Source organism: Sphingomonas sp. TF3, from assembly GCF_003985085.1.
Classification (GTDB): domain Bacteria; phylum Pseudomonadota; class Alphaproteobacteria; order Sphingomonadales; family Sphingomonadaceae; genus Sphingomonas.
Genome location: NZ_RWKS01000002.1, coordinates 1 through 56,912, shown reverse-complemented (window position 1 = coordinate 56,912; position 56,912 = coordinate 1). Strand labels below are relative to the sequence as shown.

General features: G+C 64.1%; 54 protein-coding genes and 1 tRNA gene (1 of these 55 running past the window's edge). 31 read left to right on the top strand and 24 right to left on the bottom strand.

The features are described from left to right. Positions 1 to 401: the 5' portion of a competence/damage-inducible protein A gene (locus EJC47_RS01920; protein ID WP_126845264.1), read on the bottom strand. Its footprint begins 355 nt before the window's first position; 401 of the gene's 756 nt are visible here — the first part of the coding sequence; it begins with the start codon at positions 399 to 401; its stop codon lies off the left edge, out of view. Positions 402 to 463: 62 nt separating this feature from the next. On the opposite strand from EJC47_RS01920, the gene map reads away from it, so the two are divergent. Beyond that, on the top strand, positions 464 to 1,288 hold the full coding sequence (gene map, locus EJC47_RS01915) for a type I methionyl aminopeptidase (RefSeq protein ID WP_126845403.1): 825 nt from the start codon (positions 464 to 466) through the stop codon (positions 1,286 to 1,288). 83 nt (positions 1,289 to 1,371) lie between these two features. On the opposite strand, the gene EJC47_RS01910 is transcribed toward map, so the two are convergent. Continuing rightward, positions 1,372 to 1,767 carry a DUF1842 domain-containing protein gene (locus EJC47_RS01910; protein ID WP_033965425.1) on the bottom strand — a complete coding sequence of 132 codons (396 nt, stop codon included), beginning with the start codon at positions 1,765 to 1,767 and terminating at the stop codon, positions 1,372 to 1,374. A gap of 467 nt (positions 1,768 to 2,234) precedes the next feature. Here EJC47_RS01910 and EJC47_RS01905 point away from each other — a divergent pair, with 467 nt between their 5' ends. The 3 genes from EJC47_RS01905 (at position 2,235) to EJC47_RS01895 (ending at position 4,779) form a co-directional block, all read left to right on the top strand. After that, positions 2,235 to 2,573 carry a P-II family nitrogen regulator gene (locus EJC47_RS01905; RefSeq protein WP_033965448.1) on the top strand — a complete coding sequence of 113 codons (339 nt, stop codon included), beginning with the start codon at positions 2,235 to 2,237 and terminating at the stop codon, positions 2,571 to 2,573. Positions 2,574 to 2,668: 95 nt separating this feature from the next. Beyond that, a complete protein-coding gene (gene glnA / locus EJC47_RS01900) occupies positions 2,669 to 4,093 on the top strand; it encodes a type I glutamate--ammonia ligase (protein ID WP_033965426.1) in 1,425 nt (474 codons plus the stop codon). Between the two features lie 335 nt (positions 4,094 to 4,428). Next, positions 4,429 to 4,779, top strand: a complete 351-nt coding sequence (locus EJC47_RS01895) for a hypothetical protein (RefSeq protein ID WP_126845263.1) — start codon at positions 4,429 to 4,431, stop codon at positions 4,777 to 4,779. 104 nt (positions 4,780 to 4,883) lie between these two features. Here EJC47_RS01895 and EJC47_RS01890 read toward each other — a convergent pair whose 3' ends face one another. Then, a complete protein-coding gene (locus EJC47_RS01890; RefSeq protein WP_126845262.1) occupies positions 4,884 to 5,324 on the bottom strand; it encodes a DUF983 domain-containing protein in 441 nt (146 codons plus the stop codon). A gap of 78 nt (positions 5,325 to 5,402) precedes the next feature. Beyond that, on the bottom strand, positions 5,403 to 6,377 hold the full coding sequence (locus tag EJC47_RS01885; RefSeq protein WP_126845261.1) for a quinone oxidoreductase family protein: 975 nt from the start codon (positions 6,375 to 6,377) through the stop codon (positions 5,403 to 5,405). 117 nt (positions 6,378 to 6,494) lie between these two features. Between EJC47_RS01885 and EJC47_RS01880 the strand changes: the two genes are divergently transcribed. After that, complete coding sequence (locus EJC47_RS01880; protein ID WP_126845260.1) at positions 6,495 to 7,919, top strand: aldehyde dehydrogenase family protein; 1,425 nt, start codon at positions 6,495 to 6,497, stop codon at positions 7,917 to 7,919. 40 nt (positions 7,920 to 7,959) lie between these two features. On the opposite strand, the gene EJC47_RS01875 is transcribed toward EJC47_RS01880, so the two are convergent. From EJC47_RS01875 to EJC47_RS01860, 4 genes are all read right to left on the bottom strand, one after another. Continuing rightward, the gene (locus tag EJC47_RS01875) at positions 7,960 to 8,691 is read right to left on the bottom strand and encodes a hypothetical protein (RefSeq protein WP_033965428.1); all 732 of its coding nucleotides are present in this window, start codon (positions 8,689 to 8,691) and stop codon (positions 7,960 to 7,962) included. Positions 8,692 to 8,706: 15 nt separating this feature from the next. Continuing rightward, complete coding sequence (locus EJC47_RS01870; RefSeq protein WP_185867528.1) at positions 8,707 to 12,882, bottom strand: translocation/assembly module TamB domain-containing protein; 4,176 nt, start codon at positions 12,880 to 12,882, stop codon at positions 8,707 to 8,709. Continuing rightward, complete coding sequence (locus EJC47_RS01865; protein WP_126845259.1) at positions 12,879 to 14,840, bottom strand: autotransporter assembly complex protein TamA; 1,962 nt, start codon at positions 14,838 to 14,840, stop codon at positions 12,879 to 12,881. The genes EJC47_RS01870 and EJC47_RS01865 overlap by 4 nt, the downstream gene beginning before the upstream one ends. A 62-nt stretch (positions 14,841 to 14,902) precedes the next feature. Then, on the bottom strand, positions 14,903 to 15,115 hold the full coding sequence (locus EJC47_RS01860) for a hypothetical protein (RefSeq protein ID WP_126845258.1): 213 nt from the start codon (positions 15,113 to 15,115) through the stop codon (positions 14,903 to 14,905). Between the two features lie 181 nt (positions 15,116 to 15,296). On the opposite strand from EJC47_RS01860, the gene EJC47_RS01855 reads away from it, so the two are divergent. Then, a complete protein-coding gene (locus EJC47_RS01855; RefSeq protein ID WP_126845257.1) occupies positions 15,297 to 15,479 on the top strand; it encodes a hypothetical protein in 183 nt (60 codons plus the stop codon). Between the two features lies 1 nt (position 15,480). Here the strand turns inward: EJC47_RS01855 and EJC47_RS01850 are convergent, their stop codons facing one another. Beyond that, positions 15,481 to 16,116: a S24 family peptidase gene (locus EJC47_RS01850; protein ID WP_409574464.1), complete on the bottom strand. Its 636-nt coding sequence runs from the start codon at positions 16,114 to 16,116 to the stop codon at positions 15,481 to 15,483. 71 nt (positions 16,117 to 16,187) lie between these two features. Between EJC47_RS01850 and EJC47_RS01845 the strand changes: the two genes are divergently transcribed. From EJC47_RS01845 to dcd, 6 genes are all read left to right on the top strand, one after another. Beyond that, positions 16,188 to 16,370, top strand: a complete 183-nt coding sequence (locus EJC47_RS01845) for a hypothetical protein (protein WP_033965450.1) — start codon at positions 16,188 to 16,190, stop codon at positions 16,368 to 16,370. Then, positions 16,367 to 16,678 carry a hypothetical protein gene (locus tag EJC47_RS01840; protein ID WP_126845256.1) on the top strand — a complete coding sequence of 104 codons (312 nt, stop codon included), beginning with the start codon at positions 16,367 to 16,369 and terminating at the stop codon, positions 16,676 to 16,678. Before EJC47_RS01845 ends, EJC47_RS01840 begins: the two co-directional genes overlap by 4 nt. Before the next feature lie 57 nt (positions 16,679 to 16,735). Next, a complete protein-coding gene (locus EJC47_RS01835; RefSeq protein WP_126845255.1) occupies positions 16,736 to 17,218 on the top strand; it encodes a UPF0262 family protein in 483 nt (160 codons plus the stop codon). Positions 17,219 to 17,228: 10 nt separating this feature from the next. Then, positions 17,229 to 17,912 (top strand): GH25 family lysozyme, encoded by a 684-nt coding sequence (locus tag EJC47_RS01830; protein ID WP_033965432.1) that lies wholly within the window; start codon positions 17,229 to 17,231, stop codon positions 17,910 to 17,912. Next, positions 17,909 to 18,373: a cytidine deaminase gene (locus EJC47_RS01825; RefSeq protein ID WP_126845254.1), complete on the top strand. Its 465-nt coding sequence runs from the start codon at positions 17,909 to 17,911 to the stop codon at positions 18,371 to 18,373. The genes EJC47_RS01830 and EJC47_RS01825 overlap by 4 nt, the downstream gene beginning before the upstream one ends. Before the next feature lie 93 nt (positions 18,374 to 18,466). Further along, positions 18,467 to 19,021: a dCTP deaminase gene (gene dcd / locus EJC47_RS01820; RefSeq protein ID WP_010407963.1), complete on the top strand. Its 555-nt coding sequence runs from the start codon at positions 18,467 to 18,469 to the stop codon at positions 19,019 to 19,021. 288 nt (positions 19,022 to 19,309) lie between these two features. Here dcd and EJC47_RS01815 read toward each other — a convergent pair whose 3' ends face one another. From EJC47_RS01815 to EJC47_RS01800, 4 genes are all read right to left on the bottom strand, one after another. Beyond that, a complete protein-coding gene (locus tag EJC47_RS01815; RefSeq protein WP_010407958.1) occupies positions 19,310 to 19,738 on the bottom strand; it encodes an ExbD/TolR family protein in 429 nt (142 codons plus the stop codon). Positions 19,739 to 19,768: 30 nt separating this feature from the next. After that, complete coding sequence (locus tag EJC47_RS01810) at positions 19,769 to 20,251, bottom strand: ExbD/TolR family protein (protein WP_010407956.1); 483 nt, start codon at positions 20,249 to 20,251, stop codon at positions 19,769 to 19,771. 95 nt (positions 20,252 to 20,346) lie between these two features. Further along, complete coding sequence (locus EJC47_RS01805; protein ID WP_126845253.1) at positions 20,347 to 21,132, bottom strand: MotA/TolQ/ExbB proton channel family protein; 786 nt, start codon at positions 21,130 to 21,132, stop codon at positions 20,347 to 20,349. A 54-nt stretch (positions 21,133 to 21,186) separates the two neighbouring features. Further along, positions 21,187 to 21,819, bottom strand: a complete 633-nt coding sequence (locus EJC47_RS01800; RefSeq protein ID WP_409574463.1) for an energy transducer TonB — start codon at positions 21,817 to 21,819, stop codon at positions 21,187 to 21,189. A gap of 258 nt (positions 21,820 to 22,077) precedes the next feature. Between EJC47_RS01800 and EJC47_RS01795 the strand changes: the two genes are divergently transcribed. Continuing rightward, on the top strand, positions 22,078 to 22,929 hold the full coding sequence (locus tag EJC47_RS01795; protein WP_126845251.1) for a hypothetical protein: 852 nt from the start codon (positions 22,078 to 22,080) through the stop codon (positions 22,927 to 22,929). Here EJC47_RS01795 and EJC47_RS01790 read toward each other — a convergent pair. The 3 genes from EJC47_RS01790 to EJC47_RS01780 all read right to left on the bottom strand — a co-directional run bounded on the left by EJC47_RS01790 (position 22,926) and on the right by EJC47_RS01780 (position 24,326). Further along, positions 22,926 to 23,264, bottom strand: coding sequence for a Rossmann fold domain-containing protein (locus EJC47_RS01790; protein WP_126845250.1), 339 nt, complete (start codon positions 23,262 to 23,264; stop codon positions 22,926 to 22,928). The genes EJC47_RS01795 and EJC47_RS01790 overlap by 4 nt on opposite strands. Further along, positions 23,261 to 23,632 (bottom strand): dihydroneopterin aldolase, encoded by a 372-nt coding sequence (locus tag EJC47_RS01785; RefSeq protein WP_033965438.1) that lies wholly within the window; start codon positions 23,630 to 23,632, stop codon positions 23,261 to 23,263. Before EJC47_RS01785 ends, EJC47_RS01790 begins: the two co-directional genes overlap by 4 nt. A 61-nt stretch (positions 23,633 to 23,693) precedes the next feature. Then, positions 23,694 to 24,326 (bottom strand): glutathione S-transferase family protein, encoded by a 633-nt coding sequence (locus EJC47_RS01780; RefSeq protein WP_126845249.1) that lies wholly within the window; start codon positions 24,324 to 24,326, stop codon positions 23,694 to 23,696. Between the two features lie 109 nt (positions 24,327 to 24,435). Between EJC47_RS01780 and EJC47_RS01775 the strand changes: the two genes are divergently transcribed. Genes EJC47_RS01775 through EJC47_RS01760 form a run of 4 tightly spaced genes read left to right on the top strand, consistent with a single transcriptional unit; the run spans position 24,436 to position 27,361 of the window. Further along, on the top strand, positions 24,436 to 24,948 hold the full coding sequence (locus EJC47_RS01775; RefSeq protein WP_033965439.1) for a GNAT family N-acetyltransferase: 513 nt from the start codon (positions 24,436 to 24,438) through the stop codon (positions 24,946 to 24,948). 42 nt (positions 24,949 to 24,990) lie between these two features. Further along, on the top strand, positions 24,991 to 25,557 hold the full coding sequence (locus EJC47_RS01770) for a DUF1285 domain-containing protein (RefSeq protein ID WP_033965440.1): 567 nt from the start codon (positions 24,991 to 24,993) through the stop codon (positions 25,555 to 25,557). Beyond that, positions 25,554 to 26,150 carry a CoA pyrophosphatase gene (locus EJC47_RS01765; RefSeq protein WP_126845248.1) on the top strand — a complete coding sequence of 199 codons (597 nt, stop codon included), beginning with the start codon at positions 25,554 to 25,556 and terminating at the stop codon, positions 26,148 to 26,150. Before EJC47_RS01770 ends, EJC47_RS01765 begins: the two co-directional genes overlap by 4 nt. Then, entirely contained in the window at positions 26,138 to 27,361 is a 1,224-nt protein-coding gene (locus EJC47_RS01760; protein WP_126845247.1) for a CCA tRNA nucleotidyltransferase, read from the top strand. Before EJC47_RS01765 ends, EJC47_RS01760 begins: the two co-directional genes overlap by 13 nt. On the opposite strand, the gene EJC47_RS01755 is transcribed toward EJC47_RS01760, so the two are convergent. Then, positions 27,331 to 29,046 (bottom strand): putative bifunctional diguanylate cyclase/phosphodiesterase, encoded by a 1,716-nt coding sequence (locus EJC47_RS01755; protein WP_081988748.1) that lies wholly within the window; start codon positions 29,044 to 29,046, stop codon positions 27,331 to 27,333. The genes EJC47_RS01760 and EJC47_RS01755 overlap by 31 nt on opposite strands. A 93-nt stretch (positions 29,047 to 29,139) precedes the next feature. Continuing rightward, positions 29,140 to 31,386, bottom strand: coding sequence for a DNA topoisomerase IV subunit A (parC, locus tag EJC47_RS01750; RefSeq protein ID WP_126845246.1), 2,247 nt, complete (start codon positions 31,384 to 31,386; stop codon positions 29,140 to 29,142). A 66-nt stretch (positions 31,387 to 31,452) separates the two neighbouring features. On the opposite strand from parC, the gene EJC47_RS01745 reads away from it, so the two are divergent. The 6 genes from EJC47_RS01745 to purQ all read left to right on the top strand — a co-directional run bounded on the left by EJC47_RS01745 (position 31,453) and on the right by purQ (position 37,078). After that, positions 31,453 to 32,358, top strand: coding sequence for an alpha/beta hydrolase (locus tag EJC47_RS01745; protein WP_260591445.1), 906 nt, complete (start codon positions 31,453 to 31,455; stop codon positions 32,356 to 32,358). Further along, a complete protein-coding gene (kynU, locus tag EJC47_RS01740; RefSeq protein WP_126845245.1) occupies positions 32,355 to 33,569 on the top strand; it encodes a kynureninase in 1,215 nt (404 codons plus the stop codon). The genes EJC47_RS01745 and kynU overlap by 4 nt, the downstream gene beginning before the upstream one ends. 164 nt (positions 33,570 to 33,733) lie before the next feature. Further along, on the top strand, positions 33,734 to 34,513 hold the full coding sequence (gene purC / locus EJC47_RS01735) for a phosphoribosylaminoimidazolesuccinocarboxamide synthase (RefSeq protein ID WP_126845244.1): 780 nt from the start codon (positions 33,734 to 33,736) through the stop codon (positions 34,511 to 34,513). A gap of 4 nt (positions 34,514 to 34,517) precedes the next feature. Beyond that, on the top strand, positions 34,518 to 36,095 hold the full coding sequence (locus tag EJC47_RS01730) for a hypothetical protein (RefSeq protein ID WP_126845243.1): 1,578 nt from the start codon (positions 34,518 to 34,520) through the stop codon (positions 36,093 to 36,095). Positions 36,096 to 36,179: 84 nt separating this feature from the next. After that, positions 36,180 to 36,410: a phosphoribosylformylglycinamidine synthase subunit PurS gene (purS, locus tag EJC47_RS01725; protein WP_033964473.1), complete on the top strand. Its 231-nt coding sequence runs from the start codon at positions 36,180 to 36,182 to the stop codon at positions 36,408 to 36,410. Further along, positions 36,407 to 37,078: a phosphoribosylformylglycinamidine synthase subunit PurQ gene (gene purQ, locus EJC47_RS01720; protein WP_126845242.1), complete on the top strand. Its 672-nt coding sequence runs from the start codon at positions 36,407 to 36,409 to the stop codon at positions 37,076 to 37,078. Before purS ends, purQ begins: the two co-directional genes overlap by 4 nt. Before the next feature lie 84 nt (positions 37,079 to 37,162). Here purQ and EJC47_RS01715 read toward each other — a convergent pair whose 3' ends face one another. Then, positions 37,163 to 37,891 (bottom strand): queuosine precursor transporter, encoded by a 729-nt coding sequence (locus EJC47_RS01715; protein ID WP_126845241.1) that lies wholly within the window; start codon positions 37,889 to 37,891, stop codon positions 37,163 to 37,165. Positions 37,892 to 37,973: 82 nt separating this feature from the next. On the opposite strand from EJC47_RS01715, the gene EJC47_RS01710 reads away from it, so the two are divergent. The 3 genes from EJC47_RS01710 to EJC47_RS01700 all read left to right on the top strand — a co-directional run bounded on the left by EJC47_RS01710 (position 37,974) and on the right by EJC47_RS01700 (position 43,567). Further along, positions 37,974 to 38,050: transfer RNA gene (locus EJC47_RS01710), tRNA-Arg, on the top strand. An 85-nt stretch (positions 38,051 to 38,135) separates the two neighbouring features. Then, a complete protein-coding gene (locus tag EJC47_RS01705; protein WP_126845240.1) occupies positions 38,136 to 40,760 on the top strand; it encodes a TonB-dependent receptor in 2,625 nt (874 codons plus the stop codon). 248 nt (positions 40,761 to 41,008) lie between these two features. Beyond that, the gene (locus EJC47_RS01700; RefSeq protein ID WP_260591444.1) at positions 41,009 to 43,567 is read left to right on the top strand and encodes a TonB-dependent receptor; all 2,559 of its coding nucleotides are present in this window, start codon (positions 41,009 to 41,011) and stop codon (positions 43,565 to 43,567) included. A gap of 52 nt (positions 43,568 to 43,619) precedes the next feature. Here the strand turns inward: EJC47_RS01700 and EJC47_RS01695 are convergent, their stop codons facing one another. Continuing rightward, positions 43,620 to 44,399, bottom strand: coding sequence for a response regulator (locus EJC47_RS01695; protein ID WP_126845239.1), 780 nt, complete (start codon positions 44,397 to 44,399; stop codon positions 43,620 to 43,622). Between the two features lie 186 nt (positions 44,400 to 44,585). Between EJC47_RS01695 and EJC47_RS01690 the strand changes: the two genes are divergently transcribed. Together EJC47_RS01690 and EJC47_RS01685 are read left to right on the top strand one after the other, a co-directional pair. Beyond that, positions 44,586 to 45,305, top strand: a complete 720-nt coding sequence (locus tag EJC47_RS01690) for a response regulator (RefSeq protein WP_185867527.1) — start codon at positions 44,586 to 44,588, stop codon at positions 45,303 to 45,305. After that, a complete protein-coding gene (locus EJC47_RS01685) occupies positions 45,302 to 46,651 on the top strand; it encodes an ATP-binding protein (protein WP_126845238.1) in 1,350 nt (449 codons plus the stop codon). The genes EJC47_RS01690 and EJC47_RS01685 overlap by 4 nt, the downstream gene beginning before the upstream one ends. A 79-nt stretch (positions 46,652 to 46,730) precedes the next feature. On the opposite strand, the gene EJC47_RS01680 is transcribed toward EJC47_RS01685, so the two are convergent. After that, positions 46,731 to 47,054 carry a hypothetical protein gene (locus EJC47_RS01680; RefSeq protein ID WP_010407883.1) on the bottom strand — a complete coding sequence of 108 codons (324 nt, stop codon included), beginning with the start codon at positions 47,052 to 47,054 and terminating at the stop codon, positions 46,731 to 46,733. A gap of 244 nt (positions 47,055 to 47,298) precedes the next feature. Between EJC47_RS01680 and bamA the strand changes: the two genes are divergently transcribed. Beyond that, positions 47,299 to 49,881, top strand: coding sequence for an outer membrane protein assembly factor BamA (gene bamA / locus EJC47_RS01675; RefSeq protein WP_185867526.1), 2,583 nt, complete (start codon positions 47,299 to 47,301; stop codon positions 49,879 to 49,881). Positions 49,882 to 49,932: 51 nt separating this feature from the next. Here the strand turns inward: bamA and EJC47_RS01670 are convergent, their stop codons facing one another. Beyond that, on the bottom strand, positions 49,933 to 52,740 hold the full coding sequence (locus tag EJC47_RS01670; RefSeq protein WP_185867525.1) for a TonB-dependent receptor: 2,808 nt from the start codon (positions 52,738 to 52,740) through the stop codon (positions 49,933 to 49,935). A gap of 305 nt (positions 52,741 to 53,045) precedes the next feature. Between EJC47_RS01670 and EJC47_RS01665 the strand changes: the two genes are divergently transcribed. Together EJC47_RS01665 and EJC47_RS01660 are read left to right on the top strand one after the other, a co-directional pair. Then, on the top strand, positions 53,046 to 53,726 hold the full coding sequence (locus EJC47_RS01665) for a response regulator transcription factor (protein ID WP_033966782.1): 681 nt from the start codon (positions 53,046 to 53,048) through the stop codon (positions 53,724 to 53,726). Next, on the top strand, positions 53,719 to 55,053 hold the full coding sequence (locus EJC47_RS01660; protein WP_033966783.1) for a sensor histidine kinase: 1,335 nt from the start codon (positions 53,719 to 53,721) through the stop codon (positions 55,051 to 55,053). Before EJC47_RS01665 ends, EJC47_RS01660 begins: the two co-directional genes overlap by 8 nt. Here EJC47_RS01660 and EJC47_RS20935 read toward each other — a convergent pair. Then, on the bottom strand, positions 55,050 to 55,745 hold the full coding sequence (locus EJC47_RS20935) for a phosphatase PAP2 family protein (RefSeq protein ID WP_185867524.1): 696 nt from the start codon (positions 55,743 to 55,745) through the stop codon (positions 55,050 to 55,052). The two genes, EJC47_RS01660 and EJC47_RS20935, sit on opposite strands and share 4 nt — an antisense overlap. Next, positions 55,745 to 56,912, bottom strand: a 1,168-nt coding sequence (locus tag EJC47_RS01650; protein WP_126845237.1) for a TonB-dependent receptor domain-containing protein, incomplete at its 5' end; no start/stop codon positions are given. The genes EJC47_RS01650 and EJC47_RS20935, both read right to left, overlap by 1 nt.

Below are 56,912 nucleotides of genomic sequence, written 5' to 3'. Positions count from 1 at the left end.
CGGTTTTCGATCAGATCGGCCCCTTGCGGCACGCGCGCCATGCGCTTGCGCGCCTCGGTCAAGCCACCACGCGTGGTGTAATAGGCCTCCAGCACCGCCACTGCCTGCGGGTGATAGACCACCGGCACGCCCAGCGCCTCGGCAATGGCATCGACGGTGATGTCGTCGTGCGTCGGGCCAATGCCGCCTGTCGTGAACAGATAATCGTTGCGCGCGCGCAGCACGTTGACCGCCTCGACGATCGCTGCGGTCTTGTCGGGCACAACGCGCACCTCGGCCAGGCGGATGCCCTGCACGTTCAGCCAGGTCGCGATTTGCGCGATATTCTTGTCCTGCGTGCGGCCCGACAGGATCTCGTCGCCGATCACCGCCAGCGCGGCCGTCCAGATGCGTGTCGTCATAGCTCCGCATAGCCCGCATCGTGGCCCTCGCAAAGCCCAAGCGGCTTCGCTATATCGCGGGGATGACCGAATATGTAACCGTAACCGCCGACGCGCCCACCGCCCGTACCGGTGCCATCAAGCTTCATGGGCCCGAAGCCTTTGCAGGTATGCGTGCCGCCGGAAAACTCGCCGCCGAAGCGCTCGACATGATCGTGCCGCACATGGTGCCCGGCATGGCCACCGCCGAACTGGACGCGATGATCCGCCGTTTCATCGTCGAACGCGGCGGCGTGCCCGCAACGCTGGGCTATCGTGGCTATACGCATTCGAGCTGTATCTCGACCAATCATGTCGTGTGCCACGGCATTCCCAGCGACAAGACGTTGAAAAATGGCGACATCGTCAATGTCGACGTCACCCCGTTGCTCGACGGCTGGCACGGCGATAGCAGCCGCATGTATTTGATCGGCGACGTGCCGATCAAAGCGAAGCGGCTGGTCGAAGTAACCTATGAATGCCTGATGCTCGGCATCGAAGCCGCCAAGCCGGGCAACCATCTGGGCGACATTGGCGACGTGATCCAGCGCCACGCCGAAAAGCACCGCTATGGTGTGGTGCGCGATTTCTGCGGCCACGGCGTCGGCCGCCTGTTCCATGATGCGCCCGAAGTGGTCCATGCCGGTCGCCCCGGCACCGGCCCCGAACTGAAGCCCGGCATGATCTTCACGATCGAGCCGATGATCAACACCGGTCGCCCCGACGTGAAGGTGCTCGACGATGGCTGGACGGCGGTGACGCGCGACCGTTCGCTGTCGGCGCAGTTCGAACATTCGATCGGCATCACCGAGGACGGCTGCGAGATCTTCACGCTCAGCCCCGGCGGGTTCGACAAGCCGCCTTATTGAAATCTGATCCCCGATCGGTCTTAGCGAGACATCCGAAAGGCAGCGTGGGGCAAGGCAGCCCCGTCCCCACGCTGCCGCCAGGTTCAGCTGACTTTGCTTACCGTGCCGTGCGTAATGGTGTGGTTGCCATAGGTATAAGTGCCAACGCCGTTCCATTCCGCATCGACGGCCAGCGCCGCCGAGAAGTGCGCCAGATAGCTGCCGATCGCGGGCGGCGGCACCGACACGACATATTCCCCATGCAGCGCGATGAGCCGTGTATCGTGCCCGAAACCGGTATGATGCAGCACGCCGCTGACGGGAAATTCGATCGATCCGTAGGGCGGCGGCAGCGACTGCGTAATGTGCGCCGTGCCATGGATTTGACCAGAAACCGCATTGACCAGCAGCGACAAATGCAAGGTGGGAGCACCGACGATCGGCTCAACGCCGAGCTGGACCAACAGCTTTACTTGATAAAGACCTACTGCTTCAGACATGGTTTATCTCCTGCTTCTTGAGAGAATAAAACAACACGTCGAGGATTGAGTCGTTACGCGCATCGTACATTTTCGGTATAATTTTTACACTGACGCCCTTGAACGCCCTTCAAGGGTATAATGCACGACTCCCGACTCGACCTCCGAAGAGTATCATTTCTCTCTTTGAGTCCAAAGCCGCTTTTGCGCGTAAGCAGCTGAACCAACATCACTCCTTCGGTAAATTTCTTGCGGGTGCAGAAGTTTTTATTTCATCTTTTTTTGGTTCAATCGAACCGACACGACCACGCGCACTCGCATGCGCGACGGCATCGTCGTGCCTGCCAATCCGGCAATTCCCCCGCCTCCTGCCCATTTGTTGAGCATCGTGACATGGGTGCCGACCGGGTCCGCCCGCGCTTTTGCGCCCCTCGCGCGGCTGGCACGGTTGTTGTAAGGTGAACCGACAGAATGGGAGTGCGTGCTGCGTGAAAAAGATCGAGGCGATCATCAAGCCGTTCAAACTCGATGAGGTGAAGGAGGCGCTGCACGAGGTTGGCGTCAGCGGCATCACGGTGACCGAAGCCAAGGGGTTCGGTCGTCAAAAGGGGCATACCGAACTGTATCGCGGCGCGGAATATGTGGTCGACTTCCTGCCCAAGGTAAAACTCGAAGTGGTGGTGGAGGATTCGCTGGCGGAACGCGTCGTCGAAGCCATTGCCGCTGCCGCGCAGACCGGGCGCATCGGCGACGGCAAGATCTTCGTCATTCCGGTCGAAACCGCGCTGCGCATCCGCACCGGCGAACGCGACGAGGATGCCATTTGACGCAGCGCAACATCTTGTGACAACGCGATCATCCTAGTGGAATGTGATTCCCGAATTGCTCGGGCTATTGATCGATAACGAAAGGGCGTGGGGACATGGCGAATTCGGCTCCAAACACTGCGAGCGACGTACTGAAGATGATCAAGGAGCAGGAGATCGAGTGGGTCGATCTGCGCTTCACCGATCCCAAGGGCAAATGGCAGCATTTGACGATGGTCGCCGGCGTTGTCGGCGAAGATGAGCTGACCGACGGCTTCATGTTCGACGGCTCCTCGATCGAGGGCTGGAAGGCGATCAACGAATCCGACATGATCCTGAAGCCCGATCTGGACGCCGTGTGGACCGATCCGTTCTCGGCCACGCCGATGCTGATCCTGGTGTGCGACATCGTCGAGCCCTCGACCGGCGAACTCTATGCCCGCGATCCGCGCTCGACCGCCAAGCGCGCCGAGGCGTATCTGAAGACGACCGGCATCGGCGACACCGTGTATATCGGGCCGGAAGCCGAATTCTTCATGTTCGACAACGTCCAGTTCGAGAACAGCTATTCGACCAGCTATTACAAGATCGACGATATCGAGCTGCCCACCAACACCGGCACCTCGTATGAAGGCGGCAACCTCGGCCACCGTCCGCGCGCCAAGGGCGGTTACTTCCCGGTCGCGCCGGTCGACAGCGCCGTCGACATTCGCGGCGAAATGGTTTCGACCATGCTCGAAATGGGCCTGCCGTGCGACAAGCATCACCACGAAGTCGCCGCTGCCCAGCACGAGCTCGGCCTCACCTTCGGCACGATGACGCTGACCGCCGACCGCATGCAAATCTACAAGTATGTCTGCCACAATGTCGCGCAGGCTTACGGCAAGACCGTCACCTTCATGCCCAAGCCGATCAAGGAAGATAACGGCTCGGGGATGCACACCCATCTCTCGATCTGGGACAAGGGCCAGCCGCTGTTCGCGGGCAATGGCTATGCCGGCCTGTCGGACACCTGCCTGTATTTCATCGGCGGCATCATCAAGCACGCCAAGGCGGTGAACGCCTTCACCAACCCGACCACCAACAGCTACAAGCGGCTGGTGCCGGGCTACGAAGCCCCCGTGCTGCTCGCATATTCGGCGCGCAACCGCTCGGCCTCGTGCCGCATTCCCTATGGCACCGGCCCCAAGGCAAAGCGCGTCGAAGTGCGCTTCCCCGACGCGATGGCCAACCCGTATCTCTGCTATGCGGCGCTGTTCATGGCCGGCCTCGACGGCATCCAGAACCGCATCCACCCGGGTGAGGCGATGGACAAGAACCTGTACGACCTGCCACCGGCCGAACTGGCCGAAGTGCCGACCGTCTGCGGTTCGCTCCGCGAAGCGCTCGAGAGCCTGGCCGCCGATCACGACTTCCTGCTCAAGGGCGACGTGTTCTCGAAGGACCAGATCGAATCGTACATCGAGCTGAAGATGCAGGACGTGGCGCGTTGGGAAATGACGCCGAGCCCGGTCGAGTTTGATATGTACTACAGCTACTGAGGCTGCCGTGCCGGCAGCCGGTGGGGACAAGGCGAAGCCAAAGTCCCCACAGGAGCTGTCGGCCGGCCTCGCTCTAGCGAGGACCGACGAGTTTCAGGTAAACGATGCCCCGCATCGTTTAGGTCATGCCGGGGGCATGACCCTCCTGAAACTGGCTTTGCCGCAGCGCGGTGCCAGAAAAGGCGTCCGGAGCGATCCGGGCGCCTTTTCTTTTTGCCGATCAACACGCGGACCCCGGCAGCGCTCAAGACCTTCCGACCTTGACCGCCCTACCCCTTTGCGGGTCTCGACAGCCCGCTCTACCTTCTTCGCGCCTCATTGAGGGAGTGACTCGCATGCTGATCCTCGCTGCTGCTTTGGCAATCGCGCCCGCAACGAGGCCCGACCGCCTCGACTTCCAGATGATGGCTTCGCCCGTCTACGATGTCTTTGCCGCTAAGGGGGAAGCGTTATGCCCCGCGCGCAAATTGCGGTATTTGCATCCTGCGGATCTCGCCTTTCTGGAAGAAGGCTTTCTGCCATCGCTGACGCCGCGCGCCCGGCACAGGGTTACCTTGCGCGATGTCGGCGATAAGGGCTGTACGGGGGGCGGACTGTCCTGCCCAGCGCAGCACATGCTGGCCGCCATTTCCGAGGCGGGCCTGCTGGACGCATTTGTCAGCTTTGCGTGCGTAGCCCCGGCGTAGCGCAGCCTTCGTTCAGTCAGAGCGGGCCAGCGCAGTAGGAGCTAAACACTCCTCACCAAAACACCCTGGAAACGCAATCTGCGCGGGCAAGCCTTATTCGCCCCTCACTCATCAAACGCCGTTCCGCCCTTCTCGACCGTCCGCCCGTTCAACTGCCCCCACAATTGCGCGGTCCCCGCCTCATGCGCCTTGTTCACATATTGCGAGGCGACCAGCCACCCTTTGATCGGGCGTAGCGGCAACAGGCATCCCGCCAGCATCAGCGGCAGCGAGGTGACGGCATGGACCCAGAAAGGCGGGCTGAACGCCACCTGGAACCACACCACCACGAACAGCAGCGGAAACGCGACGATGCACAGCGAGAAGAAGGCGGGGCCGTCATCGGGCGAGGCAAAGCTGTAATCCAGCCCGCATACCTCGCAGCGATCGACCACCTTCAGCCAGGAGCGGAACATATGCCCCTTGCCACAGCGCGGGCACAGGCCCTTGGCCCCGAATTTGAGGATCCAGCGCCATTTTTCGCCTTCGGTCTGTGTGTCCGCCATGTCTGATCCCAACGTCTTTGCTGCCGCCTAGATAGGAACGCGCGCGCCGACTGCGATGAGACAAAACGCCCAAGGCGGTTACACGGTCAGCACGGTCGCTCCACACGTCTCCCCGGCTTCCAGCGCGCGGTGCGCGGCGGCGGCGTCTTCCAGTGCGAAGGTCTGGCCGATTTCAGGGGTGATCGCGCCTGAGCGCAGCATCGCGAACACGCGGTCGATCCCGGCCTGGCGCTCCTCGGGCGTGACATAATAGCTGAACAGCGTCGGGCGGGTGACGAACAGCGATCCGCGTGCCGACAGGATGCCGAGGTCGACCCCGGTCACTTTGCCACCGGCATTGCCGAAGCTGACGATCAGCCCGCGCCGCGCGGCGCTGGCCAGCGAAATCTCCCAGGTCGCCATACCGACACCGTCGAAAATGATCGGCGCGCCCGCGCCGTCGGTCAACTCGCGCACGCGCTGCGCCACATCTTCGCTCTTGTGCAGCAAGACGTGGTCGGCACCCGCCGCCTTGGCCTGTACGGCCTTTTCCGTGCTGCCAACGGTGCCGATCACGGTCGCACCGATCGCCTTCAACCAGCCGACCAGCAAATGCCCGGTGCCACCTGCCGCCGCATGAACCAGAACGGTCTGTCCGGCCTGTACGCGCGCGCAGCGCTCGACCAGAAATTCGGTGGTGCACCCTTTCAGCAACACGGCGGCAGCGGTCTGATCGCTAATATCGTCGGGCAGTTTCAGAAGGATCTTGGCGGGAACGTTACGCTCGGTCGCATAGGCACCAAGCGCGGGGCCGAACGTGCCGACGCGGTCGCCCGGCGCAAAATCGGTAACCCCCGGTCCAACCGCCACGACCACCCCCGCCGCTTCGGAGCCAAGGCCGCTCGGCAGGTTGACCGGATAAACGCCCTTGCGGTGATACACGTCGATGAAGTTCAGGCCGACTGCGGCATTGCGCATTCGCACCTCGCCAGGGCCGGGATCGGGCAAATTCACATCGCCCCATTCGATCACTTCGGGGCCACCAATGCGGTCGATCCGCGCAACGCGTGCCATTTGCCTATCTCCTTATCGAACCGCCCTAACCGACGACGTACGTTTCGGGTTGCAACCTATTTCGTCCCGCTCCATTTGTCGTCGCGTACCAGAAATTCAAGACGGTGGAGAGCGGCGATGAAGAGCTACCTCAAACAGTATATCAACGGTGCCTGGGTCGACAGCATCGGCGGCACGCGCCACGCGGTGATCAACCCCGCGACCGAGCAGCCCTGCAGCGAAATCACGCTCGGCACCCCCGCCGATGTCGATGCCGCCGTCGCCGCCGCGCGGACAGCGTTCGAGACCTACTCGCAGACCACCGTCGCCGAACGTGCTGCGCTGCTCGAACGGATCATCGAAGAATATAAGAAGCGCATTCCTGATCTGGCGCAGGCGGTCAGCCAGGAAATGGGCGCGCCGATCGGCTTTGCCACGGCCGCGCAAGTCCCCGCAGGGCTCGGACATTTCATCTCGACCTTGAAGGCGCTCAACGCCTTCCAGTTCGACGAACAGCTCGGCCGCGCGCGCGTGGTGCATGAGCCGTTGGGCGTCGTCGCGATGATCACCCCCTGGAACTGGCCGCTCAACCAGATCACCGCCAAGGTCGCGCCTGCCCTCGCGGCGGGCGACACGATGATCCTGAAGCCCAGCGAGGAATCGCCCGGCTGCGCGGTGATCCTGGCCGAAATCCTCGACGCCGCAGGCGTTCCGGCGGGCGTGTTCAACCTGGTCAATGGCGACGGCGCGGGCGTCGGCTCGGCGCTGTCGGCGCACCCGGACGTGGATATGGTCAGCTTCACCGGATCGACTCGCGCCGGAATCGCGATCGCGCAAAATGCGGCGGCGACGGTCAAGCGCGTGCATCAGGAACTGGGCGGCAAGGCGGCCAATCTGGTGATCGAAGGGGCAGACCTGGCAGCGGTGCTCCCCCCGACGGTGCAGGGCGTGCTCGCCAATTCGGGCCAAAGCTGCATCGCGCCCACGCGCCTGCTGGTGCACAAAAGCCAGGTCGCGGACGCCACCGGCATCGTCAAGGCGATGATGGAGGGCACACCAGTGGGCGACCCGGCCGAAATGGGCGCGCATATCGGCCCGGTCGTCAACAAGGCGCAGTTCGACAAGATCCAGGGCCTGATCCAGTCGGCGATCGACGAAGGCGCGACGCTGGTCACCGGCGGCACCGGGCGGCCCGACGGGCGCAATGTCGGCTATTTCATCAAGCCGACGTTGTTCACCGACGTAACCCCCGCCATGCGCATCGCGCAGGAGGAAGTGTTCGGCCCGGTCGCCACGATCATCGCTTACGACACCGAAGACGAAGCGGTGAAGATCGCCAACGGCACGCCCTACGGCCTGTCCGCGACGATTTCGGGCGATGCCGCCAAGGCCGCCAAAATCGCACCACGGCTGCGCGCCGGGCTGGTGACGATCAATTCGTGGAGCCCCGACGGCAACGCGCCGTTCGGCGGCTACAAGCAATCGGGCAATGGACGGGAAAACGGCAAGTTCGGGCTGACCGACTTTATGGAAGTCAAGACCGTGATCGGCGAGCCTGCCTGAGCCATGCGCGGGCGGCACCTAGCCGCCCGCGCATGATCGGTTAAGGCGTTACGCCGGTTTGCGGGCGGGCGGGCTGAAGCTTTTCAGCGTGAAGCTCGCGCCCTCGCGCACGATATGGTGCTTGGGCGGCAGCGGCTTTTGCGGGGGCCGCTGCGTTTCGGCAGTTTTGGGCAGATCCGGCATTGGCTTTACCTCCAGGGCGGCACCGCTCGCTCGGAGTGGTGAACGCCTCTGCCAGCAATATAGTCGCTTCCGCGCAGAATGCGAGCAGGAAGCCGGTCATCACGAATAGCAGTACCTGGCTCCGAGCCTTGGCCTTCGCAACGTTGTTTCGCCTGTTGCGTGTCGCGGCATCGGCGAACTCACCGATCATCAGCGTCCGCAAATCGTCGCGAACCAGACCGTCTCGCTCGACCGCTTTCTTGCCAATGTCCTGATAGAAGGTGCCCAAGGTCTGCGCATAATCCAGGATTTCGACATCATTGGGCGGATAACGATAGTCGCGCAGGCGGATGACATCCCAAAACCAGCGCCCCGCGATGACAAAGCACCCGACCGATCCAACCAACAGAAACACCACCGCGATCGTCCAGCCCGGATCGCGCACCGAAAAGGCCGAGCGATAAATGCTCGGCAGGACGGCGACGGCAAGGCCCAGGATCGCCGCGAAAAACGGCAGCGAGCGCCAGATTGCCTCATCGGCGTCCAACTCGCGCTTGTAGGAGTCCGCAAAGAGTGCCGAGAGATATTCGTCGGTCTTGGTTTCCGCCACCGCCTGCTCCCCGCCTCAATAATCCTTCGATACGCGCAAGTTTGCGCTTTGCCGTCCCAGCGTCGAGATCGTCGACAGCACCGACAGCCAACGCGTCACCTGGAACTCGACCTGCGTCGCCGAATAGCCGGCTCCGTCGGTGACGATCTCGGCATAAAAGCGCCGCGTGATGTATTTGCCCGCCGCGACCGAGGTGCCCTGCCCGGTCTGCGCGTCGGCGGGAAGGATGCGCAAGCGGTCGAGCCCGGCCACGCGGCGGACCGCGTTGATCGGATCCAGCCCGCCTTTGCCGTTCTGCAGCGCCGCCACTGCCGAGGCCAGTTGCAACGCCTCGGGGGCGGACAGATTGGTGATCGACGTGCCGAACAACAGCCGCGACAGCAATTCGTCCTGCGGCAAGGCAGGCACGCTGGAGAAGGTGATTTCGGGCTTGAGCGCCGGGCCGGTGACGTTGATCGAGGCGTTCAGCCCGGTAGTGTTGGCATTGGCCGAGATATCCAGCGCCGGATTGGCGGGGACTTCGCCGGCAAACAGGATCTTGCCGCGTTCGAGCGCAAAGCTGCGCCCGGCGAAATCGTAATTGCCCTGCACCAGATCGGCGCGACCGGTGATCGCGGGATTGTCGGGCGCGCCGCCGATCTTGAGGTCCGCCGACCATTCGCTGCGCAGGCCAAGCCCGGTGACCAGTACCTGATTGGCCGCGCGCGCATGGATGGCGAGCTGCCACGGCGCGCGCGGCGCTTCATCATCCTCAGCGCCGCCGCCGGGCACGTTGATTTCGCGAATGGCGAGTTGCGGCACCGCGCTGGCGGCGCTTGCCTGGCCCAGGCGATAGCGCGCCTTGTCGAGCTTCAGATCGCCCGAAATCGTCCCCCCTGCCCCATCCGACTGGAAGCGCAACGGGCCGGTGACGGTTGCGCCGATATCGTCGCGCGCGATCATCACCGCATGATCGGTCTGCAAGGTCAGATCGAGCCCGAGGCCGTTCTTCGCCGCGAAATCGAAGGTGCCGCTGCCGTTGACGTGCCCGCCCTTGCCTGCCTCTGCGGCGAAGCGATCGATCGTGAGGCGTGACCCGCCAAAGCGTCCGGCCGCCTGCACATTGGTCAAGACGGTGCCGGTCGTCGCGCTTTCGATGCGCGCGCCCTTGGCCTGGACAACGCCGCTGATCTGCGGGTTGGCGATCGTGCCGCCCACATCCGCGCCGATCGCGACCGGGCCGGTAAGATCGAACAGTTCAACCCCGGTCAGTCGCCAGATAGTGTCGGCAGGCCCATCATAACGAAGCTGCGCAAACGCCCCCGCATTGGACACACGCGTCGCCAGATCGGGCCCTGCAGGCAATGTCAGCAACATTTGCGCGCGGCCCACGGTCTTGCCACCGGTGGCGGCGACCGCGCGCGCGGCGATGCGGTCTGGCGACAGCACTCCGGCAATCCCGACATCGACCGGGCGCGACGACAGGATCAATCCCGAACGGGTGAGCCCGCGCACCGTCATGTCGATCTTGCCCGTCGGGGCAGCGCCGCCGCCCTGCGCATAGGACAAGGTGCCGGAGGCGTTGCCGCCCAGCCCCAGCCCCGGATAACCAATATCGAGGATCGACAGCGGCATCCGCGCCAGCGTCGCGTCGATCGCGCTCGATTTGCCGGTGAAGCGGCCCGACAGCTTGGCATCGCCACCGGAAAAAGTGAGATCGGTCGCGGCCAGACGCCAGCCATCGCCATCGCGCGTAAACACCGCCGGTGTAACGAGCTTCAGCGGACGACGATCGAGCGTGCCCTGCGCCGTGACGGTATAATTGTCAGGGGTCACGCGGATGAGCGACTGGATATCGAAGGCGCGCCCGCTCGACCCGGCAATCGAGGCGGTGATGGTGCCGGTACCGCCGCGCAGCGAGGCGCGCGCGGCAAAGCGCCCGATCACCAGCGCCCCGCGCCGCAGCCCCGCGCCGTTCACGCTCGCCTCGATCGACGTTCCCGCCGGATCGAGCAGCGCCACCGCATCGAGATGCCCGCGCCGCAGCACCACCGCATCGCTCAATCGTGCCGCCGTCGCATCCAGATGCGCTTCGATCCGCTGATGCTCGCCCACCGGACGGAACAGCAATGCGCCCGACAAGCCGCCACCCGCAACGGCAAGCGTCCCGTCGAACCCGCCGGGCACGATCCGCAGCGGGCCCTTGGCGTGCGTGCCGCTCACCGCGAGATCGGCGATTGCGATCGTCCCGTCGCCGCCCTTGGGCAGCAGGATCGCGCCATTGCCGCTGAACGCCCCCAGCCGCGACCCGCCGCGCGCGGTGAAGGTAAAGCCCTCGGCGGTCGGATCGAGATGCGCGACCACATCGCTCAAACCCATCGTCTCGTTGGGGCTTTTGAACACCAGATCGAGCGTCGGATGGTCGATCTTGCCGTCGAGCTTCAACGTCAGCGGGCCATAGGTTGCTTGCTGGCCAACCCCTTCGAAATGGAAGGTGCCGTCGCGGCGGCGATAGCCATTGCCGGTGATCCGGATTTGCGGCGCGGTCAGCACGAGATGGTTTAGGTGCAGGATCCCGTCGGGGGTCCGCTCAAGCCCGGTGACAAGGCGCGGCAGCCCACCCGCCAGCGACCGGAAGAACGCATTCTCCAGCGTCAGCATCCGCGCCGTGCCCTGCCCGACGACGCGCGTGCCGTGGCCGCCGGGGCCCGGCACTGCTTTGAGCTCCGTCTGCACATCGATCACGCCGAGGCCGGGAATGCGGTAGCGCCCCAAGCCGCCATTTAGACCAATATCATAGCGCCCGTCGCTGAGATCGAGCAGCAGGTTGATGCGCCCGTTGAGCTTGTCCGAGCTGAGCTTGAGATCATCACCGATGACGAGCTTGGAGGTCACCCGCAGCACGCCATCGATCGTAAGATTGCGCAGGATACCGCCCGCCACGTCGCCAACCCCGGTAACCCGCGCCGCCACAGCGTGGATCGGCAGCAGCACGGGCTGTTTCGACAAATGCCCGCGCCCGGCGGCGTGGAAATCCTCAAAGCCCGTATTGTCAAAGGCGAAGCGCACCGCGGTCAGGCGATAGTCGAAGGCCGCTGTAGCGAAACGGCCATCGAGGATCGTGCGCAATTCGATCGCGCGCCCCGTCATGTTGGGGAACAAAGCCGGTGGCCGCAGCAGGATCGCGTGGAGCCGCACAGTGCGATAGGCGCTTTCAGCCAGATCGAGCGTGCCGTCGGCTGTGAGGCTGAGCGACACCGAACGCAGCGCGAGCGTACCCTTGAGCTGCCGGTCGACCAGCGTCGCGCCGCCATTGACCAGCACGCGCGGGGCGGTCAGCCGTTCGAGCTTGCCATGCACCAGCGGGGCAGGCGTCAGGACACCCGAAAGCGTATAGGCCCCGGCCCGGTTGGTCAGCGCGAGATCGACCAGCCGCGTCGGCCCGACATCGGCAATCGCGCTGCCCTGCCAGCTCTGCCAGCTTCCCTTGCCGGCAATGTCGAGCGCAATCGGTCGCGCGACCCCCGCGAGCTTGGCGAGCACGCCCTTGGCGCTGCCGCGCGCCTGCGCCGCGACCTCCAGCCGGTTACGATCGGGCTCGGCGTCGAGGTGGACGCGCAGCCGGTCACTCCCTGCCACCATCGCTGCAAGATCGATCAGCGCGCGGCGATTGTGGATGTCCGCGCGTGCCCGCAACCGCCCGATCCGCTCGACCCCGGTCACCGCGCGCCCGACGATCAGCCGGTCCACCGCCAACGCCCCGATGCGAATATCGACCCCCGGCAGGATCGGCCCCTTGGTCTCGGTCGGGCGCGTCTCGGGCAATTTGGCCAGTGTCGCGCTCGGGATGCGCAAGCTGGTGATATCCAGCCGATTGTCGAGCCAGCGCAGCGGCGACCAATGCAGGTCGGCACGCGGTGCCGCAAACACCAGTCCCTTCGGGTCGCGCACGCGCACATCGATCAGCGTCGCGCGGTTGTAGATCGATCCCTCGATCCGCCCGATGCTGTAGCGCAAGCCATTGGCGGGCCGCAGTCCGGATATGGTATCGGCGATCATCCGGTGCCCGATCGCGGTATCGACCAGCCCCAGCGCGGCGAGCAGCACCAGCAGCAGGCCGAGCACCGCACCCAGCACAATCCGCCCCCAATGGCGGCGGCGCGGCGGGACAGGTGCGGCTTCAACCGTCTCCGGGAGCGAGTCCCCGGTCAAAACGCCTGCCCCAACGAGACATAGACGGCGACGCGCGGATCGCCCTTGGCGGGGTTTACCGGCGTGCCGACATCGATGCGGATCGGCCCGAAATTGGAATAATAGCGCACGCCAATGCCGGTGCCGTAGCGCATTCCGCCCAGCGTCGGGATGCCGCCGGTGTAGATGTTGCCGCCATCGAAGAACGGCACCACGCCGAAATGGCCAAACGCCTTGACCCGCGCCTCGAGCGAAAATTCGGCAAGGCTGCGCCCGCCGATCGGATCGTTATTGGGGTCGCGCGGGCCGATGTCCTGATAGCCATAACCGCGCACCGACGCCCCGCCACCGGCGTAGAAGCGCCGCGACGGTGCCACCGCATCGCGCGGGGCACCCGCGATGGTGCCCAGGCGAATGCGTCCCGCCAGCACCGTGCCCGCCGTGATGGGTTGGTAGGCGCTGGCGTCGATCTGCATCTTGGCATAGCCAAAGATCGATCCTTCCAGCGACGCCTCGGGCGAGAAGCGTCCGCTCAGGCGGAAGCCGCGCGTCGGGTTGAGCAAATCGTTCGACCCGTCATAGCTGAGCGAGGTCGGCAGGGCGGCAATGAAATAGGTACGCCGACGCGGGGCACCGGTGGTGACGATCACATCGCGCTCGTCCGACGCGGCAAGCTCCCCGCCCAGCGACCAGGTCCACTTCTTCTGGAAGAAGATGTTGGTCTGCCGCTCCAGGCTGCCCGAGAGCGACACGGTGCGCGCCTGATAGGCGGTGCGCTTCAGGTTGGAGGCAGCCGCCTGAAAGGTCAGCACGCGGTCGCGCCCTTCGAAATTGTTGCGGCGGAAGATGACGCTCGCCAATTGCTCCTCAGTGCCGAGCACACCGCGCAGCGTCAGCGCGCCCTCGGGCGGGAACAGATTGCGGTGCGTCCAGCTCACTTCCGCGCGCGCGCCTTCGCCAGTGCCGTAGCCAAGCTCCCCGGCGATGGTGTGCGGCGGTGCCGGTTCCAGGCCGACCGCAATATCAACCGTGCCCGGCTCGGTGCCTTCGACGGGCTCGATCTTGGTCGACGATACCAGCCCGGTCTGAATCACCGCCCGCCGCAAATCGACCAGCGCAGAGGCATCATAGGTCTGGCCGGGGACGAAGCGGGCAATGTCCTGCACATGCTTGGCCCCGAACACCTTGTCGCCCGAAGTCATCACGATCTTGCCGAAGCGGCGCTCGGCCCCCGGTACCACCGCCATGTCCAGCGTGGCGGTGTGCGCGGCGCGATCGACGACGATTTGCGGATCGCCAACCACGGCAAACGGGAAACCGCGATCGTTGATCGTGGTGCGCAGGCTCGTCTCGCCCGCGACCACGGCATCCGAATTGACGGCATCGCCCGGATTGACCCCGAAGGCGTGGCGAAGCGTTTGCGCCTTCGCGCCCGCCGCTTCCACCCCTGCGACGTTGACACCCGCGAAGGTGTAGAGTTGCCCCGGCTCGGCATCCAGCACGACCAGCGGTCGCGCAGCCGGTTCCACCCGCGTCGTCACGTGCGCGTCGTAATAGCCTTCGGCGCGCAGCAATGTCGTGAGCAGGGTTGCGTCCTCGCGCGCGCGGCGATCGAGCTGCGCGGCATTGGCGGGTTGGCCGACATTGGCTTTCAGGGTCGACAACTGGGCGAAACGATCGCTGAGCAGGCTGCTGGCGACATCGTCGATCCCGTCGACGCGGAAATCATAGCGGGTGTCCCCGGTCAGCGCGGTTGGCGTATCCGCCGAAACCGGCTCGGGCGGGGCCTTGGACAAATCGGGCCAGTCGACCCCCAACCCCGGCAACGGCGCAAGCGGCGATTGCGGATCGAGCGGCGATACCTTGGGGTCAGCCGGATCGGTCGACGGACGCACTTGCGCCATCGCACGCGGGCAAAACACACAAAGGACTCCGGCGGCGGCCAACGACACGCCCCGCCGCCCGACCGACAACGCCATGGCTCGTCCTAGCCCGGCTGCGCCCGCAGTGACAGGGGCTTAGTCGCCGATTTGGCCGCCGCTCAATGAACCGTGCCGACCGCACGGTCGGCCGAAAGCAACACGATCAGCCGCTCGATCTGCCGCCATCGACAAAAGTGCAGATAATTGCCGAGGTCGCGACTGCGGTCGGCGCGCGCCGCCGCCTCCAGCGCCGCCTCATCGCCAAATATCGTGATCAAATCGGTCGCATCGACGAAAGCGGCGCGGTCCGCGAGGTAAGGCAAGCAGGTCATCAACTCTCCGCGCAAATTTCTGGCCCGCAAGCGTGCAAACATCGAGGAAACACGCCCCGTGCCAGTTTCGCGAAAACGCGGCAATTCGGCCCCCATCAGGGTTAACGCGATCCACCAGACCGCAGAATTCTCTCACGATGGGACGCTGGCGTCCTGCACCGGGACATGGCAAAGCGCCCGCATGGCACGCTCCCCCTCTCCCCGGACGCCGCTCGCGGGCGGTTTTTTGATCGCGATCGGTGCGATGGCAGGTGCCGGGATCGGGTTGTTCTCGCCGATCGGGCCGACGCGGGGCTTCCTGGTCGGGATTGCGCTGGGCGGTGTGCTGTCGCTCGCCCTGTGGCTGGTCGACCGACGCAAATAGCTCAACGCAACGTCCGCGACAGCCACACGACGCGACCGATCACGTCCACCGACGTCGAACGGATCGGAGGATAAACGGGATTGTCGCTGGAGATAACAAAGCCTTCGGCCACTTTCGCGACCCGCTTGACCAACAGCACACCATCCCGCCGCAGCACGAAGATCGCGGGGCTCGCGCTCACACGCGTGTCGCGTTCGTCGACCACGATTTGGTCGCCATCGGCGATGGTCGGCAGCATCGAATCGCCGCGCGCACGCAGCATCGCCGCGCTGGCCGGACGCAGCCGCAAATCGTCGAGCAAGCGGGGGTCGAGCAGCATGTCCGCCTCGCCCGGATCATCGTTCGCGATCGCCCCCGGCCCAGCCGACACCTCGACGTTCAGCCGTCGGATCGTCGCCATCGGCGTTGACGGCGGACCACCCAGTTCGGCCGCATCCACCCGGAAATAGGCCGCGAGCAGCGCACGGTCGCGCTCCGCCAGATCGCGCGGCGTCCCCCTTCGCACATATTGCTGCAGATAGGCATCGTTACGCCGCAGCATCCGCGACAGCGCGGCATAGCTCGCCGTGTCGCCATCGATCAGCGCCGCCAACCGCGCCCGGGGATCGCCTCGCTCCATATCCGACACGATAGCCATAGGAAATTTCCTAGACAAGTTGGAAAATGGAACAGATCGTGAACTTAAACGCGAATCACGGGAGATTGGACATGTCGGTGCTGCAGAAGATCGATCGCTATCTGAAGGCTACGGCAATGCCACCGACCAAGTTCGGACGGCTCGCAGTGCGGGACCCACGGCTTGTCCACGACCTGCGGCGCGGTCGCGAACCCGGCCCGCGCATGGTACGCCGGATCGAGGCCTTCCTCGCCGAACAGCAGGCGCGACCATGAGCCGCGGCCCCGATGCCGCCACGCTGCTCCGCCGGGCGCTGGAACGCGATGCTCGCACGCAAGGATGTGCCATCACGATCGGCACCGTGCACAGCACACGCTGGGCCAGCGCGACCTTCGTCGGCGCACAACATCGGTTGACGCTGGATGCGCCCGACGAGGCGGCGCTGGCCCGCTGGCTCGGTGCGTTGGCCGAAGCCGAACTGACGCTGCGCGGACATCTCGTCGCCGATGCCACGGTAACCGCGCTCGCGCGGCACGGCGGATGCGCCGAGGCGACGATCGAAGTGCTGACGGTCGAGGCCTGACGCTTCGACCGGGCGCGATGGATTGTCGCGCGCGCGCCGCCCGGCTACGGCTGCGCCATGTCCGACCCGCGCATCATTGCCGTAACCCTTGACGAGCGCACCATCCTGTGGCGCTCGGCCGATATCGAACAGGAACGGCGGATCGCGATCTTCGACCTGATCGAGGGCAACCATTTTGCGCCGCAAAAGGCGTATCCCGACGGCTATGCCGGCCCGTACAAGATCGATCTGACGGTCGAGGAAGGACGGCTCGGCATCGGCATCCACCGCGAGGATGGCACCCATCTCGAAACCTACATCCTCGGCATGGGGCGCTTCCGTCGCCCGATCAAAGATTATTTCGCGATTTGCGACAGTTACTATCAGGCGATCCGCAACGCCACGCCCGCCCAGATCGAAACGGTCGATATGGCCCGGCGCGGCGTCCACAATGACGCCGCCGCGTTGCTGAAAGAGCGGCTGGAGGGCAAGATCGACATCGATTTCGATACGGCCCGTCGGCTGTTCACGCTGATTTGCGTCCTGCACATCAAGGGGTAAAGCGGGCAGCATGGGGCGTTGGAAAAAGCGGATCGGCCTGGCCGGTGCCGTCATCATCACCATTGGCATAGCGTATGCGGCGGGCTGGACCTGGATGCACCATTGGCGGCCGTCCGACAAATACCCCTTTCAGGGCGTGGATATCGCCGAGGCGAACGGAACGATCGATTGGTGGGCGGTGAAGCGCGCAGGGGCCGATTTCGCCTATGTCCGCGCGACCAGCGGTGCCGACAAGCGCGATACGCGTTTTCTGGAAAACTGGACTGGCCTTTATGAAACCGGGCTGCGGCGCGGTGCCAGCCATCTTTATTCGATCTGCCGCCTCGCCACCGACCAGGCCAATCTGTTCAACACCACCGTGCCGCGCGACGAAAACGCCCTGCCTGCGGCACTGGAACTCGATTTCGCGGCGGATTGTCCCACGCGCCCAGCGGGGCCGATCGTGCTCGACGAGCTGCGCCGCTACATCACGATGGTCGAATCGCACACCGGCAAGCCGGTGCTGCTCAAGGTCAGCAAAGCGTTTGACGCGGCCTACGGCGTGACATTGGCAATCCCGCGTCCCGTCTGGGCGGTGCAGGATTTCTTTCCGCCCGATTATCCAGCAAGGCGTTGGCGGATGTGGCAGGCAAACGGCACGCGGCGCATCGACGGCGTCGACGGACCGATCCATTGGGACGTAGTAGCACCATGACCGAAGACAGCACCCGCGACACGCTGATCGCCGCCGCACGCGCCGCCGCGCGCAATGCGCATGCCCCCTATTCGCGCTTCGCCGTCGGTGCGGCAGTGCTGCTGGCGGACGGACGGATCGTGACCGGGGCCAATTTCGAAAATGCCAGTTATGGCCTGTCGCTGTGCGCCGAGACGGTGGCACTCGCCACCGTCAACAGCGGCGGCGACTTGCGCCAGGTGGTAGCGATCGGCGTGATTGGCGGGGCGATGGACGCGGATGGCCGCCCGACCGGCAACGCCCCGGTGGGCCCCTGCGGGCGCTGCCGCCAGGTCATCAACGAAGCCGCCGATATGGCCGGGCGCGATATCCTCGTCTGGTGCGGCGCGGCCGAGGGCGATGCGGTCGAGCGGCGTACCATTTCCGAATTGCTGCCACACGCCTTCGGGCCAAAGGATCTGGGCTTGGGCGCTGCGGGGTAGCCGCGCGAGACGAACGCGGCAGCCCCTTGCCCGCACCGCTATTTCCGGCGAAACGCGGGGACCGAAGACCGACACCATAGGGGAATCATTCGCATGTCGATCATGTCCGACCGCTGGATCCGCGAGCAAGCGCTCGCCACCGGCATGATCGAGCCGTTCGTCGACGGGCAGAAGCGTGAAGGCTGCATCAGCTACGGCCTGTCCTCCTACGGCTATGACGCACGCGTCTCCGACGAGTTCAAGATCTTCACCAACATCGACAGCGTCATCGTCGATCCCAAGGATTTTGCGGCGAACAGCTTCGTCGATCGCAAGACCGACGTCTGCATCATCCCGCCCAACAGCTTCGCGCTGGCGCGCACGGTCGAATATTTCCGAATCCCGCGCGACGTGCTGGTGATCTGCCTCGGCAAATCCACCTATGCGCGCTGCGGCATCATCGTGAACGTCACCCCGCTGGAACCCGGCTGGGAGGGGCATGTTACGCTCGAATTTTCCAACACCACCCCCCTGCCCGCCAAAATCTACGCCAATGAGGGCGCGTGCCAGTTCCTGTTCCTCGAAGGCAATGAGCCGTGCGAGACCAGCTACGCCGACCGTGCAGGCAAATATATGGGCCAGCGCGGGGTAACGTTGCCGCGGCTGTAAGCGGGCCAAAGTCAACGGAACGCCCCTCCTGCGAAAGGGGGGAATATCAGAATCCGCTCTTCAGAGCTGAGTTGCTGTTCCGCGAACGACCTCCGTCCGTTCGTTTCGAGCGAAGTCGAGAAACCTAGCACAGCGCGTGGCGCTGTTTCTCGACTTCGCTCGAAACGAACGGGCAAAGCATGGTCTTCCCGCTCCTGCGGATCGTCCATCCAATACCCCGCAAACACCGCGCACAAAAAAGGCGGCCCCGAAGGACCGCCCTGATTGTGCATCGACAGATCGCGACGATCAGAAGTCGTTACGATATTGCTCGTTGCCGATGAAGCCGAGCTTCGAGACGTTCGAGCGCTTGATGATCGCCAGAACCTTGTCGACCTTTTCATACTTCGCTGCCGGGTCCGGCTGGAAGTGCAGCTCGGGCTCGGGGTTGAGCTGGGTCGTCTGCACCAGATATTGCTGCAGCGTCGCCTCGTCGGTCGGCGCGCCGTTCCACAGGATCACGCCGTCCGGCTGGATGACGATCTTGTTCTTTTGTGGGTCGACGTCAGGCTTCTTCGCGGATGGATCATTGATCGGAAGATCGACCTTCACCGCGTGCGTCTGGATCGGAATGGTGATGATGAACATGATGAGCAACACGAGCATGACGTCAATCAGCGGCGTCGTGTTCATGTCCATCATGGGCTCGCCTTCGGCGCCGCCACTGCTGATTGCCATGTCAAATACTCCTTGGTGCTACCGCACGCATTACGCCGACGGGCCACCCGTGGGGGGCGGTTCCGAAATGAAGCCGACCTTGGCGAAACCAGCCGATTGCATCGTGTAGATCGCGCCACCGATGCAGCGATACGGCGTTTCCACGTCGCCGCGGATATGCGCCTCGGGCAGATCTTCGGTCGTCAAATTCTGAGCACCGCCAGCCTTTTTGACAATCTCTTCGAGCTTGTCGGTCGCGCGCTTGAGCAGCTCTTCGTGCGTAACCCGCGTCAAACCCCAATAGATGGCGCACTTGCCGTCGCTATCCTTGGTGATCGAGAGCGAGACGTTCTCGGGCTTGGTCACGGTCGGGTCGTACCGCACGTCCGGCAGCTTCAGCTTGACCGACTGCACGATCGCCGGAACCGTGATGAGGAAGATGATGAGCAACACCAGCATGACGTCGACGAGCGGCGTCGTATTGATGTCGGACATCGGGGCGTCATCGCCGCCGCCACCTGTACTAATCGCCATGAAAGGCCATCCTATTCGTATCGGTCAGGCCACCCGATAAAGCCGGGCGGCGAAAGAAACGGGGCCGCCGCTGGGAGCGGCCCCGTTCGGTACTCTTAGACGCGGGTCTGCACGCCGCCGGCCTGGCCAGCCGTGGTCGTGGCAGGCTTCGGCGCAGTTGCGGTCGGAGCCTTCTTGCCAGGAGCGGCCGGACGAACCGCACCGTTCGAGGCGAGGTAGCCGAGCACGTCGTTCGAGAACGCGCTGAGATGCTCGGCAATGCCCTTGTTACGGCGCTGCAGGAAGTTGAAGGCGAGCACGGCGGGAACCGCGACGACCAGACCGAAGGCGGTCATGATCAGCGATTCACCGACCGGGCCGGCGACCTTGTCGATCGATGCCTGGCCAGCCTGGCCGATGCCGATCAGTGCGCGGTAAATACCAAGCACCGTACCGAACAGACCAACGAACGGTGCGGTTGCGCCGACGGTTGCGAGGAAGGCGAGACCGCCACCGAGCTGCGAGTTGATCGCCGCTTCCGAACGCTGCAGCGAACCGTGCAGCCAGTCATGCGCTTCGACCGGATCGGTCAGGCGCGAATGCTGTTCCTGCGCTTCGATGCCGTCGTCGACGATCTGCTTATAAGCCGAGTTCTTCTCGAGCTTGGCAGCGCCTTCGCGCAGCGAGTTCGCGTTCCAGAAAGTCGCACGGACGCGACGGCCCTGGTTGATGATCTTCTGCTGTTCGAACAGCTTGGTGAACAGGATGTAGAGCGTGAAGAACAGGAAGATGGTCAGGATTGCAGCCGTCGTCCAGGTGACGGGGCCGCCCTGCTTCATCGCGTTCATGAAACCGAAATTGTCGGCAGCCGATGCACCGGCAGCAAGAATGGTGGTGGACATGCGAAAAATTCCTTCTTGAAGTACTACGTCGAGGCTCTCGCCCGAGAATTGCTGTTACTGCGGTAGCGTCCAACGAACCGGAAGGCGGTAAGTCGACGTAATCGGGTTGCCGCTCTCATCCTTCGCAGGCGAAAAACGGATCCGCCGCTTGGAAATGGCGCAGGTCGTGCGATCGAGGCTGGCATTGCCGCTCGACGTTACAATAACGCAGTCCGTAACGCGGCCATCGGTGCCCACCGTTAGGGTTGCGATGACACGGCCTGAAGCTTCAGCCGCAAGCGCATCCGAAGGATACGAGTCCGCGTCGAAGTACTCAGCTGGGTTACCCTTCAGGCCAGCCGCCTGTGAGACACGCGGCGCTGGCGGAGCAGCAACCGGAACCGGAGCCGGCGCTGCGGCGCGCGGCGTAATCACCAACGCGGGCGGCGGGACGGCAACCGAGACCACAGGAGGGGGCGGTGCCGTGACGCGCACGATCGGCGGCGGCGACACGACCGGCGGGGTCTGAAGCTGCGGCTGCTCGGGCGGCGGGGGCGGCGGTTTGTCGGGTGGGGGCGGCGGTGGTTCAACGACGTCGAAGGTGTTCAGCTTTTCGGTAACCTTCTTGATGTATTTGAAGGTCAGACCGTTCACGAAACCCCACGCGAACAGCGCGACAATGATCGACACGATCACGATCGAAACCACGCGGCTGCCACTCGTATTGCGATCAGCGTAAGCCATTCAGAAACGAAACTCCTCTTTTCCGGTCACGACGGTCCAAGCCGATCCGTAACGTCCGCTCGTTATTCCGGCCTGCCATGGGCTAATATATCCTGGACAGGCCCAACCTCTATCGCGCCGAAAACAACGACGCAAACGCTTTGTCTCACGCAACAAACGTACAACCGCCGCATGGCAGAATTATTTCTGTATAAAAATTGCTTCCTCGGATACCCGTTGGGAATGCCAAAGTTCCCAAAAATCGCCCTGACCGTCGCAATTGTCGGACTTTCCGCCCCCTCCACCGTTGCAGCGCAACATGCTCCGATCGCTGCGGAAAGTGCCGCGCCAGCGCCTGCTTATGCCGATTATGCAGATCTCGTCGTCGCGGCTCCGGTTATCGTCGATGCGACCATTCGCAGCACCGTCCGGCTCAAGCCGACCGATTCGGCAGGCCTCCCGCCCAGTATGGCGCGCCTTTATGTGGAAGCCGACGTCTCGGCACTGATTCGCGGCACCGATGCCATGCCCGCGCGGCTTGGCTATACGCTGGACGTGCCGCTCGACGCCCATGGCCGCGCGCCGCAATATCGCAAGAGCCGGGTGTTGCTCTTCGCCCGCGCCGTGCCCGACCAGGTCGGGCAGATCCAGCTCATCCGCCCCGACGCCCAGCGCGGATGGTCGGCGGCTGGCGATGCGTTGACGCGGCGAATCGTTCGCGAAACGCTCGCCCCCGACGCACCGCCGACTGTGACGGGCATCGCTAACGCCTTTCACACGCCGGGTGATCTGCCCGGTTCGGGGGAAACGCAAATCTTCCTGTCGACGGCGGACAACCGCCCGATTTCGCTGACGATCGAGCGAAAGGCGGGCGAAGCGCCGCGCTGGTCGGTCGCCTTGAGCGAAGTGGTGGATGCCGCCGCGCCGCCGCCGCCGCGCGACACGCTGTTATGGTATCGGCTGGCGTGCAGCTTGCCCGCGACCTTGCCCGACGCGGTGCTGCACTCGTCCGGCGACGATGCGACGGTCGCCCGCGAGGATTATGCCTTGGTCATCACTGCGCTTGGGGCCTGCGATCGCGGCCGACGCTCCTAATCGCGTGCGCCGATGCGCAACACCTGGCCAGTCGAAGATGTCGCCGCTGCCAGAAAGAGCGCGGCGGCGAGGACATCGTCCGCACGCGCGCCATCAGCGAGATCGAGCGCGGCCACGCGCATAGTTGGTGCGGCGTCGATCGCGATCGGGCCAATGCCTGCGATCAGCAATGCCCGGTCCAATTTTGGGACGGTTTCGGCAATGATGAGCAACGCCAATCCGCTATCAGCCCGCGAATCGGATACCGTATGCCGGAGTTCGGCCAGCGCAGCGGCATCGGCGGCGATCACGACGCGCGCCTGCCCTGCCAACGCCGCGGCCACCGCCTGCGTCACCGGCGGTTCCGCACCAGCGTAATTCCGATCGATTCGCCTGCCTCGGCGATGGCCAGCTTGACGATCGACACCTCGACCCGCGTTACACGCGCATCTTGCAGGAACAGCGTTTCGCAAATGTGCTCGGCGACCGCCTCGACCAGCGTGAAATGCACCCCGGTCGGCAGGGCGGTGGTCGCGGCATGTTTCAGATCGAGATAGTTTTTCGAGGCTGACAGCGGCGTATCGGGATCGAAACGATCGGGCACCTGCAAATCCACCGTCAGCGAAATGCGCAGCGGTTGCGGCAGATGCGTCTCCTCCGAATAGATGCCGGTCAGCACCATCACTTCGAGATCGTGGACGTTCAGCGTCAGGCGGTCGGTCAAATCTGGCCCTTCTTGTCGATATGGGCGCGCGCCATAGCAGATCGCGGGCGCAGGGGAACCGTCACGCGGCGGCGCTGCTCCGGGCGGATGCGGCGGCGTGCCAGCGGTGCAGATGGACGAAGCCCTCCGGCACCGTCAGTCGCGCGGCCTTGGCGAAATCGATCGTGACCAGCGCCGAGATATCGGCGAAGCTGTAGCCGTCGGTGGCGATCCAGGTGCGCCCGGCGAGATGGGCATCGAGTGTTGCGGTAAACGCCGCCCACAAAATACCGCCGCGTTCGGCCAGTTCGGGAATTTGCGGGATGGCAGGCCACTTGCCCGCAACGCCGCGATCGCGAAACGCCTCGCGCTGGTTGCGCAGGACATAAACCGCCGCAGCATAGCCTTCCTGCTCGATCCGCCGCGTCCACGATTCGATCCGCGCAATGTCCAGCGCGCTTTCGCCGAACAGCGACGGTGCTGGCTGCAGCGCCTCGAAATACCGGCAAATCGCCGACGATTCGCACAGCACCTCGCCGGAATCGAGTTCGAGCGCCGGCACCACCCCGCGCGGATTGATCCGCAGAAAGGCCTCGCCCAAATGTTCATCGCAGCGCAGGTCGACCGGCACGCGGTCAACCTCGATTCCCTTTTCCGCCAGATAGATGCGAACGCGGCGCGGGCTTGGTGCCCAGGCGGCATCATAAAGTTTCACGAAGACTCCCCCATTCGACTTGCGTTCAGCGCAGTGGAGGCTAAAGCGCGCGGCCCCTTCGGTCTATGGGCCCGTTCCAGCGGGACACCGAGGGGACGAGGAAATCGCCGTGATCGAATATGTGCCGATTGCCGATGTTGCGCCCGCTGCGGTCGAGGGATTGCTCGACCGTGCCTTCGGCGCGAACCGACAGGAGCGCACCGCCTATCGCATTCGCGCAGGGATGGAGGCGATTCCGGCCCTGAGCTTCGCCGCGCTCGACGATGGCGCGTTGGTCGGCACGATCCAATGCTGGCCGATTCGCTTTGTCGGAGATGACGGGCGCGACGTGGCGATGGTGCAGCTTGGCCCGGTCGCGGTCGAACCCGGGCGGCAGCAAGGCGGCATCGGGCGCGCGCTCACCGCGCAAGCGCTTGCGGCGGCGGAGGGTGCTGGCCTGGCGGATGCAATCACGCTGATCGGCGATCCCGAATATTATGGCCGCTTCTTCGGTTTCGATGCCGCGCGCACGGCGGAATGGCGCGTGCCCGGCCCGGTCGAGCGGCATCGTCTGCTCGCGCGCGGCGACAAAGTGCCGAGCGGGGCGGGCCTGCTCGCGCCACGGATCGTCGCGCTGGCCTGACGCGGGTTTACGCAACGACCCGCCTGCCCTACCGCCGCTGACATGCCGATGGAGCCGATCCCCGATCTCGCCGCTTTGTCGCTCGCCGACATTGCGCGCCTTGCCGAAGCGCGCAAATTGCCGCCGGTCGAGCGCTGGAATCCCACGCATTGCGGCGACAGCGAAATGCGCATCGCGCGTGACGGGACGTGGTTCCATCAGGGCTCGCCGATCGGGCGCGAGGCGATGGTGCGGCTGTTCTCGACGATCCTCCGGCGCGAAGCCGATGGCGGCTACGTTCTGGTCACCCCGGTCGAGAAGCTCGACATCGTGGTCGAGGATGCGCCGTTCGTTGCGGTGGAAATGAAGGTGTCGGGCGAAGGCAAAGTGGCGACGCTCACCTTCCGGCTCAATACCGGCGATCTGGTCACCGCCGATGCCGATCATGCGCTACGTTTCGAGCCGCGCGAGGATGGCCCGCGCCCCTATCTGCACGTGCGTGCCGGGCTCGACGCGGTGGTGGCGCGCACGGTTTATTACGAGTTGGCGCAACGGGCGATCGACGGTGGCGACGTGCCGCCCGGCGTGTGGAGCGCAGGCGCATTCTTCCCGCTGGAGCCCTCCGCATGACGCTCGTGTCCCGTTTGCAGCAGGCGCTCGCCAATGGCCATGCCGATACGGTGCTGTTGACCGGCGACCATGTCGATCCCGACGCGATCGTCACCACGCTCGCTCAGGCGGCGGTGCTGATCCCGGTGACCGATCGTGCCGAACCGGGCGTGATCCTGACGCGGCGCACCGATACGCTGTCGCGCCATGCCGGGCAGATCGCTTTCCCCGGCGGACGGATCGATCCGGGCGACGACGGGCCGGTCGCCGCCGCGTTGCGTGAAGCCGAAGAAGAAATCGCCCTGCCGCGCACCTACGTCCGCATCGTCGGGGAGGCCGACCGCTATCGCACCGTCACCGGTTTTGAGGTGACGCCGGTGATCGGCGTAGTGCCGCCCGATCTGGCGTTCATCCCTGCCGCCGCTGAAGTCGCCGAAGTGTTCGAGGTGCCGCTCGGCTTCCTGCTCGATTCGGGCAACCATATCGAGGCGAGCGTCGAGTGGCAGGGCCGCAACCGCCATTATTACGAGATTTTCTGGGGCGACCATCGCATCTGGGGTGCCACCGCCGCGATGATCGTCAACCTCTCGCGGCGACTGCGATGGACGGCCTGACGCTGCCCGACGCGCCCTGGCGGCAGCGCGCGGGGATCGCCGAATTGTGCGCGGTGCTCGGGGCCGCGCGCGGCGAAGCGCGCTTCGTCGGCGGCGCGGTGCGCGATTCGCTGCTTGGGCTGGACGTCGCCGATGTCGATCTGGCCACGCGTCACCCGCCCGAGGATGTGATCGACCTGCTCGCCCGCGCGCGGATTCGCGCCGTGCCGACGGGCCTTGCCCATGGCACGATCACGGCGGTGCTGGCGGATGGCTCTCCGGTCGAAGTCACCACGCTGCGCAGCGACGTTGCAACCGACGGACGCCACGCCACCGTCGCCTTTACCGATGATTGGCGGGAGGATGCCGCGCGGCGCGATTTCACGATCAACGCGCTCTATGCCGATCCGCAAACGGGCGAGATCTTCGATTATTTCGGCGGCCTTGCCGATCTGGCGGCGCACCGCGTGCGCTTCATCGGCGATCCGTTGCAGCGCATCGCCGAGGATCATCTGCGCATCCTGCGCTTCTTCCGCTTCCACGCGCGCTTTGGCGATATGCCGGATGCGGCGGGGCTGGACGCCTGCACTGCGCGCGCCAATGATTTGATGGCGCTGTCCCGCGAACGGATCGCGGCGGAGCTGCTCAAGCTGCTGGTCGCCCCCAATGCGGTGGCGACGCTGCGGCTGATGGTCGAGCGCGGTATCTTCCGGCCGGTCCTGCCGGAGATCACCGCAGAAGGCGTCGAGACGCTGGCCGACGTCGCGGGCAGCGAGACACTGGCGGGCCTCAGCCCCGACCCGATCCGTCGCCTCGCCGCTGTGCTCCCCCGCGATGCGAAGGTTGGCGAGGATGTTGCCGCACGGCTGAAACTGTCGAATGCGCAGCGCAAACGCATCGTCTCGGCGCTCACGCCCGATCTCGCCGCCCCGCAGGCGCTCTCCTATCGCCTGGGCCAGGAAGGCGCGATCGACCGCGTGCTGCTGCATATCCCGGCGGCGATGGAGCGTGTGCTGGCGGTGCGCCAGATCCTCGATTGGGTTGCGCCGAGCTTCCCGGTGAATGGGGGCGCGATCGTCGCGCGCGGGGTCGACAAGGGGCCGGATGTCGCGCGGTTGCTCAAGCTGGTCGAACATCAGTGGATCGCCGAGGATTTCCCCTCAGCCGAGCGCGCCAATGCCATTGCCGACGCCGCCGTCGCTCAATTCCTGAGCGATTCCAGCATCGCATAGGCGGCTTCCGCCTCCAGCGGGCGGGCATAGAGATAGCCCTGTCCGTAGGTGCACCCCAACGCCGCCAGCGTTTGCGACAGCTCGTTGGTCTCGATTCCCTCGGCGGTGGTCTTCATGCCGAGCGCCTGTGCGAGCGACAGAATCGCGCGCACGATCGCGATCTTGTCGCGATCGGCGAGCATCCCCGTCACGAAGCTGCGGTCGATCTTGAGGATGTCGATCGGCAGTTTCTGAAGATAGGCGAGGTTGGAATAGCCGGTGCCGAAATCGTCCATCGCGATGGTGGTGCCGAGCGCCTTCAGCGCGTGCATGATGCCGGCCATGCGGTCCGGGTCGGTCACCAGCGCGCTTTCGGTCAGTTCCAGCGTAAAGCGCGATCCGTCCAGGCCGTAGGCGGCAAGCGCCGACTGTACGACCGGCGCGATCGCGTCGCGCTGCAACTGGATAGCGGACAGGTTGACCGCGAGCTTGACCCCGCAATCGCCCCCCATCCGCGCATCCCACTGCGCCAGCGTCGCCGCCGCTTCCTGGATCGCCCAGCGCCCGAGCGGAACGATCAGCCCCGATTCTTCGGCCACGGGGATGAAATCATTGGGCGAATACTCAACTCCCGCTTCATCGCGCCAGCGCGCCAGCGATTCGAACGACACCAGTCGCCCGGTCGCGAGGTCGCAAATCGGTTGATAGGTCAGCCGCATCTGGCCACGCTCGATCGCGCGGCGCAACGCAGTTTCCATGCCGAATTGCTCGCGCGCAATGTCGAACGCCTGGGTCTGATACGCCTCGGTCTTGCCCGTTCCCTTCGAGCGTTTGACCGCGAACTGGGCGTGCCGGATCAACTCCTCGCCATCGTCGATCGCCGCCGTGCCGAACGCGATGCCGATCGAGCAGGCGACACGAATTTCGAAATCGGACAGGCGGAAGGGGGTGGAAAGCGCTCCCTGGATGCGCTTGGCGACGTGGTCGGCGTCGCTTGGGCCATCCTCCAACGTCAACAGAATCCCGAATTCGTCACCGCCGGTGCGCGCCAGCACGTCCTGCGCGCGCAAGGCCCCCTTCAAGCGCCGGGCAACCGTGATCAGCAACTCGTCCCCGGCCATCGATCCCAGGCAGGCATTTACGCGGCTGAAACGGTCGAGATCGACGACCAGCACCGCATAGTCGGTGCGCGACGCCGGATCGTCCAACAGCGTCTCGAGTCGATCGCTGAAACCGGCCCTGTTGGGCAAGCCGGTCAGGCTGTCGGTCAGCATTTCCCGACGCAGATTGTGTTCGGTGCGCAGCTCGGCGGTCTGATCGACCAGAATCAAGACACACCGCTGATCGGCGTTGCGCGCCAGCCGCGCCAACGTTGCCTGATAATAATGGCAATCGACGGCGTCGCCATATTCGACCTGGAACTCCGCGCGCAGCGAATCGCCCCTGATAAACGCCTCGATTCGTCCCTCGATTTGCCCGACCAGCGAGCGCCGACGATCGCCAATGCCAAGACCCGCCATTTCATAGGCACGATTGACCGCTATGACCGCGATGCCGATGTCCTGCAGCGACAGCATCGCTGCGGGGATGGGAAGCAACTCAATCACCCGCGAGGCGAGCATGAGCGATGGCGCGTCAGCATTATCCTGCGTCAGCGCATCCGCCGCAGTTGAGAGGGCCAAAACAGGGTGCGGAACGAGCGCCATTGCCGTGACGGTAGCGTCAAATCGTTAAGAACCCGCTCAACCTTCCGATTTTTCAGTACGTTGGTGAAATGACACCGTTGGCATTTGCGCCCGCTAGAAGCGGTTATCGCGGGGGAATCCATTGGGTGGCATTCGGCCGGCAGCACCGCGCGCGGCACGCCACGGCGCAAGATCGGTTTCGGTACGGATGCGGCCGCTCTCGCCGCCCATTGGCCAGCTCAATCCTTCGGCAAAAACGAAGGCGATCGCGTCGGATAGCCCTCCATCCCGGAAGCGCATCAGCTGCACCCCCTGCCCGCGCGCCATCTCTGCCAGCTCGGACAGCGGAAACACCAGCAAGCGCCGATTATCGCCTATTGCAGCGATATAATCCGCCTCGGGCGCAACCGGGCGGACGACCTTGAGCTTGGCCCCGATCCGCGGCGTCACCACGGTCTTACCCTTGCGCGTCTCCGCGAGGATGTCGGCGGTGCGGACGATGAAGCCGCGACCGTCACTCGCCGCGACCAGCAGCTTCTCCGAAATGCCGGCACGGAAAATACCGACGATCCCGATCTCACCATCGAGATCGATCATCAACCGCACCGGCTCGCCAAAGCCGCGCCCGCCGGGCAATTTGTCGGCCGCGAGCGTGAAGAAGCGCCCGTTTTCGGCGGCGACGATGATCTTGTCGGTGGTGTGCGCGGTGAAGTCGAACAGCGCCGCATCGCCTTCCTTGAACTTCACCGCGGCGAGCCCGGCGGCATCGACATGCCCCTTCATCGCGCGGATCCAGCCGCGCTGCGACAGGATGACGGTGATCGGCTCGCGCTCGATCATCGCCTCGAGCGGGATGTCGCGCGCCGGGGCCGCCTCGGCCACGGTGGTGCGCCGCTTGCCGAGCTTGGTCTCGGGGCCATAACGCTCACGCAATTTGGTGAAGTCGCGCTTCAGCCGCGTGCGCTGCCGCGCCTCGCTGCCAAGCAACGCCTCCAGCCCGGCACGCTCCGCCTCCAGCGTGTCGCGCTCCTTGCGCAGCTCCATTTCCTCCAGCCGCCGCAAGCTGCGCAGCCGCATGTTGAGGATCGCCTCGGCCTGACGCTCGTTCAGTTCGAACTCGGCCATCATCACCGGCTTGGGCTCATCCTCGGTACGGATGATCTCGATCACGCGGTCGAGATTGAGATAGGCGACGATATAGCCGTGCAGAAGCTCGATCCGATCGGCGATCTTGGACAGGCGATGCGTGGTACGCCGCTGCAGCACGATGAACTGATGCGCCACCCATTCCTGCAACGCCTGGCGCAAACTCATCACGCGCGGCGTGCGGTTGGCATCGAGCACATTGAGGTTGAGGCTGAAGCGGACTTCGAGGTCCGACATCTTGAACAGGCTTTCCATCAGCATGTCGGGCTCGACCGTGCGGCTGCGCGGTTCGATGACAATGCGGATTTCGGAATCCGATTCATCGCGAATATCGGCCAGGATTGGCAACTTCTTGTCGTTGACGATCGCCGCGATCTGCTCGATCAACTTGCCCTTCTGGATGCCGTAGGGGATTTCGGTGACGATCGCGTTCCAGGTGCCGCGCCCCTGATCCTCGACATGCCAGCGCGCGCGCACGCGGAAGCCGCCGCGACCTGTAGCATAGGCCTCGGCAATCGACGCCGGGCTGTCGACGACCAACCCACCGGTCGGGAAATCGGGGCCCTTGATATGCTCCAGCAGCGCCGCATCCTCGGCGTGCGGATTGTCGATCAGCAGGATCGCCGCGTCGAACAGTTCGGCGGCGTTGTGCGGCGGGATGCTGGTGGCCATGCCAACCGCGATTCCCGCCGCACCGTTTGCGAGCAGGTTCGGGAAAGCTCCAGGGAAAAGCTCGGGCTCCTGCTCTTCATTATTATAGGTGGGTTTGAAGCCGACGGCGTCTTCGTCGAGCCCTTCCATCAAATCCATCGCGACTTGCGTCAGCCGCGCCTCGGTATAGCGGAAGGCAGCGGCGTTATCGCCGTCGATATTGCCGAAATTCCCCTGCCCCTCAACCAGCGGATAGCGCACCGAAAAATCCTGCGCGAGCCGGACCATCGCGTCATAGACCGAGGAATCGCCATGCGGATGATATTTGCCGATCACCTCGCCGACGACGCGCGCCGATTTCTTATAGGCGGTGTTCGGGTCCATCCGCAGCTGGCGCATCGCCCAGAGCAAGCGGCGATGCACCGGCTTCATCCCGTCGCGCACGTCGGGTAGCGAACGCGCGGTGATCGTCGACAGGGCATAGACCAGATAGCGGTCGCTGAGCGCGCTATCGAAGGGTGAGTCCACGATGGCCTGGAAGGGATCGGTCAAATCGGTCGGCATGGCTCCGCGATAGCAGCCGCATTCGCAGGTGGCGAGATGGTCGCGTGGCGATTACACCCTGCGGACATGATCCGGTTGCTCTCGCTTGCCCTCCTCACTTTGCCCGCAGGTGCCATGCCCGATACTCCGCGCACGTCCGAACCGCCCTTGCTCAGTTGGCCCGACTTGACCGGACGGGCACAGCCGAAGCCCGATGCGACGATCGCCTATGGCACGGATGCACTGCAAAAGGTGGACGTGTGGCTCCCCGCAGGGGTCGGCCAACATCCCGTCGTGCTGATGGTGCATGGCGGCTGCTGGACCACCAGCATCGCCGACCGCAGCCTGATGAACTGGATCGCCGACGATCTTCGCAAAAGCGGGATCGCGGTGTGGAATATCGAATATCGCGGGGTGGATCGTCCGGGCGGGGGCTATCCCGGAACCTTTCTCGATGCCGCGACCGCCGCCGACGCGCTCGCGTCCCACGCCGAGCCCTTTCATCTCGACACTACCCATATCGTCGCGGTCGGCCATTCGGCCGGCGGACACCTGGCGCTGTGGCTGGCCGGACGGTCGCGCTTGCCCAAGGACAGCCCCTTGTACAGCGCCCACGCGATCAAGATCAGCCATGTCGTAAGCCTCGGCGGATTGCCCGATCTCGAAGCGACCGCCGCCAGCCCCGACAATGGGTGTGGCACGGACGTTGTGTCGCACCTGGTCGGCAAGCCCGGCACCCGCAGCGATGTTTATGCCGATACCTCGGTGCCGCGCCTACTGCCGCTTGGCGTGCCGCAGGATTTGGTGAACGGACGGGCCGACGCGATCATTCCGCTGCGCCTCGGCACCGGCTATGTCGACCAGGCCCGCGCCAAGGGCGACCGCGCCGCGCTGCACATTGTGGAGCGTACCGGCCATGTCGAACTGATCGCGCCGGAGACGGCGGCCTGGGCGCAAGCTAAGGCGCTGATCCGCAGCGCGCTGGCTCAATGACGCGCGACGAAGCGCGCGCGCGCGACGCCGCCGATCCGCTGCGCGGCTATCGCGACCGGTTCGCGCTGCCCGAGGGCGTGATCTATCTCGACGGCAATTCGCTTGGCCCCTTGCCCAGCGACACCGCGCCCGCGCTCGCCGACATGGCCGGGCGGCAATGGGGCGAGCGGCTGATCCGCAGCTGGAACGAAGGCTGGATCGACGCCCCGCAGCGCATTGGCGGCAAGATCGCGGCGCTGATCGGTGCCGAGCCCGACGAAGTGATCGTGGCGGATTCGACCTCGGTCAACCTGTTCAAGCTGCTCGTCGCTGCGCTTCGCCACGATCCCGCGCGCCGCACCATCGTCAGCGAAACCGGCAATTTCCCGACCGATCTGCATATCGCCGAGGGCGCGGTCGGCTGCGTGGCCGGTGCCCGGCTGAACGCGGTTGCGCGGGGTGCGCTGGGCGATGCTATCGATGGCGACACTGCGGTGGTGCTGCTCACCCATGTCCATTACAAAACCGCCGAGCGCTACGACATGGCGTCGTGGACCGCCGCAGCCCATGCCGCCGGGGCGCTGACACTATGGGACCTTAGCCACAGCGTGGGTGCGGTCCCGGTCGACCTCAATGCCGCCGGAGCCGAGCTCGCGGTCGGCTGCGGGTATAAATATCTCAATGGCGGGCCCGGGGCACCGGCGTTCCTGTTCGTCGCACGCCGCTTGCAGGAACGCTTGGCGAGCGCGCTATCGGGCTGGATGGGCCATGCCGCGCCGTTCGATTTTACCGATGCCTATCAACCGGCCAGCGGCATGAAGCGATGGCTGGCGGGCACCCCTTCGATGCTGGCGATGGCGGGACTGGAGGCGGGAGTCGACCTGTGGCGCGACGTCGATCAACAGGCGGTGGCGAAGAAGAGCGCGGCGCTGTTCGACCAATTCGCCGCCATCGGTGCGCGCCTGAACCTCGAATGCGTCAGCCCCGCCGATCCCGAACGGCGCGGCAGCCATATTTCGTTCCGCCATCCCCAGGCCTATGCGCTGTGCCAGGCGCTGATCGCGCGCGGCGTGATTGGCGATTTTCGCGACCCCGCCATCCTGCGCTTTGGCCTGACCCCGCTCTATCTTGGGTTCGAGGATGTGTGGTGCGCCGGATCGATCCTCGCGGACATCCTGACACGCGGCGCGTACCGCGACCCCGCCTTTGCGCAGCGCAATGCGGTGACCTGATCGAACTGGGGCCAGCATCAATCCGCTCACTCGCACGCCCCCCAAGCTGATTGCACCACCGCCGCGCTTTCGATATAGCGACATCCTTACCGCCCCGGCCCGCGTTCCCCGCGTCGCCGGGGCCTATCGTTTTCAGCTTTTGGTTTTTAGGGGTATCCGCGCACATGGCACGCCGCCGCCAGATCTACGAAGGCAAGGCCAAGATCCTCTATGAGGGGCCTGAGCCAGGGACGCTGATCCAGTATTTCAAGGATGACGCAACCGCCTTCAACGCCCAGAAAAAGGGCACGATCAGCGGCAAGGGCGTGCTCAACAACCGGATTTCCGAGCATATCTTCACCCTGCTCGGGCTGATCGGCGTGCCGACGCACTTCATCCGCCGCCTCAACATGCGCGAGCAGTTGATCCGCCAGGTCGAGATCATCCCGATCGAAGTGGTGGTGCGCAACGTCGCCGCCGGATCGATTTCGACTCGACTCGGCATCGAGGAAGGCACCCAGCATCCCCGCACGATCATCGAATATTATTATAAGGACGATGCGCTCGGCGATCCGATGATCACCGACGAGCATATCGCCGCGTTCGGCTGGGCCGGGCAGGAAGAGATGCACGACATTGCCGACCTGGCGATTCGCATCAACGATTTCCTGTGCGGGCTGTTCGCCGGGATCGGCATCCGCCTGGTCGATTTCAAACTCGAATTCGGGCGGGTGTGGGACAATGATTATCCGCGCATCCTGCTCGCCGACGAAATCAGCCCCGATGGCTGCCGCCTGTGGGACATGACCACCAACGAGAAACTCGACAAGGATCGCTTCCGTCGCGATCTCGGCGGTGAAGTCGAAGCGTATCAGGAAGTTGCGCGCCGTCTCGGGCTGCTGCCCGAAGGGGCCGACAATGCCGTGCTCGATCTCGAAAAGCATCGGCTGAGCAAGGGCAAATAAGCACATGGCGGGGTGGCGGCAGCTTCGGGCCGCCGCCCCGGCGGCTGTGTGGCCCTATGCGGCACTGACCGTCGTCTATCTGCTGAGCGTGCTGCGCGTGGTCGGGTGGGCAGGTCTCACCGACCCCGCAGCGCTGTACTGGCATGATTGGCAGGACCAGTCGCTCTACGTGCGCTCGGCGACCGCGCTTGCGACCGGCGATCTGGCCCCGAGCCAGCATTATTACCCGCTGCTCTATCCGCTGCTCGGCCTGCCCTTCCTGCAGCTGTGGCCGAGCCAGCCGTTTTTCTTCGTCAATCTGGCTTGCTATCTGCTGGCCTTTGGCGGCTTTCGCAGCGTGGCGCGCAGTTTTGGCGTGCCGTTATGGGGGGCCGTGCTGCTCTTCGCCGCGACGACGCTCCCCCAATTCGACATCGCCAAAGTGTGGATCGAACCGTGGACGAGCACACCGGCGGCGGCGCTGTTGTGGCTGGCATTGGGGGCGATGGCGCAATTGTGGGACGAGACTTCCTATTCCCCATTTTCCCTTCCCCGGGGAAGTAGGAAGGGGGAACGCCCAACGGGCGAATCTCGCTGGCCCGCCAGCATCCTCGGCCTCGCGCTCGGCCTGATCCCGTTCGCCCGCCCCGGCGACGTCATCATCGGCGCGATCATCGCGCTCGCCGCAACGGCCGCGCTGATCCGCGCTCGAGACGGGCGCGCAGCCCGCTATGCTGCTGCCGGCTTCATCCTGTCCTTCGGTGTGCTGGCCACGCTGTTCGTGGCGATCTACGGCTTCGGCCCAAGCCCCTATATGCTCTATTCGGCGCAATATGGCTTCAACTTCAGCTGGCTCGGCTGGAAGGCCTATGTCCTGCTGGTCGAGCCGCGCGCCTGGTTCGGCGAGGGCGTCGGGTTGCTGGATGCGGCACCGTGGCTGCTGCTCGGCGGGGCCGGGATCCTCGTCGCCTGGTGGACCCCAGCTGCAAGGCGACCGGTGACGCTCGCGGTCGCTGCGGCGGGTGCGGTCTATGTCATCCTGATGCTCGCTTATGTCGATTTGCTCCCGACCGGGCTGTGGCGCTTCAACAATGTGCATTATTTCAAATGGGTGTTGCCGCTGTTCGGGCTGTTCGCCCTGCGTTTCGTGCTCGATGCGTGGCGGCGGCCGGTGACCCTGATCGCGCTGCTGCCGATTATGCTTGCGCTGACGATCCGGATCGACCCCGTACCAGTCGGGGCCCATCAACCCGCGCGCATGGTGGTGTTCCCGGCCCCGGTCGGGGCCGCGTGGACGCCAACCTATTTCGCCACCGCGTGGTTGACCGACGCGCGCGGCGAGCAACGCAACTCGTTCGATTATCATCAGATCTTGGTCGGCAATCGCGTGCGCGCGGTGGCCTTGCGGCGGCCGTTTGCGGGCGATGAACGCTGGATCGGTGACGACCATGTCCGTGCGCAATTGGAAGGGCGCGATACCGGTGGCTATGCCCCGCTCTATCTCACCGGCCCTTGGCCCAAGACGACGATCGCCCGCTATGGCGCGCGCATATCCTTCGGCCTGCCCCATTGGTTCGAACCGCGCGAGACCGCGCGCCACTGACCCCTGACGCCACACGACGCTTGCGACACGGCGCGCACAGGGCCATAGGGTGCGCCGCTAACGACCAGCAGCCAGGATATGCCCATGAAGCTCCGCATTTTCGTCACGCTGAAGCCCGGCGTGCTCGATCCGCAGGGCCGCGCGATTCACAAGGCGCTCGGTGGCCTCGGCTTCGGCGGCGTCAACGACGTCCGCGCCGGCAAGCTGATCGAACTCGATGTCGCCGACGATACCAGCGACGAGCGGATCGACGCGATGTGCCGCGAATTGCTCGCCAACACCGTCATCGAAAACTATCGGATCGAACGCGTATGAAGACCGCGGTCATCGTCTTTCCCGGCTCGAATTGCGACCGCGACATCGCGACCGCACTGCACCAGGTGAGCGGCGTCGCGCCGACGATGGTGTGGCATGCCGATAGCGATTTGCCCGATGGTGTCGGCCTGATCGCGCTGCCCGGCGGCTTTTCCTATGGCGACTATCTGCGGTCGGGCGCGATCGGCGCACGCTCGCCGATCATGCGCGCGGTAACCGCGGCGGCCGAGCGTGGCGTGCCGGTGCTCGGCATTTGCAACGGCTTTCAGGTGTTGACCGAGGCGGGGCTGCTGCCGGGCGCACTGATGCGCAATGCCGGGCTCGATTTCGTGTGCCGCGAAGTCGCGCTGACCGTCGACAATGCACAAAGCGTGTTCACCAGCCGCTATGGCGCGGGCGAGCGGATCGTCATCCCCGTCGCGCATCATGACGGCAATTATTCGGCCGATGCCGAAACGCTCGACCGGCTCGAAGGCGAAGGCCGCGTCGCGTTCCGCTATGCCGAGCCCGTCAACGGCTCCGCGCGCAACATTGCGGGCGTGCTCAATGCCGCTGGCAACGTGCTCGGCCTGATGCCGCATCCCGAGCGCCGCATCGAAACTGCGGCGCATGGCGGCAATGATGGACGGCGGATGTTCGAGGGCTTGCTGGAACTGGTCGGGGCGTAAAGACGGACCGACTCGGTCTTCTGCCCCCTTCCGAACGGTTGAAGGAAAAGGCGTTCCTCTCTCAACACGCGAACCGCATCGATCCTAAATCTGGAACGGTGAAAAGTCCGTCCCGCGGTCGTAAACATCCACGCCCTCGCTGCGCTTCAGCACGTTGACCACCAGATAGGTCACCGGCGTCAGCAGCACTTCCCAGGACACTTTCAGCACGAACTGGCTGAGCATCACCATGCCGATCTGCTCGACCGGCCAATCCGCCAGCCCGTAAAAGGCGATCGGATAGAAGATCAGGCTGTCCGCCCCCTCCCCCACGATCGTGCTGCCGATCGTGCGCGTCCACAGATATTTGCCCCCGGTGGCGATCTTCATCTTGGCGAGCACGAAGGAATTGAGCAGATCCCCCACCCAGAAGGCGGTGATCGACGCCAGGATGATCCGCCAGCCCGCGCCGAACACGCGTTCATAAGCGGCCTGCCCGTTCCAGCCCTGGGCGACCGGCAGATGCACCACCGTCCATTCCATCACCGCCATGAACAGCAACGCGCCGAACCCCGCCCACAGCGCGCGCCGCGCGCGGGCATAGCCATACACCTCGGTCAGCACGTCATCGATGACATAGGAGATCGGGAAAAACAGGATCCCCGCACCGAACGGCCACAGCCCGATCCACGGCAGGTTGATAACCGAGCGCTTCTCCGCGCCGATCACGTTCGACAGCAGCAGGATAACGACGAACGCCACCATCACGAAATCGAAATAACGGAACTGCCGCCCGGCCAGATCGCGTGCGTTGATGCTCTGTGGTGTCGTCATGCGGATCCGCCCCTGCCCTCGCCGGGCGGTTATGAAGGCCGTTTCGCTGCGCCGCAATCCACGCTACAGGCGAATCCGGTGCGCGCCCGTAGCTCAGTTGGATAGAGCAAGGAGCTTCTACCTCCTCGGTCGGGGGTTCGACTCCCTCCGGGCGCGCCAATTTTCTGCCATGCGCAGCACCCATCGGTCCGAACCGCCGCGCGGAAATCCATGCGAAACAAACCGATTCTAGCGCGCGTGGCGTATGCACACCACACCCCGCCGCCTGGTCCGCCACACCCCACCCGTGCTGACGATGTTGCTGCTCGGCTGCAGCCTGACATCGCTCGCTTATGCGGAGACGGGCGCTGCGCCCGTGCCCGAACCCGCAGCGCCCGTGCAAACAGAGGCCACGAACGACGACATCGTCGTTACCGGGCGGGCGCTGCCCGGGTCGGTCATCGGCGACATCCCCCCCGAAAACCGGCTGAATCCGGCCGATGTTGCGGCATACGGCGTATCCACGATTAGCGAATTGCTCGATGCGCTGGCCGACCAGACCCAAAGCGACCAGGGCCGCGACAGCAGCAGCGCGCCGGTCGTGCTGGTCAACGGCAAGCGCATCTCGGGCGTCAACGAAATCGGCGATTTGCCGACCGAATCGATCCTGCGCGTCGATATCCTGCCTGAAGAGGTCGCGCTGAAATACGGCTATGACGCGCAGCGCAAGGTCGTGAACATCATCTTGCGCCGCCGCTTCATCGCGCGCGTTGCCAATCTCACGGGAGGCCTCGCAACCGAGGGCGAGGGCGAGAATGGCGCAGCGGTGCTGAGCTACGTCCGCATCCATGACAGCGATCGCTTCAACCTGTCGGCTAAGGCGGTCGCCAGCGCGCGGCTGTTGCAAAGCGAGCGTAACGTGACACCGACCAACACCCTGATCGACGACACCGCATACCGCACGCTCAAGCCGACATCGCGCAGCTACACGCTGAATGGCACCTATGCGCATCGCCTGTCCGACACCATCACCGCGTCCTTCAACGCGAACGGCGGCTATCAAACCAGCGACGCGTTGAACGGCCTGCCGACTATGGCGGTTGGCAGCATCCTGTCCGACGAGGCCTTGCGCCAGCATAGTGAAACCGCAACCGCGCATGGCGGTGCCACGCTCAATGCCGATCTGTCCAAGAACTGGCAGGTCTCGGCGATCGGCACCTTCGACCATAGCGATACCCGCACGGCCACCGACACCGCTTCGCGCACCCCGCTTGGCAGCACACAGCGCCAACATGCCAGCTCGATCAGCGATGCCGGAAGCGGCAGCGTGGTCGCAATGGGCAAGCTGCTCACACTTCCGGCGGGGCCTTTACGCACCAGCTTGCGCGTGGGCGGCGCGTTCAGCGCGCTGGAATCGGACAGCACGGGTGTCGATGCCAGCAGCGCGCGCACCTTCAACCGCTCCGAATTCAATGCGCAGGCCAGCCTCGACGTGCCGCTGACCAGCACCAAGGCGCACTTTCTGGATACGATCGGCACGCTGTCGGCGAACGTCAATGTCGGCACGACGCGGCTTTCCGATTATGGCGCGCTGGGCACGCTCGGTTACGGCCTCAACTGGACCCCGCGCAAGGGCATCAGCATCATCGTGTCGATGAACGAGGACCGCGTTGCCCCGACGCTCGAGCAACTCAACGCGCCGACGATCACCACGGCCAACGTGCTGGTGTACGATTACAGGCGCGGCAAGACAGTTTCGGTCACGCAGATCAGCGGTGGCTCGTCTGCGCTCGCCGCCGACGATCGCCATGTGTTCAAAGCCAGCCTGTCGGCAGCGGCGATCGCCCGCACCAGGACCAAGTTGACGCTGAGCGCGAATTACATCGACAGCCGCACCGACAATGCGATCGGCAGCCTGCCCACGCTGTCGGCGGCGGTCGAGGCGGCGTTTCCCGATCGCTATATCCGCGATGCGTCGGGCACTCTGGTCGAAGTCGACGCACGCCCCGTGAACTTCGCGCGTGAATACCGCCAGGAAATTCGCTCCGGCCTGACCTTTTCGGAGGTCCTACGCCCGGCAAGGCGGCCGCAGCCTCCCGCCAATTGGCACCCGCCCGCTGGTTTCCCGCCACCCGGCCGACCGATGCAGCCGCCCGGTCACGCGGTCGCCGACGACACACCCGAATCCGACCGTACCGCCCCCGGCAAAGATGGCGACGATATCGTCGTCGAGGGTCGCCGGTCGACTCGCGATACGTTCGCCCCACCGCCGCCCGGTGATGGCGACGGCCCGCCGCCCGGTCCCCCACCCGAGGGAATGGGTCCGCCGCCCGATGGCATGGGACCGCCCCCCGGCGGCTTTGGCGGCCCTGGAGGTCCGGGAGGGCCGGGCGGCCCTGGTGGCGGCGGCGGTGACAACAGTCTGCGCCTGCAATTCTCGGCCTTCCATAGCTGGTACTTCCGCGACCGGCTGGTGCTGCGCGACGACAGCGCGACGATCGACTTGCTCGACGGCGGGTCGACCGGCACCGGCGGTCAGCCGCGCCACGCGGTGCAAGTCGACGCCGGTATCATCGACAATGGCGTTGGGCTGCGCCTGAGCGGCAACTGGAAGAGTGCGACGACGGTCACCACCACCGCAGACGCGGCCGGATCGCTGCATTTCTCGGCGCTGGCGACCTTCGATCTGCGGATCTTCGCCAATCTTGAACAACGCTTTCCGGGTCAAGCCTGGGCGCGGGCAACGCGGGTCAGCCTGGCGATCGGCAATATGCTCGACACCCGCCAGACCGTTCGCGACGCAAATGGGGCCACGCCGCTGCTGTACCAGCCGGACCTACTCGATCCGCTTGGTCGCACCGTCAGCCTGTCGCTGCGCCGTCTGTTCTGACGCTCCCGGACCGCAAAATCCGCGGGGCAAAATCTTCTTCAACAACTACAAGCAACGTATCGGTAAATTCTACAAGACTTGTAACATTACTAAACAATCTGTGTCTATGATAATACCATCCGCCGGAGAAACTTCTATAAAAATCTTCGAAATAGCCATTGTCATTTAACCTTCATAAGAACTCTTCACCGAATTATTGACAGCGAACGATACAACGTTCCGCTGCGCAGTTCAAAAAAGGGAAGACAATGCGCAAAACTCTTATGTATAGTGCTGCTATGGCGGGGCTCAGCTTGCCGACGCTCGCAGCAGCCCAATCGACCGGGTCGATCGATGCCGAAACCGACATCGTCGTCAGTGGCAAACGCGCGACGGGCATTAACGGCATCGAAATTCCCGACACGCCCAAGGCAAAGGCGGTGCTGACGCAGGACTTCATCGCCCACCGCGTTCCGGGCCAGTCGATCCTCGACACGATCAACCAGATCCCCGGCGTCAATTTCACCAATAGCGATCCCTATGGTGCGTCGGGCGGGCAGCTCCGCATTCGCGGCTTCGACGGCGCGCGCGTGTCGCTGACCTTCGACGGCATTCCGCTCAACGATTCCGGCAATTACGCGATCTATTCAAACCAGCAGCTCGACCCCGAATTGATCGAGCAGGTCAACGTCAATTTCGGCACCACCGATGTCGATTCGCCGACCGCGAGCGCATCGGGCGGCACGGTCAACTATCGCTCGCTCACCCCAACCGACAAGATGGGCGCAACCGCGATCTATTCGCACGGCACCTATGACATGAACCGCGTGTTCGGCCTGTTCAACACCGGCGTGTTCACCTCGTTCGGCACCAAAGCGTGGTTTTCCGCCAGCAAGGAGACGTACGACCAGTATCGCGGCTATGGCAGCCTCGACAAAAAGCAGTTCAACGGGAAACTGTATCAACCGCTGGGCAGCAATGGCGACTTCATCTCGATCGCCGGCCATTATAACGAGAATCGCAACAGTTCTTACAGCAACCCGTCGCTGTCCAACATCCGTTCGGTGCTGGGCACCTCGGTCGTGCCGTCGACGATCAGCCCCTCCAACCCCTACACGCTGTCGCTCAGCAAGAGCCAGTATGACGCGCTGTATAACAACACCTCCTCCGCCTTCCTCTACGATGCGAATTGCTCACTCCCCTCGGCAAGCGGCGTCAACGGCACCAGCCAAAGCGACAAATCGGCCTGCTCGAACGTTGCGGCGACCGCGATCAACCCGTCCAACACCGGCAATGTGCGGCTCAACTCGCGCATCACGCTGACCCGCAAGCTGACGCTGACCTTCGACGGTGCCTATAGCTTCACGCGCGCCAATGGCGGCGGGTCGACGGTGCTGGCGGAAAGCAACGCCAATGCCACCAACGCTGCCGGGACCGCGGCGGCTTCGGGCGTCTATAGCTATCAGTTCCAGCGCCTCGGCGCGGGCACGGCGAGCGGGGTCGACATTAACGGCGATGGCGACACGCTGGATTATGTGCGGGTCTATTCGCCCTCGAACACGCGGACGCAGCGCTTCACCGCGATTGCCAATTTGCGCTACGAGTTCGACGCCGACAATGCGGTGCGCTTCGCCTATACGTGGGACCGCGCACGCCATCGCCAGACCGGCGAAATGAGCCTGCTCGATGCGACCGGCCAGCCCTATAATGTGTTCAGCGCGATCGACGGCGTGAGCGATTATGCCGTGGTCGATGCGGCCGGCAACGTGCTGCAGAAGCGCAACCGGCTGTCTTATGCGATCCTGCATCAGCTTTCGGGCGAATATCGCGGGTCGTTTCTGAACGAGAAGCTGAAGGTCGCGCTGGGCGTGCGTGCGCCGTTCTTCCGCCGCAACCTGACCAATTATTGCTACACCATCCCCGGCAGCACCAGCGATGCCTATTGCACGTCGCAGACCGCGGCGCAGGTGGCCGCCAATGCAACCACGGCGACCTATGGCCTGCCGTACAACAACCGGGTGAAGACCTATAACGCCATATTGCCCAATATCGGCCTGACCTATGCCGTTGCGCCGCACTTGAGTGCCTTTGCCAGCTATTCCAAAGGCTTCTCGGCACCGCGCACCGACAACCTATATGCCTTCGATGACGTCAAGATCAAACCGACCGGTGCGGTGAAGCCCGAAAAGACCGACACGGTCGACCTTGGCCTGCGCTACACCACCGCCTTGATCCAGGCGCAGGTGGCGGGCTGGTACACCTATTACGACAATCGCATCATCTCGACCACGACCGAGCTCGAGGGTGGCGGCACGCTGACCACCGATCGCAACGTCGGCGCGGTGAAGAGCAAGGGCGTGGATGCCAGCATCGGCATCGCCCCCGTGCAGCATCTGTCGATCTACGGCTTCGGCTCGTTCATCGATGCGCGGTTGCAAAGCGATGTCATCAACCCGAGCACCGGTCTCGTTACCGCCAACACCGCCGGCAAGTTCGTCGTCGAGACGCCGAAATGGCAATATGGCGGGCGCGTGCAAGTCGATTTCGACCCGATCGCAATCGGGCTGCAGGTCAAGCATGTCGGCCGCCGCTATGCGACCGACGTCAACGACGTGATCGCCCCCGGATACACCACGGTCGATCTCGACGCGCGGATCGGGCTGAAACAGCTTGGGCTGCCGCAGACCTATTTCCAGCTCAACGTCGCCAACCTGTTCAACGAACGCTATTTCAGCAATCTGACGACCGGCACCGACTCCACCAGCACGACGCGCTACACCTTCGGGTCGCCGCGCACCTTCGTGGCCTCGATCCACTTCGGCTTCTGATGCGGCGGCGGGGCGGATCGCACCGTGCGGCCCGCCCCGCATCTGCCTGGCTTCAGGCCACCCGCGCCTCCACACGCGGCAGAAACAAATACCCCCGGTTGCGCACCGTACGGATGATCTCGTCGCCGCCATTGACCGACAGCTTGCGCCGCAAGCGGCTGACATGGACGTCGATCGTGCGGTCGTTGCAATGGGGATTATCCCGTCCGGTCAGATCCGCGAGATTTTCGCGCGAGTGGACGACTTGCGGATCGCGCAGAAAGATGGCGAGCATGCGATATTCGGTTTCGGTCACGGCCACGATTGCTCCGCCCGGTGCCGTGAGTTTGCGGCGGCGTGAATCGAAGGTCCAGCCGGCGAACGCAAAACAATCGGTCGGCGCGGGTGCCGTATGACCGACGCTGATCGTACCGCCACGCGCCGCCGTCGCCGCGCGACGACGCAAGACCGAGCGAATACGCGCCATGATCTCGCGCGGGCTGGAGGGTTTCAGGACATAATCGTCGGCCCCCATCTCCAGCGCGACGATCCGGTCGATCTCGCTCGAAATGGCGGACAGCATGATGATGCCGGGCCCATCGGCATCGTGCATCAGCGAGCGCAGGATCGAGAGCCCGTCCTCGCCCGGCATCATGATGTCGAGCACGATCAGGTCGCATTCGCGCCGCTCCAACCGGTCGCGCAGGGCAGCACCATTGGCGACGGCCTCGGCCCCGAAGCCGTTTTCGACGAGAAATTCGGTGAGCAGCTCGCGCACGCCGGGATCATCATCGACGATGACGATTCGGGCTCCGCTTGGGCTGGAGATTGCAGTATTGGCGCTAACTGTCATGGTCGAGAAACTCCGAAAGGAAACACGCTGCGGCGACGAACTGCGCCCCGCGCATGGGCTGCGTTTTTTTCCGCCCTGTTTCCGGCCATGTCCCCGATGTTACAAAGCGACGCCGCTGCGCACGCGGCGGCCCGGACATGCCCTGACGGACATATCCCGGACACATCGCAGTCGCACCGCCGCGCGATGACCCCGGCCACCCCGCCCCCGTCCGACTCGCCCACCCTGCTGATCGTCGATGACGACCATGCCATTCGCTGCTTGCTGACCGAGAGTCTCGGCCGACACGGCTATCGCGTGGAAACCGCAGCCAGCGCGCAGGAGATGGACATGGCGCTTGCCCGCCACCCGATCGCCCTCATCCTGCTCGATATCATGATGCCGGGTGAGGACGGTATTTCCGTGTGCCGCCGCATCGCCTTACGCGGCGGCCCCCCGATCGTGTTTCTCAGCGCGCTTGGCGATGAACCGGACCGCATCCTGGGCCTGGAAATCGGGGCCAGCCATTACCTGACCAAACCGTGCAGCGCGCGCGAAGTGCTGGCGACCGTTCGCGCCGCGTTGCGCGCCCGCGACGGTGCCGCCGAAGAACCGCGCCACTATCGCTTCCTCGATTGGCGCGTCGATTTCGCGGCGCGCGAGTTGATCGACGGCAGCGGCATGCTGGTGGATTTGACCGACGGCGAATTTTCGGTGCTGCGCGCCTTTGTCCGTCGTCCGCGCCGGGTGCTGACGCGCGACGCGCTGCTGGAGGATGCGCGCGGCCCCGACAGCGACGCCTATGATCGTGCGATCGACGTCCAGGTCAGTCGCCTGCGCCGAAAATTGCGGGCGCGCGACGACGAGATCATCCGCACCATCCGCAACGAGGGCTACTATTTCGTCCCCAGCGTGACCCGGACATGACCGCCGACCGAACCGTCGACCTGCGACGCTCCTGGCCGCTGTTCCTGCGCATCTTCAGCTTGATGCTGGGGACGGTAATCCTCGTCCAGTTGCTCAATTTCGGTGCCTTCCTGCTGATGCCGCCGCCAGCCCCCGTCATCTACACGACGAGCCGCATCGCGATGGTCGCGCAGTCCGGTCGCGATCCGACCAAGCGCCTGGCGATCGAGGAGACCGGCACCCCACGCGGACCGAACCACGACGCCCGCGATCTGGCGCTAGGCCACCTGATCGCGACCGATCTGCACCTTCCCGAAACGGCGGTCGTCGTGCAATCCGATCAGCACAAAGGGCCGACCATCATCGGTGCGTTTCACCCGCCCCCGCCGATGGGCATGGCAGACGAGCGTCGACGCCACCGCGCGATGGATGACGCATTGTTCGGCGATTTCAGGGTTTATGTTCAGCAGCCCGATGGCCGTTGGCATGTGATCACGCCGATCGACCACATGCTGAGCCCGTGGCGGATGCGCTTCGTCCTGTGGTTCGTCCTGGCGGCGGTCGGCATTGCCCCGCTGGCCTGGGCGATGTCGCGCCGGATCGCCAAGCCGATCGCGCTGTTCGCGGCGGCCGCCGACCGGCTCGGTCGCGATCCCCGCGCCGCGCCGCTCACCTTGTCGGGCCCATCCGAAATCGCCGAAGCGGCGGCGAGCTTCAACCAGATGCAGGAACGCCTCAACCGCTATGTCGAGGATCGCACGACGTTGATCGCTGCGGTGGCGCACGATCTGCGTACCCCGCTGATGCGGCTGTCGCTACGCCTGGAAAAAGCGCCCGACGCGATCCGCCTCGCCGGGGAAGAGGATATTCGCGAAATGAGCGAGCGGATCGGCGCGGCGATGGCGTTCGTGCGCGAAATGACCCGCCACGCCCGCCGCCAGCGGCTCGACTTGCGCTCGCTGGCCGAGAGCGTCGCGACCGATGCGGCCGATCGCGGCGGCGACGTTACGCTGCTGCCGGGGCCGGCGATCAGCATGGAGGGCGACGCCCCGTCGCTAAAGGCGCTGCTCACCAATCTCGTGACCAATGCCGTGCATTATGGCGGCAGCGCGCAGATCGCGCTGCGCCGCGAGCGCGATGTCGCGATCGTCGAAGTCAGTGACAACGGCCCGGGCATGGCGCCGTCGGACCTGGTCCGCGCGTTCGAGCCGTTCTTTCGCGCGGAGCGATCGCGCAATCGCGACACCGGCGGCACCGGCCTTGGCCTCGCCAGCGTGCGCGCGGTGGCCCGCGCGCATGGCGGCGAGGCCACGGTCGAGAACCGTCCGACCGGGGGGCTGCTCGCGCGGGTGACGCTGCCGGTCTGAGCGCCTGCCCCGCGCGACGCTGCGGTTCAGCGCAGCAAACGCCACCAATGCTGCGCGACGAACAACATTGCGCGCAGCATCATTGGAACGTCGCCCCGTCGGCCAGCACCTTGGACGGGCTGAACCCCTGCTGTTCCAGGAACTGGTTGAGCCCGGTGACGAGTTCCAGCGCCGCCGTCGTGGTCAAGGCGACGCGCCCGACGACGACGCGCTCCAGCGCGGGCTGCGGACGACTATGATCGCAACGCGCGCTTTCCAGCGTCAGCACGATCACGCCGTTGAGGTTGGCCAGCCCCGAATAGCCGGTCGCGAAAATCTCGGGCGCAAACGGGTTGTCGATATAGGGGGGCTGTTCGGGGAGCTGCGGCGGGGGGACGAGCGGACTCTTGATGGCAACAAACATGGCAAGCCTTTCACTACGGGCGCGCCGGATGGGGACAGCGCGCAACGGTCTGGTGCGCTCCCCAAATGTCCATCAAATGTCCCGCACTTGGCGGCCCTGACACACGCCGACCCGCCAAGCGCGCCGATCACCCCCGCGCGACCATATGTTTTGCGGCCGACGCATCGGCGCGCGTGTCGGCAAAATCCGAACATCCACCGGACACATCCCCTGCCTAGCCCCACCGCTGGTTGGAGATGCACTGATGTTGTTTGTGTTGGGCGTTGGCCCGATCGTTATCGCTTCCGCCGGCGTCGCTGTTACGCCTCCCCCCCTCCAAACGCCGCCACCGCCACACCCTGCCGCGATAGCGCGCACGATCGCGTCGCTTCAGGTCGAGGGCGCACAGCGGTTCGAGGCGCAAACCGTGCTGTCCTACACCAAGCTGCGGGTCGGCCAGGCCTTCAGCAACGAAACGCTCGATCAGGCAATCAAGGACCTCTACGCCAGCGACCTGTTCGCCGACGTGTCGATCAGCGGTGCCGAGACCGGCGCGATCGTGCTGCGGGTGCGCGAAAACCCGATCATCAACCGCGTGCTGTTCGAGGGCAACAAACGGTTGAAGGAGGACAAGATCGCCAAGGAGGTGAAGCTCGCCCCACGGCAGATTTTCACCCGCACCGCCGTGCGCCAGGATGTTGCGCGGATCGTCGAGCTCTATCGCCGCCAGGGCCGCTTCGCCGCCGTGATCGAACCCAAGATGGTGTCGCTCGACCAGAACCGCGTCGATCTCGTCTTCGAAATCAGCGAGGGGCCAAAATCGCAGGTCCGCCAGATCAATATCCTCGGCAATACCGTGTTCCCCGACAGCAAGCTGCGCGAACAGATGGCAACCAAGGCGGTCCGCCTCAAAACCATGCTCAGTTCCAACACTAGCTACGATCAGGACCGGCTTGCCTATGACCAGCAAAAACTTCGGCAGTTTTACCTGACCGAGGGCTATGCCGACTTCAAGGTGATCTCCGCCGTGGCCGAGCTGACCCCGGACAAGAAGGACTTCATCATCACCTATGTCGTGGAGGAGGGCAAACGCTACAAATTCGGGGATGTGACGGTCGACAGCGACATTCGCGACTTCGATAACAAGCGGGTCGCCGCCAACCTCGGCATCACCAAGGGCGAGTGGTATAACGCAAAGCGCGTCGAAACCGCGGTGGACTCGCTTAGCGCCGCAGCCGGTGCGCTCGGCTACGCGTTTGCCGACGTCAATCCCGATTTCCAGCGCGACAAGGACACGCTGACGATGGGGATCAATTTCCACATCGCCGAGGCCAAGCGCACCTTCGTCGAACGCGTCGATATCAACGGCAACACCCAGACGCAGGACAAGATCATCCGGCGCGAAATCCGGCTGGCCGAAGGCGACGCGTTCAGCAATTTCCAGGTCAAGCGCTCGCAGGATCGCATCAATTCGCTCGGTTATTTCCAGGACAAGTTCGAGATCAAACAGACCGAGGGCTCCGCGCCCGATCGCGTCGTGCTGACCGCCGACCTGCAGGAGAAATCGACCGGCGAGCTGTCGCTGTCGGCGGGCTATTCGAGCCTTGAGAAGTTCATCATCCAGGCGTCGATCACGCAACGCAATTTTCGCGGCAAGGGCCAGGAGTTGCGCGCGAGCGTGAGTTACTCGACCTATTCCAAATCGGTCGAACTGGGCTTTACCGAACCGTATCTGTTCAACACCAACATCGCGCTCGGCGGCGACATCTTCCGGCGCGACTATCGGTCGTACAACACGATCGGCGACAGCACGACGACCACGTACAAGCAGGTATCGACCGGGTTTCAGATCCGCGCAGGGCTCCCGCTCAACGAATATTGGACCGCGTCGGCCCGCTATGGCCTTAGCTACGAGGAAGTGTCGCTCGACCAGGCGACCTATTACACCAACGGCGTCTGCGACGTCGCGCTGGCGGGTTCCTATCTCTGCGACGCGATCGGCAATCGCTGGACATCCTCGATCGGCTATTCGTTCATTTTCGACAGCCTCAACAACCGCCTCCACCCGACCAAGGGCTCGCGCCTGTCGATCAGCCAGGACTTTGCCGGGGTGGGCGGCGACACGCGCTATCTGCGGTCGACCATCGTCGCGGCGAAATATTGGGGGCTGGGCTCGGGCTTCGTGCTCAACGCGCAGGCCGAAGGCGGCCATATCATGGGCATCGGGCAGGATGTGCGGCTGACCGACCGCTTCTTCCTGGGCGACCCGCAATTGCGCGGCTTCGACATTCGCGGGGTCGGGCCGCGTGTCATCCGCCAATATTATGACACGTCGACCGTCCCCGCGACGCTGACCGCAGCCAGCAACAACACCTCCGAAGCGCTTGGCGGCGACACCTATTATCGCGGTCGTCTGGAGCTTGAACTGCCGCTTGGCGCTGGGATGCGCGAAATGGGCCTGCGTCCGTCCATCTATGCCGATATCGGCGCGGTGTTCGGTGGCGTAAAGACCCCGACGCTGGCCGACAGTTGCGCCGCCGCGATCATCGCCGGTGTCGCCTGCACCACCTCGACCCGGCAATATACCAATAGCAGCGGCGCGTTGCTGTACCTCGATTCGAGCGGCAACACGACCACCACCAATACCGGTACGCCTTATACCTATGCGTTGAGCGCCTATCGCGAGAGCTATGCCGGCAACAGCCCCAAGCCGCGCGTCTCGATCGGCATTGGCGTCAACTGGAATTCCCCGTTCGGCCCGCTCCGCATCGACCTCGCCAAGGCGCTCCTCAAGCAAAGCGGCGACGATACCAAGCTGCTCACCTTCAACGTCGGCGGCCAATTCTAAAGCCGCAATACCAAACCGGAGCGCCCGTCACAGACGCTCCGGTCCGTTGCCTCAGAACTTCAGCGACACGCCGGTGAAGAACGCCCGGCCATACGGGTCATAGGTCGACGGATAGGTGTTCGCCTGCTGCTGATTGCTGCCCAGGATCGGCGGCTGGCGATCGAACAGGTTGTTAACGCCCAGCGTCCAGGTGAACTTCTTCATCACGTCGAACGACAGCGTCGTATCGACATAATGATAGGCCTTGATGTGATCGACCGAATAGCTTCCCGAGTCATCATCCACTGGCGACAGATAGCGATAGAGCACCGAGAACGTCACCGGCCCCGAGGTGAGCGTCGTGCGCGCCGATAGACGCCATTTCGCGTAAGGGTCGCCGCAATTGACGCCGAACTTGCCCGCGCAGCTGACGTTGAGATCGGGCAACGACGCCACCGGATTGATGTCGAACGCCAGCAGACGCGTGCCGCTCAAGCGGAACGACAGGCTGCTATTCTCCGCGCCGATCTTGAGCGGCACCGAATAGCGCGCCTCAAAATCGATCCCGCGCGTCTTCGCCCCGCCGGTATTGGCCAGCAGGTTGACCGCACCCGTGATCGCATAGCTGTTGGCATCACGCGGCAGCAGCGAACAATAGGAACTGTTATACGCGACATAGCCGTTCCCGGCATTGCCGTAGCAAGCCGTGATGATGTTCGCCGTGCCCGGGGTGGAGATATAGTTCGCGATGTTGATGCGATAATAATCGACGGTCAGCGAGAAGCGCTTGAGGAAGCGCGGCTGCAGCACCGCGCCGACCGTATAAGTATTGGCCGTTTCCTCGCGCAGATTGCTGTTGCCGCCGGTGACCGAGTCGATCTGCGATCCGTTGTTGAAATCCGTTCCGAGCGCGCTGGCCCCAACGCCCGTCGCCAGGCAGCTCGCCTTGAGGTTGGCGTTCTCGATCGCGGCCTTTAGCGTGCACGGGTCGGTTGCGGTCGGGAAATCCTGGGAGGTGCCGCTATACAGATTGGCCACCGTCGGTGCCCGCACCGCGCGCGAAAACTGCCCGCGCAGGCTGATGTCGCGGATCGGCGACCAGACGAGCCCGCCCGAGAAGGTGCTCACCGATTTGGCTGCGGTGGAATAATAGGAATAGCGATACGCGCCATTGGCAACCAGGCTGTGGATGGACGGCTTGTCCGCCAGCAGCGGCACTTCGATTTCACCGTATAGCTCTTTGACGTTGTATCCGCCCGACAAGCCCTGGCTGCCGTTAAACCCGACCACGTCCCCCGACGACAGCGCTGCATCGGGATTGTAGCTGCCATATTCGTCGCGATATTCGGTACCGATCGCAATCCCCGCCGGGCCTGCGCCAAGGTCGAACAGATTGTCGTTGGTAATCGCCGCGCTCGCCACCTTCTCGGTGATTTCGCTGACGTTGCGCGTGTCGATCGAAATGAAGGCTGCGGCCGCGCTGCTGATATTGCCCGCGCCATAAATGTTGAGCGGGACGCAGCCGTTGCTGGTATCCGAACAGACCAAATTGCCCGACGAATCATAGGTGGTCTTCAGCGCCTGCAACACACGCTTGCGCGATATGTTGCCGGTCTGCGTTTCGACCTGACGGGTGTGCGAATAGCTAAAATAGGCGTCATATTTCCAGTTGCCGGTAATCTCGCCTTTGGCACCGAACACGCCGCGATAGGCGGTGTTGTCGTCGCTCGAAATGCGATCGCCCACCTCGGTCATGCGGCGATAGATCGTCGCCGTCGTATAACCATCGCCATCGGTGTCCGCCGCCTTCAGCAACGCTTGCGACGAGGACGACAGGAACGACGAATCATTGTCGATCTGCACCGATCCGGTGAAGGGCGTCGGCGCGAGCTGGTTCTTCACCTTATTGTGGATATATTGGCCCTCGGCGTACAAGGTCAGATGGTCGCTAACGTCGTAATGCGCCTGGCCGCTGGTGAGAAAACGCTCCTGCGGCACCTGCAGATAGTTGTACGGCGCATAATTGTACGCGTCGGTCTTGGAGCTATAGGTCGAATAGCTGCCGTCGGTATTGAACTTGCGGCTGACGCCGCCAATGGCAAAGCGTGTGCCGGGAATCGAACCCGACCCCCCTGCGGAAAGGCCGCCCGCCCCATCATCGACCATGGCCTGATTCGAATAGCCGCGATCGCTCTGCAAAATCGGGTTACGCTTTGTGTAATCGACGTACAGCGTCACGTTGCCGCGACCGCCATCGAAATTGTGTCCGAGCAGCAGATTGACGTCGGCCGTCCCACCATCGCCCTGGCCCGTAATCCGATAATTGGCATTGGCCTGGACGCCCGAGAAATTTTGCTTGAGGAGGAAATTAACCACACCCGAGACCGCGTCCGACCCATAGACCGCTGAACGTCCCCCGGTAACAAGATCGACCCGCTCGATCAGCCCGGTCGGGATGGTGTTTAGATCGACGATCTGGCTGGCGTCGTAGGAAATATAGCGTCGCCCATTGACGAGCACCAAGGTGCGCGTCGCGCCCAGTCCACGCAGGTCGGCCGTGGTCACGCCGCCACCGGGATTGTTCGAGGCAGCCGTGGTGCTCGGAACAAGCTGCGGCAGATCCTTCAAGATGTTCTCAACGTTGATCTGGCCGCTCAGCGCGATCTCCTGGCTGGAAATGACCGAGATGGGCGATGCCTGCTGGAGTTCCGGGCGAGCAATGCGCGACCCGGTGACGACAATATCGACCGGGGCGTCGGCAGCGATCGCCTGATCCGTATTCGCCGCCGTCTCGGAACTTGTGCTTTGAGCTTGGGCGAACGCGGGCGTGACCACCGCCAAAGTGGTAGAAAGAAGTTTTGCAATGAGGGTGATGCGCATGGGCAAATCCAGAAAGATCGGGTTGAACTCCGAATGAAAAATTCGGATTTCACGAACGTCATCTGAATCTCATTGTCACATCAACAAGAAATGGCCGCATCGGACAATCAATGGCTCCCCGGTTACGTCAAAGTCACAATTTATTACATAATGTTTATCATTCTTTATTATTGTTTCTATTCATTGCAACGACACGTAATTATTAAAATATTGAAGAATCGCGACCCCCCGCAAAGGGCATATGCGGTAACGCACATTGGCATTTCACAAGCGCTTTGTCGGAGGCTTCGTATTAAAGAGCCCGCATGCACATTTTGCTCGCCGAAGACGACACCGAGACCGCGCGCTTTATCGCCGAGGGACTGACTGCGCTCGGTCACAAAGTGACGCAGGTCGCAACCGGGCCCCTGGCATTGCAGGCGGCGAGCGATGCCACCTTCGACGCAGTGATCCTGGACCGGATGTTACCAGGCCTGGACGGGCTGGAAGTGCTTCGCGACTTGCGCGCCATCCCGAACCGGGTCCCGGTATTGGTGCTGACCGCGCTGGGTGGCATTGCCGACCGCGTCGACGGGCTCGATGCCGGAGCCGACGATTATCTGGTCAAGCCCTTCGCCTTTGTCGAACTCGCCGCCAGGCTCAATGCGCTCGCACGACGCGTGCCCGGCCCCGAGCAGGCGACGCGGATCGAGGTTGGCGAAATCGCGCTCGATCTGCTGCGGCGCGAGGTAACGCGGTGCGGCAAGCCGGTACATCTCCAGCCGCGCGAATTTGCCCTGCTCGAACAGTTGATGCGCCATGCGGGGCGCGTGGTCACGCGAACGATGTTTCTGGAGCGCGTGTGGGGTTTTCATTTCGATCCACAAACCAACATCGTGGAAAGCCACCTCAGCCGCCTGCGCACGAAACTGCGCGAGGGCTTCGGCGGTGACGATCCGATCGAGACGATCCGCGGCTCCGGCTATCGGATGCGCGCCGATGCGTAGAGCCAAGGCAAGCGCGGCGTATCGTATTGCCTTTACCTATTCGACGGCGTTCACCCTTGCCATCCTGCTGCTCGGCATCGCGATTTACATTGCCGCAGACGCGCAATTTCGCCGCCAGCAGGACGCCGCGTTGGTCGACGAAGCGACCGCTCTCGCGCATGAATTCAATGAAGGCGACTTACCCGAAATCCGTCGCGCCATCGCCAGACGCGAAGGCGGCAACACCATCAACGTTTATGGCTATGCGATGTTCGATCGGAACGGCCACCGCGTCGGTGGCGGCTTGAACGCCCGAAAGCCGCCAGCCGGACTGCAGGACATCGTGTTTGTCGATCCGGTCGAGGGGGCCGATCGCGCGCGTGCCTATGCTACCGATCTGACCGGCGGCTTCCGCCTGGTCGTGGCGCGCGACAGCGAGAGCATGGACGGAATCGATCGCACTATCGTGCTGATCTTCGGCGGTGCGTTCGTTCTGGTCATCGGCCTTAGCGTCATCGGTGCCTTGTTGCTCGGCGGCTATCTCCAGCGGCGGCTCGATGGCATTAGCGGCGTCGCGCGCGCCATCATGGCGGGGGACATGGCACAGCGCGTGCCGATCTCCCAGCGTCGCGACGAATTCGATGCCGTTGGATCAGCGCTCAACACCATGCTCGACCGGATCGGGCAGTTGATGGACAATCTGCGCCAGGTATCCAGCGACGTGGCACATGACCTGCGCACGCCATTGCTGCGCCTGCGCAACCAGCTCGAACAGGTCGGCCGGGTTGAGGGGGCGGCGGAACGCGCGATCGAACAGGGCGATGCCGTGCTGGCGCTGTTCGCCGCCCTGCTGCGCATAGCCGAGGTCGAGGGCGGTGCGCTGGCGCGCGGCTTCGTCGTGACCGACCTGACGCTGCTGGTGACCGAAATCGCCGAAAGTTATGCGCCGGCCTTTGCCGATGGCGGGCGCACCCTCTGCTGGTCAATCGCACCCGGCATCAAAGTGTTGGGCGACCGCGAATTGATAGCGCAAGCCCTGATCAACCTGCTCGACAACGCGTTGTTGCACACACCGGCCCGCACGCAGGTGACCGTCTCGCTCGGCGGCGACGCGCACGCCGCGACGGTATCGGTCGCCGATACCGGGCCGGGGGTGCCGCCCGGCGACCATGCCCGTATCCTCAACCGTTTCGCGCGTGGGGAGGCCAGCCGCACTACGCCCGGCAACGGGCTCGGGCTCAGCCTGGTCGCGGCGGTGACGGCCGCGCATGGCGGCACCGTCGCGGTCACCGACAATGCACCGGGCTTGCGCGTAACCCTACGATTGCCACGCGTGAGCGCGGCTTAGCCTTTGGCGACGCCGGCGGTCACCAGTTCCTGGCGTGCAGCATCAAACGCCGCGCGGAATTCCGGCTTCGCCAGCAAGCGTTCGGCGATGAGCACGCCCAGCATTTGCCCCGCGCTCACATCGCTGCGGAAATGCTGTTCGCACACGATCCGGCTCTGGCCATAGCGTGCGGCACGCGCCAGCAGCGCGTCGGCCTTTTCGGGCACCAGTCGCGCCAGCGTTTCACCCATCGAAAACGCCATTGAGGTATGCCCGCTCGGATAGCTCGACAGCGGATCGTCATTGCGCTTGCAACTCTTCAGCGCGGGATCGACGATATAGGGGCGCGGGCGCTTGAAATGATCCTTTCCGCGATCGACCGCCGCCTTCTCGCTCGCGCGTACCTGCGCCAGCAGCGCGGCAGTCGCGGGCAGCCGGTCGAGATCGAATTTGGGGCCAAGCACGCCCGCGAAGATCGTCGCGTTCTTGGTATCGCCGTCGAGTCGGGCATCGGCTTCATCGACAGCCGTGCGCGCCGCGCCCGCCGCGCGCAATTCGGCGAGTTCGGCCAGTGCCTGCAGGCTGTTGGCCGCTGGCGGCGGCGGGAGGACGAGCGCGGGGTCGAGATCCCGCGCCTCGAGCAAGGGCACCACTTTGGGCGCGGGTGCCGCAGCGACGCAGAGCGCAATTGCGGCGAGAAGGGCCCGCTTCATCAGAAGGTGTAGGTGATCTGGCCGGTGATCGCGCGGCCTGGCTGGTAATAATATTGGTCGAAGTTGAGCGGGCTGACGACACCAATGCCAGCGGTGTTCTTGCCCGTCCCAATCTGCGTCACCTTTTGCGAATTGAGCAGGTCGGTGACGTCAACGCCAACACGGATGCGCCCGAAATCGTAGCTCGTGGCCAGATTGACCGTGTTGTACGGCGAAATGCGATAGGTATTGGCAAGGTCCGCATATTGCGGCCCAGTCCATTTATCGGTCAGCGAGAATTTGATCGGCCCGTTCTTGTAGAGCACACCGCCTGCTGCGGTGGACATCGGGGCCTTGCCGATGATCGTGCGCGGGACGACCTTGCCCGTCACCGGATCGGTATAGACGGTGGTTTTGGCATAGTTGCGCGAGGCGTTGGCGAACACGGCGAGGCCGTTGCCAAAGGCATAGGTCACCTGCCCCTCGACGCCCTTGTACAACGCGCCGCCGATGTTGGTGAAGATCGTGCCGAGCCCTTGACCCGACGTATCGGTATAGCTGTAGAATTTGTTGGTGAAGTTGATGACATAGACATCGGCGTCGAGCGACAGATGGCCGCCGTGGTACACCGCGCCCGCCTGATAGTTGGTCGACTTCTGCGGCACCGCATTCGAGAACGTTGTGTTGGCAACGTAGAGCTGACTCAGCGGCGGAGCGAGGAAGCCCTTGGCATATTGGCCATAAATCGAAAAATTGCTGGTCGGCTGATAATTGATCGTCACGAACGGCAAATCGGCGGTGTAGTCATTGGAATTGCGCTGCGCATAGCGCGTCGTTTGATTGTACAGCGCGTCGATCTTGCGGCCGAAATCAACATGCTTGAAGCCAGGCGTGATTTTCAGCCCCTCGATCGGGCGCAACTCAAGCTCGACGAATTCCTCGGTATGATTGCCGCGCGATTTCTGGTCGAACTTCACGTAGAGCGGTGTCGCCGCCCCCGGGTTGAGACCCGTAGCCGGTGCGATGACCGCTTTTTCGACATAGTTGAAGCCGCCGGTATTGAGATCGACGTCGGTCTGCTGGCGATAGGTGTGGCTGAATTCGAGCCATGCGCCGGCCGTGATCGTGGCGAACGATGCGAGATCGATCCGCACCTTGGCGATATCGCCAAAGACCCGATATTTGTTG

Coding starts and splice junctions, on each gene's coding strand:
- map (WP_126845403.1), top strand. CDS start 464: ATGACCGAATATGTAACCGTAACCGCCGACGCGCCCACCGCCCGTACC.
- EJC47_RS01910 (WP_033965425.1), bottom strand. CDS start 1,767: ATGTCTGAAGCAGTAGGTCTTTATCAAGTAAAGCTGTTGGTCCAGCTC.
- glnA (WP_033965426.1), top strand. CDS start 2,669: ATGGCGAATTCGGCTCCAAACACTGCGAGCGACGTACTGAAGATGATC.
- EJC47_RS01895 (WP_126845263.1), top strand. CDS start 4,429: ATGCTGATCCTCGCTGCTGCTTTGGCAATCGCGCCCGCAACGAGGCCC.
- EJC47_RS01890 (WP_126845262.1), bottom strand. CDS start 5,324: ATGGCGGACACACAGACCGAAGGCGAAAAATGGCGCTGGATCCTCAAA.
- EJC47_RS01885 (WP_126845261.1), bottom strand. CDS start 6,377: ATGGCACGCGTTGCGCGGATCGACCGCATTGGTGGCCCCGAAGTGATC.
- EJC47_RS01880 (WP_126845260.1), top strand. CDS start 6,495: ATGAAGAGCTACCTCAAACAGTATATCAACGGTGCCTGGGTCGACAGC.
- EJC47_RS01865 (WP_126845259.1), bottom strand. CDS start 14,840: ATGGCGTTGTCGGTCGGGCGGCGGGGCGTGTCGTTGGCCGCCGCCGGA.
- EJC47_RS01860 (WP_126845258.1), bottom strand. CDS start 15,115: ATGACCTGCTTGCCTTACCTCGCGGACCGCGCCGCTTTCGTCGATGCG.
- EJC47_RS01855 (WP_126845257.1), top strand. CDS start 15,297: ATGGCACGCTCCCCCTCTCCCCGGACGCCGCTCGCGGGCGGTTTTTTG.
- EJC47_RS01850 (WP_409574464.1), bottom strand. CDS start 16,116: ATGGCTATCGTGTCGGATATGGAGCGAGGCGATCCCCGGGCGCGGTTG.
- EJC47_RS01845 (WP_033965450.1), top strand. CDS start 16,188: ATGTCGGTGCTGCAGAAGATCGATCGCTATCTGAAGGCTACGGCAATG.
- EJC47_RS01840 (WP_126845256.1), top strand. CDS start 16,367: ATGAGCCGCGGCCCCGATGCCGCCACGCTGCTCCGCCGGGCGCTGGAA.
- EJC47_RS01835 (WP_126845255.1), top strand. CDS start 16,736: ATGTCCGACCCGCGCATCATTGCCGTAACCCTTGACGAGCGCACCATC.
- EJC47_RS01830 (WP_033965432.1), top strand. CDS start 17,229: ATGGGGCGTTGGAAAAAGCGGATCGGCCTGGCCGGTGCCGTCATCATC.
- EJC47_RS01825 (WP_126845254.1), top strand. CDS start 17,909: ATGACCGAAGACAGCACCCGCGACACGCTGATCGCCGCCGCACGCGCC.
- dcd (WP_010407963.1), top strand. CDS start 18,467: ATGTCGATCATGTCCGACCGCTGGATCCGCGAGCAAGCGCTCGCCACC.
- EJC47_RS01815 (WP_010407958.1), bottom strand. CDS start 19,738: ATGGCAATCAGCAGTGGCGGCGCCGAAGGCGAGCCCATGATGGACATG.
- EJC47_RS01810 (WP_010407956.1), bottom strand. CDS start 20,251: ATGGCGATTAGTACAGGTGGCGGCGGCGATGACGCCCCGATGTCCGAC.
- EJC47_RS01805 (WP_126845253.1), bottom strand. CDS start 21,132: ATGTCCACCACCATTCTTGCTGCCGGTGCATCGGCTGCCGACAATTTC.
- EJC47_RS01795 (WP_126845251.1), top strand. CDS start 22,078: ATGCCAAAGTTCCCAAAAATCGCCCTGACCGTCGCAATTGTCGGACTT.
- EJC47_RS01770 (WP_033965440.1), top strand. CDS start 24,991: ATGCCGATGGAGCCGATCCCCGATCTCGCCGCTTTGTCGCTCGCCGAC.
- EJC47_RS01765 (WP_126845248.1), top strand. CDS start 25,554: ATGACGCTCGTGTCCCGTTTGCAGCAGGCGCTCGCCAATGGCCATGCC.
- EJC47_RS01760 (WP_126845247.1), top strand. CDS start 26,138: ATGGACGGCCTGACGCTGCCCGACGCGCCCTGGCGGCAGCGCGCGGGG.
- EJC47_RS01755 (WP_081988748.1), bottom strand. CDS start 29,046: ATGGCGCTCGTTCCGCACCCTGTTTTGGCCCTCTCAACTGCGGCGGAT.
- parC (WP_126845246.1), bottom strand. CDS start 31,386: ATGCCGACCGATTTGACCGATCCCTTCCAGGCCATCGTGGACTCACCC.
- EJC47_RS01745 (WP_260591445.1), top strand. CDS start 31,453: ATGATCCGGTTGCTCTCGCTTGCCCTCCTCACTTTGCCCGCAGGTGCC.
- kynU (WP_126845245.1), top strand. CDS start 32,355: ATGACGCGCGACGAAGCGCGCGCGCGCGACGCCGCCGATCCGCTGCGC.
- purC (WP_126845244.1), top strand. CDS start 33,734: ATGGCACGCCGCCGCCAGATCTACGAAGGCAAGGCCAAGATCCTCTAT.
- EJC47_RS01730 (WP_126845243.1), top strand. CDS start 34,518: ATGGCGGGGTGGCGGCAGCTTCGGGCCGCCGCCCCGGCGGCTGTGTGG.
- purS (WP_033964473.1), top strand. CDS start 36,180: ATGAAGCTCCGCATTTTCGTCACGCTGAAGCCCGGCGTGCTCGATCCG.
- purQ (WP_126845242.1), top strand. CDS start 36,407: ATGAAGACCGCGGTCATCGTCTTTCCCGGCTCGAATTGCGACCGCGAC.
- EJC47_RS01715 (WP_126845241.1), bottom strand. CDS start 37,891: ATGACGACACCACAGAGCATCAACGCACGCGATCTGGCCGGGCGGCAG.
- EJC47_RS01705 (WP_126845240.1), top strand. CDS start 38,136: ATGCACACCACACCCCGCCGCCTGGTCCGCCACACCCCACCCGTGCTG.
- EJC47_RS01700 (WP_260591444.1), top strand. CDS start 41,009: ATGCGCAAAACTCTTATGTATAGTGCTGCTATGGCGGGGCTCAGCTTG.
- EJC47_RS01695 (WP_126845239.1), bottom strand. CDS start 44,399: ATGACAGTTAGCGCCAATACTGCAATCTCCAGCCCAAGCGGAGCCCGA.
- EJC47_RS01690 (WP_185867527.1), top strand. CDS start 44,586: ATGACCCCGGCCACCCCGCCCCCGTCCGACTCGCCCACCCTGCTGATC.
- EJC47_RS01685 (WP_126845238.1), top strand. CDS start 45,302: ATGACCGCCGACCGAACCGTCGACCTGCGACGCTCCTGGCCGCTGTTC.
- EJC47_RS01680 (WP_010407883.1), bottom strand. CDS start 47,054: ATGTTTGTTGCCATCAAGAGTCCGCTCGTCCCCCCGCCGCAGCTCCCC.
- bamA (WP_185867526.1), top strand. CDS start 47,299: ATGTTGTTTGTGTTGGGCGTTGGCCCGATCGTTATCGCTTCCGCCGGC.
- EJC47_RS01670 (WP_185867525.1), bottom strand. CDS start 52,740: ATGCGCATCACCCTCATTGCAAAACTTCTTTCTACCACTTTGGCGGTG.
- EJC47_RS01665 (WP_033966782.1), top strand. CDS start 53,046: ATGCACATTTTGCTCGCCGAAGACGACACCGAGACCGCGCGCTTTATC.
- EJC47_RS01660 (WP_033966783.1), top strand. CDS start 53,719: ATGCGTAGAGCCAAGGCAAGCGCGGCGTATCGTATTGCCTTTACCTAT.
- EJC47_RS20935 (WP_185867524.1), bottom strand. CDS start 55,745: ATGAAGCGGGCCCTTCTCGCCGCAATTGCGCTCTGCGTCGCTGCGGCA.